This window comes from Coprococcus sp. AM97-35 (assembly GCF_027697525.1).
GTDB lineage: Bacteria > Bacillota > Clostridia > Lachnospirales > Lachnospiraceae > Allocoprococcus > Allocoprococcus comes.
This window is the reverse complement of sequence record NZ_JAQESL010000010.1, coordinates 1-55,692: the sequence shown is the minus strand read 5'-3', so window position 1 is coordinate 55,692 and position 55,692 is coordinate 1. Positions and strand designations below refer to the sequence as shown.

The window sequence follows — 55,692 nt, the reverse complement described above, 5'->3', positions numbered from 1 at the left end:
CGCAGACCGTCTCTCTCCACAATCGAGCAGGCTGACTCCTACTCGATTTGTATACTTTGTACACCATCTCGCTTAACAGCTCGATGATGTACATTCGCCAAATGCAGATCCTTGTGCAAGCACAAATCTGCACTTGGCTCATCGTATACACAAAAAAGCAGGAACCAAATCACTTTGATTCCTGCTTCTCACTATTCCTGGTATTTATATAAATTAGCCATTGATCATGAAGTTAACCAGTTTATCGATGTCTTCTTTTTCGTATGCAATGATTTCCAGTTCCGGAATCTCTCCGTTAGAGAAAATATTTGCCATAGAAACATACTGAGAAAGTTTAGATTTCAGATTCAGTCTGTCGCCTTCTCCTGTTACAAGTTCTACTTTTCCTTTGCAGCTGTCTACTACTTCAAAAAACTTATCAATGTTTGTAATATTCTGTACCTTCATGATGTACACTCCTTTTCTTTTATCTCTTCCTATCTTTTACACCCTCAATATATACAATTTTTTTTTGAAAATCAAGGGTTTTTTTTTAAATCAGCGTTTTGGGCATTGTGAACAATTTAACAGTCTGTTTTTTGTGCATAATCACAATGTCTATTTCAAAACAATACTGTCCTTACGGATCTCGATCTTACGCTCTTTATACAGATGTCCGACTGCACGCTTGAATGCATTCTTGCTCAGATCAAACTCCGCACGGATCACCTCCGCATCTGCTTTATCGTTAAACGGAAGGACTCCGCCCTTTTCTTCCAGACGCGCCAGTACCAGAAGCGCATCCTTATCCATCTGGATAAATGCTTTCTCACGGACACTTAAATTCAGCTTTCCATCCGGTTTTACTTCTGTCACTCTCGCATGGATCTTCATTCCCGGTCTTAGACTTTTCGGTGCTTCTCTCTTTGGCACAAGCGCAGAATATTTTCCGTCCACTGCAACGAAAGCCCCGAAATTATCACTCACTTCGTAAACGATTCCCTCTACCTGATCATCCTTCTGATAAGGAGAATCACTGGTCAGATACTCATATACCTTCATGGTCGCACAGAGTCTCTGGCTCTTATCAATATAAAGTCCTACCAGACATTCATCCCCCGGTTTCACCTTATAAGTCTGCTCCTTAAATGGCAGGAACAGATCCTTTTCCAGTCCCCAGTCCAGGAAGGCACCGAATTTGCCAACCTGCGCTACCTTCAGGATTGCACTTTCCCCCAGTGTAAGCTTCGGTTCATTTATCGTTGCGATCAGACGGTCAGAAGAATCCTTATACAAAAACACCTCAATCGGATCGCCCGGTTCGATTCCTGCCGGAACCTGCTTCTTCGGAAGAAGAACCTTTTCTCTGTCATCTCCCAGATATACTCCGAAATCAACTACCTTTACTACCGTAAGCATCTGTTTTTTTCCTAATTCCATCTCTTATTTCTCCTTGAATTCTACTACCGCATACGGATTTCCCTCCGCATCACAAAGTTCCACTATTTTTCTCTGTTCCTCTACCGCCATCTTTGGATAAATAATATCACCCATAACTGCGGATTTTTTATATTCTACCCGGATCTGTCCGGCACGCTCACATTCCGGCACCACATCAATTGCCATCTGGATATACTGGCAGTTATTGACATGCTCGTTTGTGTCGATCTGATGACGTCTTACCGGAAAACTTTCTCCATCTTCCAGTTCTTTTGGAAGCACGATCTTACGCGGCGCAAACTCTACATCCAGTGGTGCTTCCGGCCGATAAGCCTCGACCTCTTCTTTCGCCGGTCTGCATGGTCTTCCTTTTTTCATATCCATATATACCCAGACCGAATTGGCCCAGGCTGTCATCTCGCCTGCTTCATCCTCCATCTTAAAATTACGAAGTCCGAAAAGTCCGGTAAAATCCGTTGCCCAGGTGGACACCCGGATATGTTCCCCGAGTTTCGGATAACGGTTTACTACAATCTGCCATGCGGAAAGAATCCATGCCTGCCCGCTTTTTTTCAGTGATTCCACGCCATATCCGATATCCTCAGACTGAAAAGTACTACAGTCCTGAAAATAATTAACAAGCCCCGGTAATGTCAGAAGCTCCGTATGGTCTGCTTCACTGAATCGTACTCTGCTTTCAAATGTATACATCTCTTTTACCTCTGTTCTTCCACATAACTTCTGTCTAATGTGATAACACACTGATACTTTGGGTTATGATGCTGCAATCGGTCCATCAAAGTCAGTGTCAGTTCATTCCCTTTTTCCTCAGAATACTCTCTCGGAATGACAAAATCAAAAATGAGATTGATCTGTTTTTCTCCATTCACCATGCGGAAATCATGGATACTGCATCTCGGATCCAGTGCTTCCACAGCTTTTTCTGTCTCATGTTTTGCCTGAAGTACTTCTTCATTACGAGTCTCCACCGGATCCATATGAATTGTCAGCGAGATCCCCAGTTGTTCCATTGCCTCTCTCTCAATCCGGTCAATGATCTCATGGGATACATCAATCGGGACATCATTCGGAACCTCTGCATGAATGATCGCCATACTTCTTCCCGGTCCGTAATTATGGATCACCAGATCATGACTGCCCTCGATTCCAGCGTATTTTTCCACAAAATGCTTGATCTTCTCATAATCTTCCCATGTCGCCGGAATTCCGATCAGCGGCTCAAGCGTATCCTTCGCAATCCCAAATCCGGCCCACATAACGACCAGTGAAACACCAAGTCCGACAAAGCCATCGATATTGATCCCTGTGATCCGCCAGAATACAACCGACAGGATCGTCGCTGCTGTCGTGATCACATCTCCAAGTGCATCTGCTGCCGTCGCCATCATCACCTGGGAAGAAATCTTTTCACCAAGTTTCCGGTTAAACATCGCAAGCCACAGCTTCACACCTATGGACAACACCAGGATCAGGATCGACACCAGACTGAATTTTAACTCTTCCGGCTCCCGGATCTTCACGATCGCATTTTTGAAAAAGGTAAATCCAACTTCGATCACCAGAAAGGATACGATCAGTGCCGCTATGTATTCCAGCCTGCCATGCCCAAAAGGATGCTCCTTGTCTGCCGGTTTTTCTGCCATCTTCACTCCGATCATTCCAATGATCGAAGAACCTGCATCCGATAAGTTGTTAAATGCATCTGCAGTAACAGACACACTGTGAAGAAGGATTCCTATCACCATCTTCGCAATCGTCAGCAGAACATTACAAAAGATGCCTACTCCGCTTGCCAGCACTCCATATGCTGTACGGACAGACACCTTTTCTACATCTTTATAATCTTTTACAAATAATTTTACAAGTATATCCGTCATTAAACTTTCCTTTACCTTAGGCGAAACAAATTTTCCTGCCATCTTCGTTGAAGTATATTCTACACATTTACTCCGTCAATTGCAAGAAAAACCATTTGATTTTTACCGGTGTGCCTTTTACGATCATCGCATACTCTTCATCCGTCAGCACACTCCGCAGCTCTTCCTTCCCTTCTTTGGGAACAATTGCATGGACAGAATCCATAAAGCAGAGATTCGGATAAAGAACACACCACCAGTTGTGCCCCTGTGCCTTTCCGATCTTGATCCGGAGTGCATCGTACCAGCCTGCGGGGAAGGTGATGTCTCCGTAAGTTTTGTCCGGAAATTCACACCGCACGACCTCAGCTGTTATCTGATCGTTACATCCTTCTTCCTGCAAGACTTCCCTGGCCGTCCGGATCAGTTCTTCTTTGTGGCGGATCGCCCATGCTTTCGCCTCCGCTGCATTCCCTGCATCCGAAAGATTCTCACACATATAATCTACAACAGCCTCTTTCACCTTCATCTTAAGTTCCTGGTCTTCTTTGCTGTCACTGTTGGCAAGCACATGAAAGCGGAACACCTCACCGGATAACTTTTCCTGCACTGCATTCGCCTTCGCTTCCACCTGCATTCCCCTTGCAAATGCCGCACCACACAGAATCATGATCAGTATCAGCACCACTGCTTTTATTTTTTTCATTTTCGTATGTACCTCCTGTCTTTGATACCAGGAGTATTGACAACATATGGAAAACTATACATTTTTATCTGTGATATTCTACCTGATCTCTCCGGATAACATCCGATACTGTAGAGGCCTGATTGTCAATATGACATCCCATGAGCTCACATGCCTCTTCAACCTCTCCACCCGAAATCAGTGCGATCAGCTTATCATGTTCTTCCAGGAGCTGTGGATAACATTCCTTCTGCTTCAGGTATTCTACACGAAACCGGTACATCTGTTCCCGCAGGTTATTCAACAGCGTGATCAGTCTCTGGTTATTGGTTGCGGCAAAGATAATATCATGGAATTTTACATCTGCTTCAGCGATCTTCGTCACATCACCACTCTTTAAGACTTTACGGAAATCTTCAGCTGCCATCTTCATTTCTTCAACCTGCTCCGGCGTGATCCGTTCACACGCAAGCTGTACGGAAAGCTCTTCCAGTGCCTTTCTGACTTCCAGCACATCCTGCATATTCTTCTCTGTGATCTGTGCCACTTCTGCCCCTTTTCGTGGAATCATCAGAACCAGACCTTCCAGCTCCAGTTTACGGATTGCTTCACGGATCGGGGTGCGGCTTACTCCAAGCTTGTTGGCAAGCTGGATCTCCATCAGCCGTTCTCCCGGCTTCAGTTCTCCTCTTAAAATTGCCTTCCGAAGTGTATTGAACACAACATCTCTCAACGGCAGGTATTCATTCATATTTACTTCAAAATCCATATCCATTCTTATCTCCTCCTGACGTTATGCACATTTGCAAGATAAATCTGTTTTGCCAGATTCTGTGCTTTTACTTTTGTAAATGCTTCCTTCGCTGTCCTGCGATCCCTGAAAATCCCAAATACAGTCGGACCGCTTCCACTCATCATCGCCCCAAGAGCACCTGCTTCCATCATACATTCTTTGATCTGTGCAATGACCGGATATGCTTCAACCGTAACCTTTTCCAGCACGTTACCCAAGGATGCTGCCACTTGCTCAAGATCCTGGTTCTTCAATCCGTCCAGGATACCATCTATATCCGGATGCTCCTTGATTTCACAGGAATCCAGCTTTTCATAAACCATCTTTGTCGATACACTGATCGGCGGCTTGGCGATCAGAATCTGACATTTCGGCATCGGAGGAAGCGGCGTCAGTTTTTCCCCGATTCCTTCTGCGAGTACTGTTCCGCGCATAATGCAGTAAGGAACATCCGCCCCAAGCTTCACGCCTCTTTCCATCAACTCTTTTTGAGAAAGTCCCAACCGGAACATCTGGTTCATTCCGTAAAGCACTGCCGCAGCATTGGAACTTCCGCCTGCCATTCCCGCTGCAACCGGTATATGCTTGTCCAGATGGATTCTAATCCCATCTTTGATATCAAATTCATCGATCAGAAGCTTTGCCGCTTTCCATGCAATATTGTCCTCATCATTCGGCAGATAAAAAAGATTCGAATCGATCTCGATACCTGGGGCCGACTTCTTTTGCAGCGTCACATTATCGTACAGATACAGCGTCTGCATGACCATGCGCACATCGTGATAACCATTCTCCCGCCGCCCCAGCACATCAAGTCCAAGATTGATTTTCCCAAGTGCTTTTAACTCCAGTTTATCCATGCGTGTATCTCCTTATTGTATTTTTTCGACCTTTTTTTGTATCTTGTATACATCATTTCATTACTATAGTATACTCAAACTCTCCCGAAAAATCAATATTTTATCACCCGTTTTCAATTCTTTTGATAATAATTCATTATTAAGCAGAATGCTTTCTTCTGTGGTCGAATATTTCTTTGCCAGGCTCCACAGATCATCTCCGTCTTTTACGATATATCCCACAATTCCCGGCTGGTTCATCCGCTCTTCTTTTTCATAATCCACAAGTGCAGCCTCTGTCACCATCTGTATTTTTTCCGCTTTTCGCATGAAGCTCCTGAACGCCACGACCGCTTTGATCTCTACTTCATCATTTCCGGCAAGATCTACCGCAAGCTGCTCCACTGCATATGTGACGTCATATTTCATATCGCTGCTTCCTTCCCGGCATTCAAGCATTGCCGAGAACGGAACCATCCCCTTCCACACACCAAATGGTACTTCATCATTTGCCTTTACATACAGAAAGCTGACATTTAGAATCCCCTCTGCCAGAATTCCTCCATCCTGCACTTCCATTTTTTCTATCTGCAGGTCTGCGCTGCTGTGGCACACCTGAAGGATCTCATCTTTCAGCTCCGGCAGACTTAATCGTTCTGTGATCTTACTTTTTGAATGATTCTGCATCAGAAGCTCCTCAACAACAACTTCTTCTGTCTCCAAAACACATTTTTTATCAAGGGAATACGCATCCTCTAAAAGCTCCAGCTTTTCTTCCCCATAGACAAAAAGACGAACCTGAAGTGCCGCTTCAATGCCAAGCGCACGCATCTCACCGTCCTCATCCATCCGCACTTCCACACTGATATCATCCAGCCGGTCATAGACATGATGATACATACCTTCTTCTGCGCCGGCACACTCGATCCGCCCCTCATAAGGAACCGTCTGCTCCACCCAGTCTGTCTTGCCCTCCTGAGATTCATAGAGAACAAAGATCTGTAATTCTCCATTTATCAGCATAGCATCCTGCACAAGTCTGGTATCCATTTTCCGGGAGCTTACCTCTGTCCACAAGAGCGTTCCGATATTCTCTTTGGTCCCCGGTATCTTAATCTCCTCTTTGATCCTGTAAATGTCTCTCTTCGCGGTAAACAGCTGCAGCAGCTCCACCGGACATTTTTTCAGATAGATTCCCTCTTCCCCATCCACATCAAGTGTCACCTGTTTTTCTGTGATCTGCTCTGTATGTACCGTCATTTCCGCAAGTGCTTTTACCGCAAGCTTTCTCGAATGGATCAGTGATACCCCGCATTCCACCCGCTGAACTTGCACAATGTCTTCGCCTTCTCCGTTCTCTTCCTCCATGTAGACCATTTCCTCAAACGGAATCATTCCTTCCAAAGCTCCGGGACGCGGATCTCCCGAATCCGTCACATACAAAACTTTAAAATTCAGTTTTCCCGTCACACGGAGATAATTTTCCACTCTTCTTGTCTCTTCAATCCGCAGACTTCCCTCACCGGAAAGCACTCTTCCCACGTCACTTTTCACATCTGGTACATTATAATCCCCACCGATCATAAACTGATCCGTCACTGTTTTTCCCATCTGATTCATGCGTACCTGTTTTCTTATCAGTTCCATAGTCAGCCTCCTACTCAAATATCACCGGTTTTTCGCTTTTTGCCATTTCCAGGACAACATATGGGTATTGGGAAAATCCATCTTCCCGCATACAGATATTTTCCATCTCCTCCCCATCTTTTTCTGTCTCGTCACTTCCCGGTCCCAGAAGTGTTGTCTGTACACAGATCACATCTTTTTCTTCCGTACAGCCATCAACCCGGATCGCATATCCCTCCATTTCCTGTCTCCCATACCCCTGTCCGACATACAGCCGGTCTCCTTGCACATACATGATCTGAAATGGGGTTTCTTCCATCCCGGCAATGCGTTCGGTCATTTCCGCCGGAACTTTTTTCTCATCCACAATGGAATATTCCAGCATTTCTCCACCCGCTTCCTCTTTTTCCATGACCTGACAGCCGCCAAGGAAAATCAGCATCCAGATCACCCCTGTCACACGGCATTTTATTCTCATAATTATTCACAAACTTTTCCATTTTTTTGTCTCTTTATTATCATATTATCTTCCTTGTATTTTCATGCCTCGAATAGTATAATCGAAGAAAAGTATGTTACTTTATACAATGAAAGAGAGGATTTTTGGGTAATGATACGATTTATCTGTATCGCAGTCTTTTTAATTCTTTACCTGATCCTGTCCATTCCGGTTTTTCTGGTGGAATGGATCATTGGTAAATTCAATCGCAGAGCCAAAGATATCAGTTCTCTGCACATCGTTCAGTGGGGCTTTAAAGTGATTCTTAAGATGACCGGTGTCACGACAACCGTGATCGGTGAAGAAAATGTTCCGGATGAACCGGTACTCTTTATCGGCAACCACCGCAGTTATTTTGATATTCTCCTTACTTACAGCCGGTGCAGGCGTCTGACCGGTTATGTTGCCAAAAAAGAAATGGAAAAGATTCCGCTTCTTTCCACATGGATGAAGAATCTGTACTGTCTCTTCCTTGACAGAGACAATATGAGAGAAGGTCTGAAGACGATCCTTCAGGCAATTGATTATGTAAAAAATGGCATTTCCATCTGCATTTTCCCGGAAGGAACCCGCAACAATGGCGAAGAGCTTTCTATGCTTCCATTCCGTGACGGTGCACTTAAGATTGCCGAAAAGACCGGGTGTGCGATCATTCCGATTAGCATGAACAATACTGCTGACATTTTTGAAGCACATTTCCCACGTGTAAAAAAAGTACATGTCGTCATCGAATACGGCAAACCAATCTATCCAAAAGAACTGGATAAAGAGACAAGAAAACATCTTGGAATCTATTGTCATGATCTTATTCAGGACACAATTAAGAAAAACGCCAGTCTGATCTAAACCTATAACAGAAAAGAGGTACGATTATGCATTCTAAAAATTTAACATTACTTACAGACTTATACGAACTGACTATGATGCAGGGTTATTACGATAAGCAGGACAATCCTACCGTAATTTTTGATGTATTTTACCGTTCCAACCCATTTTCTTCCGGTTATGCAATCGCAGCCGGACTTGAACAGGTTATTGAGTACGTGAAAAATCTAAACTTCAGCTATGATGATGTGGATTACCTTCGCAGTCTCCACATTTTTTCTGAAGATTTTCTTCAGTATCTGAGCGGCTATCACTTTACCGGAAGCATTTACGCAATTCCGGAAGGAAGCCTGATCTTCCCAAAGGAGCCGATCCTCAAAGTCGTTGCCCCGATCATGGAAGCTCAGCTTGTGGAAACCGCAATCCTGAACATTCTGAACCACCAGTGTCTGATCGCGACCAAGTCTTCCCGTATCGTATACGCTGCCGGTGATACCGGTGTTATGGAATTCGGGCTTCGCCGTGCCCAGGGACCGGATGCCGGATTATACGGCGCACGTGCTGCCGTGATCGCCGGCTGCGTGGGAACCTCCTGCGTACTTACCGGCAAGCTTTTTGACGTTCCGGTTATGGGAACCCATGCACACAGCTGGATCATGAGTTTCCCGGATGAATATACCGCATTTAAAGCCTATGCAGATCTTTATCCTGAAGGATGTACCCTTCTTGTCGATACTTACGACACCTTAAAATCCGGTGTGCCGAATGCGATCCGTGTCTTCCAGGAGATGAAAGATGCCGGCATCAGTCCGAGAAAGCTTGGTATCCGTCTTGACAGCGGCGATCTTGCCTACCTGTCCAAAAAAGCACGTAAAATGCTGGATGCGGCCGGCTTTGAAGAAGCAACGATCTGCGCATCCAACGACCTTGATGAATATCTGATCCACGACCTCAAGATGCAGGGCGCAGCGATCGATTCATGGGGGGTCGGAACCAATCTGATCACCTCCAAAGACTGTCCTTCATTCGGTGGTGTATATAAGCTCGCTGCCATCCAGAATAAGAATGGCGAGTTCGAACCTAAAATCAAACTTTCTGAGAACACAGAAAAGATCACCAATCCGGGCAACAAGACGGTTTACCGTATTTACGAAAAAGAAACCGGCAAGATGAAAGCTGATTATATCTGCTTTGTAGACGAAGAAATCAATCCGGAGGAAGATCTTCTCCTCTTTGATCCAAGCGAGACATGGAAAAAGACAAAGATGAAAGCCGGAACCTATACCGTCCGCGAAATGATGCAGCCAATCTTCATCAACGGTGAATGTGTCTACACTTCCCCGTCTGTCAAAGAGATTGCCGCTTACTGCCGTCAGGAAAAAGATACCCTGTGGGATGAATCCAAACGACTCTTCAATCCTCACCAGATGTATATCGATCTGTCTCCAAGACTTTATGAAGTAAAGAAACAGCTTCTTGACCGCATGAGTGCTGATGACTAGGTTACAATTTGAAAAGAGGTATTACCGATGAAAAATATGACATTAAAAAATATAACCGCTGCCTGCCATGGAACCTTCCATGGCGACAGCAGTTTTCTTGAAAAAGAGATTACCGGCGTTGCAATCGACAGCCGGAAAGCAGCACCGGGATTTCTTTTTGTTCCACTCAAAGGAGCCCGTGTAGACGGCCACACCTTTATCCCACAGGTTATGGAACAGGGTGCACTTGCTACTCTTACAGAAGAAGATCCTTCTTCCCTTACCTGTCCCTGCATTCATGTAGAATCCTGCGAAAAAGCACTTCGTGATATCGCAGCGTTTTACCGCATGCAGCTTGACATCAAGGTTGTCGGCATCACCGGAAGTGTTGGCAAGACCAGCACCAAAGAGACGATTGCCTCTGTCCTTTCCCGGAAATACAATGTTCTTAAGACAGAGGGAAACTTTAACAACGGAATCGGACTTCCGCTTACCATCTTCAATCTTACCGAAGAACATGAAGTCGCTGTCCTGGAGATGGGAATTGACCATTTCGGAGAGATGCATGAACTTGCATCCATCAGCCAGCCGGATATCTGTGTAATCACCAACATCGGTCTTGCACACATGGAAAATCTCGGAAGCCGCGACGGAATCTTAAAAGCCAAAACCGAAGTTTTTGATCATCTGCGTCCAAATGCTTCTGTCATCTTAAACGGAGATGACGACAAACTTTCCACAGTCGCAGAGGTACAAGGAAAAAAGCCTGTTTTCTTCGGTCTTTCAGACCAGCTGGATGCCTATGCAGACGGAATCGTAAGTCAGGGACTTCGCGGAACTGACGCTGTACTCCACCTTCCACTTGGTGAAATCAACGTACATATCCCGGTACCTGGAAATCACATGGTTTATAATGCTCTCGCCGGAGCATGTGTCGGCATGAAGCTTGGACTTACTCTGAAGGAAATCCAGACCGGGATCTCTTCCCTGAAGACGATTGCCGGACGTACCAATCTGATCGACACAGGATCTCTTTTGATCATCGATGATTGCTACAACGCTAATCCGGTTTCCATGAAATCTTCTCTGGATGTACTTTCTACCGCAACAGGAAGAACCGTAGCTGTAATGGGCGATATGTATGAGCTTGGTGATAAGGAAAATGAACTTCACTACAATACCGGCGCACATGCTGCCGAGATCGGCATTGATGTGATCTGCTGTATCGGAGAACTTTCCCACCACGCATATGAAGGTGCAAAAGCCTGTGCAAAGAGCAGTGCCGTACTTTACTTTAAAACCAAACAGGACTTCCTGGGAAAAATCCGGAATGTTGTCAAAAAAGATGATACCATTCTGGTCAAAGCTTCCCACGGTATGGAATTTCCTGAGATCATTGATGTACTCAGACAGATGAAGTTTTAAGAGAGGTAAGACATGAAATATCAGATACTTGTTCTTGACCTGGACGGAACACTTACCAACTCCAGGAAAGAAATCACTCCACCAACGTTAAAGGCTCTGATCGAGATCCAGGAAGCCGGAAAAAAAGTTGTTCTTGCAAGCGGTCGCCCTACATACGGCGTGGTTCCCCTTGCCAGGCAGCTCCATCTGGAACGTTACGGAAGCTATATCCTATCCTTCAACGGAGCACGGATCACTGACTGCCGCACCGGCCAGGTCATTTACAACAAAACACTTCCGCAGGACGTGATCCCGGATATCTACCGGATCGCTTCCAACTACCCGGTTGATATTCTGGCTTATGAGGATGGACAGCTTCTGTCCGGATTTACCCCGACAAAATATTCCGAATTAGAATCTCGGATCAACCATTTACCAATTGTACAAATTGATAATTTCTGCGAGAAAGTATCCACATTTCCAAACAATAAATTTCTCCTGACCGGAGAACCGGACAGCATCGCTGCTGCTAAAGAGGAAATGTCCGCTCATTTCCATGGTTATATCGATGTTTACTGTTCGGATCCATTTTTCCTCGAAATTGTTCCAAAGAATGTAGACAAAGCCGCCTCTCTTCTGAAGCTTCTTACCAGCATCGGTCTGACTGCTGATGAAATGATCTGCTGCGGTGACGGATACAACGACCTGACTATGATCGAAACCGCAGGTCTTGGAGTGGCAATGGAAAATGCACAGCCACTGGTCCGTGAGAAAGCAGATTTTATCACAAAATCAAATGATGATGACGGAGTTCTCTATGTGATCGATCAGTTTATGCTCGATTGACCGTCGTAGAAATATCATTTCTCAAAATATAGAAATCCCGGAGAACTGGTTTTACTTCCAGTCTCCGGGATTTTTGTTTTCAGTATTTTTCTGTACTTAGATTTCTGCAGTTTCCGCGTCGTCAGTCTCTTCCAGTACTTCCGCATACTTGTCCAGAATGATCTTCTGGATTCTGTCTCTTGTACCGGAATTGATTGGATGCGCAATATCACGATATTCCCCATCCAGTGCTCTCTTACTCGGCATTGCAATGAAAAGTCCTTTTTCCCCTTCAATGACTTTAATATCGTGAACAACAAATTCTTCGTCCATTGTAATTGATACTACTGCCTTTAATTTTCCTTCTTTTGCTACTTTGCGCACGCGTACATCTGTAATCTGCATAACTTTCTAGCCCCTTTCTCCAGTAACGCACATACCGGTCCGCTCCTTTTCCTTTATTTGACCGGCATGCCTTCTGATCCGGACTCTTACAAGTCCCCCTCAGTTTTTATAATGCGTACCTTTCGTTCTTTTCTATTACTACTTTCACGCCATCTTCACCAACATGCCGTGTATTGGCACGGATCGTATCCCTGCTCTCTACAATACAGTTCTCAATGTAAGTATTGTCCCCAAGATACACATCATTTAAAATAATTGAGTTTTTGATCACACAATTATTTCCAACAAACACTTTTTTAAACAGAACCGAATTCTCAACGGTTCCGTTGATAATGCTTCCGCTTGCCACAAGGCTGTTCTTAACGACCGCACCCGGATTATATTTTGCCGGAGGCAGGTCTGTCACCTTGGAATAAATACTTGGAAGCTGCTTAAAGAAATAGTTCCGGACTTCCGGTTTGAGGAAATCCATGTTTGTCTTATAATAGGCATCGACCGTGGAAATATTGCTCCAGTAGTCTTTTATCTTATAACCGTATATCTTTTTCAGATTCTTGTATCTGATCAGGATATCCGTTACAAAATCATATCTGTCTTCCTCAGCTGAATGCTCGATCAGATCGATCAGCTGACGTCTGCGGATGATATAGATTCCTGTGGAAATCGTGTTGGAATTTGCCACCATCGGTTTTTCCTCAAAATCTTCGATCCGCATATTCTCATTCATCTTCAGGATGCCAAAACGGGTTGCATCCTCGCCCTGATCCAGATCCCGGCATACCACAGTGATATCTGCTTTCTTGGCAATGTGGTATTCCAGTACTTTGTTATAATCCATCTTGTAAACCGCATCACCGGATGTGATGATCACATAAGGTTCATGGCACCTCTTCAGGAACTCCAGGTTCTGATAGATCGCATCTGCCGTTCCACGATACCAGTAGCCATTGTCTGCGGTGATCGTCGGTGTAAATACATAAAGGCCACCCTGCTTACGTCCGAAATCCCACCACTTGGAAGAATTCAAATGTTCATTCAGTGAACGTGCATTATACTGAGTAAGTACTGCTACCTTCTGGATGTGCGAATTGGACATATTGCTGAGTGCAAAATCAATTGCCCGGTAGCTTCCTGCGATCGGCATCGCTGCCACTGCACGCCTCTGTGTAAGCTCCCGCATCTTGTTGTTGTTACCGCCTGCTAAAATGATTCCAACTGCTCTCATGATCTGTCACCCGCCTTTATCAATACTCCGCCGCTTTCAAGAGCACCCTGTACATAATCCTCCTTCACGGTAATACCGCTGATCGCAGTATTCTTTCCAATCTGTACTCCTGCCGGAATCACAGAATTCTCACCGATCGTAACCAGTCCGGAATTGTAGATATCAGACCTGAGCTTGTTCGGTGCTTCATTACCGATTCCAAGGGTTACATTATCTCCAACCTTAACATTCTCCGCAATGATCGCTTTGTCGATCACACAGTCATTTCCTATCGTAACATCCTGCATGATGATCGAATCCCGGATCACGCAGCCTTGTCCAACAACAACACCTGCGCCGATCACACAGTTATGTATCTCGCCGTATATCTCAGCTCCGTCGCCAATGATGCTTCTGTCGATCACAGCTTCTTTTGAGATATACTGTGGCGGTATAATTGAATTATTCGTATAAATTTTCCAGAATTCCTCATAAAGATTAAATTCAGGAATAATGTCGATCAGTTCCATATTAGCTTCCCAGTAAGAACTCAATGTACCGACATCCTTCCAGTAACCATTATATTCATATGCAAACAGTCTCTGCTTCTTTTCATGACAGTACGGAATGATATGCTTTCCGAAATCACATCCCGGCTGATCTTTCATCTTAATCAGTGCCTCTTTGAGCACCGGCCAGCTGAAAATATAAATTCCCATGGACGCAAGATTGCTCCGCGGATTCGCCGGCTTCTCCTCAAACTCGGTGATTCTCTTGTCTTCATCGGTAATTACGATTCCGAAACGACTTGCTTCTTCGATCGGAACCGGCATTGCCGCGATCGTCACATCTGCATGATTCTCCTTGTGAAAATCCAACATGACCTCGTAATCCATCTTGTAAATATGATCTCCTGATAAGATCAGTACATAATCCGGATTAAATGTCTCCATATACTCCAGATTCTGATAAATTGCATTCGCCGTTCCTGTATACCATTCGCTGCTTGTACTCTTCTCATACGGCGGAAGAATTGACACCCCTCCGATATTCCGGTCCAGATCCCACGGAATACCAATTCCAATATGTGTATTAAGCCTGAGTGGTTGATACTGGGTCAGGACACCGACTGTATCGATTCCTGAGTTGATACAGTTACTCAGCGGAAAATCAATGATCCTGTATTTGCCGCCAAATGCAACAGCCGGTTTAGCAACTTTTGCAGTCAGGACGCCAAGTCTGCTGCCCTGTCCTCCTGCCAATAGCATTGCTATCATTTCCTTTTTTATCATGTCTTCACCCCTTCTCAGTAATTCTGGTTTTTTCATTATAACATATTACATACATATAGTGAACATATTTTACAAAAATATTTCTGTTTACCTATCTTTTTTATAGAAATATCACAAAAAGAAAAGGTTTGGTTTTTGACCTATCTATGTTATAATTATGCACGTAAGTCAAATACTATGAAACAAATTCACAGAACAGGAAGTGTCATTATGTATAAAATTGATTTTAATCAGCCTTGCCATATCCACTTCATCGGAATTGGCGGCATCAGTATGAGTGGACTCGCTGAGATCCTTCTTGAAGAAGGCTTCACAGTATCCGGATCCGATAACAAAGAATCGGCACTTACGGATCATCTGTCTCAGAATGGTGCAACCGTATTTTACGGTCAGAAAGCTTCCAATATTATAGACGGTATCGACCTTGTAGTTTATACCGCAGCGATCCACGAAGACAACGAAGAATTTGCAGAAGCAAAGCGTCAGAATCTTCCGATGTTATCCAGAGCAGAATTACTCGGTCAGCTTATGACTAACTATAAGACACCGGTTGCTATATCCGGTACACACGGTAAGACAACCACAACCTCTATGCTTTCTCATATTGCTCTTGCAGCAGACCTGGATCCGACAATCTCTGTCGGCGGTATCCTGAAAGCGATCGAAGGCAATATCCGTGTCGGCGGACCTGACCTTTTTATTACGGAGGCATGCGAATATACCAACAGTTTCCTGCACTTTTTCCCGAAAATCGGTATTATTCTGAATGTGGATGCGGATCACCTGGACTTTTTTAAAGACCTGGACGATATCCGTAATTCTTTCCACCTTTTTGCTAAGCTTCTTCCGGAAAACGGAACTCTCGTCATCAACGGAGATATTGATAAAATTGAAGAGATCACCTCCGATCTTTCCTGTCGTGTTATCACTTTTGGCAAAGAAGCTTCCCTGGATTACAGTGCAGCCAATATTACTTATAACGAACAGGGCAATGCCTCTTTCGATGTCGTAAAAAACGGACAGAATGTTGCCCATCTCGCTCTTGCAGTTGGCGGTGAGCACAACGTATATAACGCACTTGCGGCAATCGCAGTTGCCGATATTCTTGGTGTTCCTGCGGAGACGATCCAGACAGGTCTTGCTTCCTTCCACGGAACAGACCGCCGTTTTGAATACAAAGGTGAAGTCGGCGGAGTGACCATCATTGATGATTACGCACACCATCCGACAGAGATTGCTGCAACGCTGAAAAGTGCTGCACATTATCCACATAAAAAGCTGTGGTGTATTTTCCAGCCACATACTTATACACGTACAAAAGCATTATTCTCAGAATTTGCTGAAGCACTCGCACATGCAGACCATGTAATCCTTGCTGACATCTATGCAGCGCGTGAGACAGATACTTTAGGCATCTCTTCCGCACAGCTTGCAGATGCAGTCAAAGAACATGGATGTGACGCAACTTATCTGCCAAGCTTTGCAGCCATCGAAGAATTCGTCACCACCCATTGCCAGCCTGGCGATCTTCTGATCACAATGGGTGCCGGAGATGTTGTAACCATTGGGGAAGACCTGTTAAAAGCCTGATTTTCTCCAATATTTGCGAAATTTTATCTGTAATAACAAAAATTTCCGTCAGAAAATTCTTTTTTACAATCTGGGATGATGTTATAATGAACAAAGTCAGAAAAGAAAGGAAGCGGAAATTATGAGTGCACTTATTTTGCGCAATCATTCCCACAATAACATAACGATCGTGGAGAATGACTTTATCGATCATTATATGGTATCTGCGAACGGAGAATATGTAAAAGTCTATCTTCTTCTTCTCCGTTATCAGAATATCCCGGAGCAGCTTCCGGATATCCCGCAGATGGCAGACCTTCTGGAGAATACCGAAGGCGATATCCTGCGCGCACTCAAATACTGGGAAAAAGAAGGAATTCTTTCTCTCGAATATGACGAAACAAATGAACTCGCCGGAATCTGTATCGGAAAAGCACCAACTCATCAGACACCTGTCAAAGCGGCTTTCCATACACCTTCCGCACAGTCTGCTTCCGTTCATGAAAAATCTCCGGTCGCGCAGTCTGATGGAAATACCACTGTTTCAGACAAAGCTGCCGGTCAGAATCTTCCTGCATCAAGACGTTCCCTTGCTGCAAGAAGAGAATTAAAGCAGATTCTTTTTATTGCTGAACAATATCTTGGCAAAACCTTATCCCGTACCGATGTTGATGCGATTACCTACTTTTATGATTCCCTTGGTTTTTCCGCAGACCTGATCGAGTATCTGATCGAATACTGTGTGGAGAACGGACATAAGAGCATGCATTACATTCAGAAAGTAGCACTTTCATGGGCAGATGAACATATTACAACCGTCGATCAGGCACGTAATTCCTCTGCATTTTACAACAAAACCTGCTATTCTATCCTGAATGCATTTGGCATCAAAGGGCGGGGACCTGCATCTGCCGAACTGGATTATATCCGCAAATGGCTGGAGGATGGGAATTTCGAACTGGATCTCATTCTGGAAGCATGCAACCGCACCATCAGTGCGATCCACCAGCCAAGTTTTGAATATACTGACAAGATTCTCGAAAACTGGAAGACGGGCAACGTTCGTACACTGACAGATGTTGAGCGTCTTGATTCTGCCTTTGAGCAGGAAAAAGACCGGAGGAAAACTCCTTCGGGGCAAAACCGTACACCTTCTGCCCAGCAGCCTTCCAAATTCCGTAATTTTGAAGAACGTTCTTACAATATGGACGAGCTTACCAAAGAATTATTACGCAGTAACTAAGAAAGGGGAACACTGTGCCGTTAACTAATTCACAATACAATGCGCTGATGCGCGTATATGAAGAAAAAAGAGCGAAGAGCCGCGACCTCGCGAATCTTCACTACGAACGTGCCTGCCAGAAGATTCCGGAGCTTGCATCGATTGATGCCTCTATTTCTTCTGCCAGTCTTGATCAGGCGAAAAAGCTGCTCGCAGGCGATGACACTGCCCTCGCTTCTTTGAAGGAAGATATCCGGTCTCTTTCTGACAGACGCCGCCGACTCCTTTCCGACGCCGGATTCCCGGAAGACTATCTGGAACAGCATTTTGAATGTCCAGACTGTCAGGATACCGGCTATGTCGGCACGAAAAAGTGCCATTGCTTTTTAAAAGCGATCATTGATCTGTTCTACACCCAGTCCAACTTAAAAGGGCTTCTCGAACAGGAAAATTTTGAACATTTTAATTTTGATTATTATTCATCCAATTATAGAGACCGGCTTTCCGGTCAGAATTCCCGCGAGCTTGCAACGCGGGCTTATCAGGAATGTATGAATTTCATCCACAATTTTGATACCGAACATGGTAATCTGCTCCTTTTTGGGAATACTGGTATTGGGAAGACATTTCTCAGTCACTGCATTGCAAAAGAAGTGATGGATTCTCTGCATTCCGTTCTTTACCTGACTGCCTCTGAATTTTTCGATGCGCTCCTTGAAAAAGCACTGACCCGGAATGATGAGAGCTGTCTTTTATATGAGCAGATCCACCAGTGTGATCTGCTGATCATTGATGACCTGGGAACCGAACGAAATACAGACTTTGTCGTTTCTCAGCTTTTTGTGTGTTTAAATGATCGGATCCTGAACAGGAAATCCACGATCATTTCTACTAATCTTACTCTGGAGGAAATCAAGACGAACTATACAGAACGTACATTTTCCCGGATAAGCAACCATTATAAGATACTTCGCCTTGCCGGTGATGATATCCGCATTCAAAAGAAACTTATGTACAGGGAGGAACACTGATGTTACATCGAAGTGAACGAATTCTGGATAATATTCCAGTTGGCTCTCTCGGCATTATTGCTGTAGACGGCTGTGAAGAGATGGGAAATAAAGTCAATGACTATCTCGTAAAATGGAGAAAGGAAGAGACTCGTTTCCAGAAAGACAATCTTGTTTTCAACGGCTACGAAAAGCCGAACTATCTGATCAACGCAAAGGTACCGCGTTTTGGATCTGGTGAAGCCAAAGGTATTATCAATGAGTCTGTACGAGGAAAAGACCTTTATCTGATGGTCGATGTCTGCAACTACAGCCTGACTTATTCGCTCAGCGGCAATACCAACCATATGTCACCGGACGACCATTTCCAGAACCTGAAGCGTGTCATCGCCGCTGTAGGAGGAAAAGCACGTCGTCTGAACGTCATCATGCCTTTCCTGTATGAAAGCCGCCAGCACAAGAGAAGCGGCCGTGAATCACTGGACTGTGCACTTGGTCTGCAGGAGCTTGTCCGCATGGGTGTTGACAATATCATCACTTTCGATGCACACGACCCACGTGTCCAGAATGCGATCCCGCTGAACGGATTTGAGACGATCCGTCCGACTTACCAGTTCGTAAAAGGACTTTTAAAGCATGTACCAGATCTTCAGATCGATGCTGACCATATGATGGCGATCAGCCCGGATGAAGGTGCAACCGGACGTGCAATCTACTTTGCCAACGTACTCGGACTCGACATGGGTATGTTCTACAAACGCCGTGACTACACAACCATCGTAGACGGACGTAACCCGATCGTAGCACACGAATTCCTTGGCTCTTCCGTAGAAGGAAAAGACGTAATCATCCTCGATGATATGATTTCGTCAGGTGACAGTATCCTCGATGTAGCACGCCAGCTCAAGATGCGTAAAGCAAAACGTATCTACGCTGCTGCAACCTTCGGACTTTTCACAAACGGTATGGAAAAATTCGACCAGGCTTACGAAGAAGGACTGATCAACGGAATCCTCACAACAAACCTGATCTATCAGACACCGGAACTGCTCAGCCGTCCTTACTACATCAACTGCGACATGAGCAAGTACATCGCACTGGTGATCGATACACTGAACCATGATGCTTCTATCAGCAGCATCCTTGATCCAAGCGAACGTATCCAGAATGTAGTTGAGAAATATAAAAAAGGGGAAGCGATCGATTAATTTATACGAGCGAAATTTTTCCGCTGTATGACAAAAAATACTGCTTGAATATCATTTTCTGATATCTAAGCAGTATTTTTTTACTCTTAAACGTTAATTTGTGAATACTCGGTAATTCTCTTTTTTATCGTAATCTTTGCGGATCCCATCATCCTCATACATGGTATAACTACTGTTTTCGTATCCGATAAGCTGCAGATGTTCGGTATCAATATTCTTCACACACTCTGCTGCTTCTACAACCGGGATACATTTACCATTTCGAATGAAGAGCGGTACTTCATTTGATGCCACATCTACATAATGGATACCTTTCGCGAGAATCTCTTCCGAAATGCTTCCATCCGGCAGGAACTTGACAAATTTCATTTCTTCCGGCAGATAAACATAACGGCCTCTTGCGTTCTGCTCATAAACCGGAGCAATCATAATCTCGTTTCCGAGCATCAGCTGATCCTCTACGCGGATTGCTCTCTTGTCATCCGGATAAACAAACCCTAAAGGCTTAAAATACATATCATCACTCAGCGCAGCTTTCATATACTCGCTGTACAGATACGGCACAAGACGATATCTGGTGTTAATGACAGCACGGAAATCCTCGATATTTTCGAATTGATAACACTCCTGCTCTCTTGTCCCCGTCGCCGAATGATTACGCATCAGTGGTGTAAATACACCAAGTGCGAGAAAACGTAGCAGCAATTCTCTTGTTGTATCAGCACCAAAACCTCCAAGGTCAGCACCTGTATACAGGAAACCACACATGTTCAGAGACGGCAGCATCTTCAGGTTAAGAAGGATATGTGACCACCAGGATTTATTATCTCCGGTCCAAATTCCGCCATAACGATGCATTCCGATGTAAGAAGATCTGGAAAACATCAGAAAACGTTTTTCCGGGTCAATGCGTTCAAACGCTTCTCCGGCCGCTCTTGTCATATTATAGCCAAAAAGATTATGTACTTTGTCATGGCGGATCTTTTTGCCATCCACATTGTGATAAAATCTTTTATAGTCTTCCGGATTATTTGCAATACTGAGCATCTTGTCCTGCATTTCCCAGGGATGGGTCTTGCCTTCGGTATCCTTTGCAAACTCTCCGGCAAGTTCTCTTGCCTCTGCAAGGCCTTCGGAAGAATAAAAGATCGCAGGCTCGTTCATATCATTCCAGAAACCTTCTATTCCCTGTTCGATCAGAAAACGATATTTGTCTCCGAACCATTTTCTGGCTTCCGGATTCAGCATATCCGGAAAATGGGTATCTCCCGGCCATACAGCTGCAACAAAATCACTTCCGTCTTCTCTCTTGCAGAAATAGTTGTTTTTGACACCTTCCTCGTAAATCTCATATCCCGGCTCAACCTTGACACCGGCATCAATGATCGGAATCAGACGAATACTCTGGTCGTTCATTTCCTTTACAAATTCCGGAAAATCCGGGAAATTTTCTTCACTCACTGTGAAATCTTTGAATGACTGCATATAGTCAATATCCATGTAAATCATATCGATCGGAATATGATTCTCCCGATATCCTTTTGCGACAGTACGGAAATCTTCTTTCGTCGTATAACCCCAGCGGCTCTGTCCGAAACCAAAAGCAAACTTCGGTGGGATATAGCTGCGTCCGATTACGTGGCGGAACTGTTTTACGATATCATAAGCATTCTTACCTTCAAGCACGTAGATATCCAAATCAGCATTTTCGCAAGATACCTTAAGGGTATCCTCTCTGTCATATCCAATATCAAAGGTCAGTTTTGAGGGATAGTCGAAAAATAATCCAAACGTCCTCTTTCCGCTCACAACAATGAAGTTGTGGGCTCCGTACAGAGAACGCTTGTCCTCTGTGTGTACCGGATCATCTGTACAATTACTGATATAACAGTACCCTCTCTTGTTGATTCCACGATTGGCTTCACCCAGACCATAGACAATGTCATCTTCATCCATGATATAAGTAAAAACAAATCCTTCCTCCTGACTGACCTCTCCATACGGGAAAACGCCCTCTGTTGTTTCAATCTTTTCAGTCAGTGCCTCCGTATCAAACGGAGTTCCATATCTATATTTTCTAATCATTTCTTTATCACCTAGTGTTTATAATATAGTACAAATGCTTCATATGGATTCAGAACAATTTTTCCTTCAAATTCTTTTCTTCCAAGGTTTGTGATCAGACACTCTGCGCCTTTAAATTCTTCCGGCACTTCTACTTCTGCATTCTTATCGCTGAAGTTGCAGACAGTCAGAAGCTTTTCCTGATCCTGTTTTCTTGTGTACGCAAAAATCTGTTCATCCGCACGGTAAAGAGGTTCAAATTCACCATAAACAATAATGTCTTTTTCTTTACGCAATCGGATCAGTTTCTGATAGTAGTGGAAAACAGAATCCGGATCTTCAAGCTGCTGTGCTGCATTGATCTTCTTGTAGTTCGGATTCACTTTGATCCACGGCTCGCCCTCTGTGAATCCAGCCTGTTTACTGTCGTCCCACTGCATCGGAGTTCTCGCATTGTCACGGCTTCTCAGCATCAGACATTTCATCATGTGTTCCGGAGTCATAAGACCTGATTCCGTAAACTCTTCAAAGTAATTAATACTTTCAATATCACGGTAATCTTCCAGTTTGTCAAAGTAAATGTTTGTCATACCAAGCTCTTCACCCTGATATACATATGGCGTTCCCTGCATCATATGAATACAGGTCGCCAGCATTTTTGCAGAAGTTTCTCTGTATACCGGATTGTCATTTCCAAAACGGCTGACACTTCTCGGTTGATCATGATTCCCTAAAAACAAACTGTTCCACGCCTTCCCCTGAAGTTCTTCCTGCCATTTGATCATAATATTTTTGAACTCTTTGAAGTCATATCTTGCAGTCGTCCACTTTCCATAATCTCCGCATCCACTCTCCACATGCTCGAATTGGAATACCATGTTCAATTCATTTCGGTCATCACCCGCATATTTCTGTGCTTCTTCTATTGTGACTCCTGCGGTCTCACCGACTGTCATGATATCATATTTTGAAAGAACTTTTTGATTCATTTCCTGAAGGAATTCGTGGATCCTTGGACCATGTACACAATATGGTCCAAAGTCCCCATAAAGACCGTTATTCATTTCTCCGTCCGGAAATCTCTGATCTTTGGAAATCATACTGATAACATCCATTCGGAAGCCATCGATTCCTTTTTCACACCAGAATTTCATCATGTCATAAACTTCCTGGCGTACTTTTTCATTTTCCCAATTGAGATCCGGCTGTTTTTTTGAAAACAGATGCAGATAATACATCTGAGTTTGCGGATCATATTCCCATGCAGAACCGCCAAATACTCCGCCCCAGTTATTAGGTTCTTTTCCGTTTACCGGATCTTTCCAGATATAATAATCACGATATGGATTATCTTTTGATTTTCTGCTTTCAATAAACCAGTTATGTTCATCTGAAGTATGGTTGACTACGAGATCCATCAGAATCCTGATGGATCTTTTGTGTGCTTCACACAACAATTCCTCGTAATCCTCCATCGTTCCATATTCTTCATAAATTCTGCGGTAATCAGAAATATCGTAACCATTATCGTCCTGAGGTGATTCCAGCATCGGAGAAATCCACAATACATTTACCCCAAGTTCTTTGAGGTAATCCAGTTTCTGTATGATTCCTCTGATATCTCCCACACCATCACCGTTACTGTCTTTAAAACTCTTTGGATATATCTGATATACTACACTTTCTTTCCACCATTTTTTCTCCATGCCAAATCTCCTCGTTTATAATTGTTTAGTATTATTTAACCGCTCCTGTAATAACACTATTCATGATACCCCATACATCTTAGCAAAATCAAGAGGTTTCTCGCGAAACTATAAAAGACAACAAAGTTTATTTCCTGTTTTTATACAGTCTGCACAAAAACAACCAGACCATTCCACCGGCTTACCTGTATACATGCAAAGTTGAAAAAAGGATCCTGTCATTCCCTGACAGAATCCCTCTTTACCAGATAGACTGGATTTTTTATATTTAATTCGTCCAGTGTCTCTCCCTGAATTAATTTCAGCAGACGTTTCAGCGCCACATGCGCCTTTTGCGGAACATCCTGATGAACCGTTGTCAGTTTCGGTCGAACCATACTTGCGTAGACACTGTCATCATATCCTGTAACAGAAATCTGATCTGGAACCATGATGCCTTCATCAAAAAAGAAATTTATCGCTTCCATCGCATTATAATCTGAGGAAAACGCAAGTGCTTTTGCTTCTAAAAAACGTGGGAGAAGCTCTCTGTATTTTCTGAGACGCAATCTTTTTTCACTCGGAATAATTATATATCGGGAGCGACTGCAGAATCCCCCCGATTTTTCCATCGCCTGTTTGAATCCCATCCACCGATAGTAATCACTGTCTCTCTCCGTTTCCGCAACAAACAATGCTTTCTTATATCCACAGGAATACAGGTATTCTCCAATCTGATACCCTCCCGAATAATCATCTATACCGACATTCTGGAAGGTATAAGCACCTTCCGGATAAGCATCGATCAGAATCATTTTCTTGTTTAATCTGCGCGAAAGCCTGCGATACTGTTCTTCATTGTAGCCAAGGATAAGCAATCCCTCTACATTCCATTTTGAGGCAATATCCACTACATTCTGAATACTTTCACCGCCAATAAGCATAACATAATATCCATTTTCTTCCGTTTCCATCTGAATCGTTCCGATCAGTTCTCCCACAAATGGATCCTGAAGTGACTGCATACCATGGGCATAAGAAAATCCGAGTACTACACCTATAATTCTGGAACCATGGCCGGAAAGCATCACGGAACCCATATGCGGAACATAGTTCTGTTCTTTAAGAATAGTCGTGATTTTATCAATCGTTTTCTGGGAAACTCTTTTGGTATTGCCATTTATAACATTAGATACCGTAGTACGGCTGACACCTGCCATTTCTGCAATATCCTGAAGCCGAATCATAAAATCTTCCTCCTCTTTCTTTACAACATTATCTTATGATATCCACACCCCATCTTTTCCAGCATTTCCATCTCTCTCTTCTGGCAGCTGAATATGATCACCTGCCGCTTACTGTCTTTCAGCCAGCGAAGTGTCTGGATAAGTCTCCTGTCATCATAATAGCCAAATGCATCATCCAGGATTATCGGACATTCTTCCTCGTGGAGAATTTTTGTAGCCGCCATCCGGATTGCAAAATAGATCTGCTCCAGGGTTCCCCGGCTCACCTGATCCATGGATATCTTTTTCCCATTACTCATAAGCTGCACATGCAGATTTTCGTCTACCCAGAGTCTGTTATATTTTCCATCTGTGATGGCATCCATGACTGCAGATACTTCTGTATTCATAAGATCGCTTGTCCGGCTCTGCATCTGTGCGGCAAGTCTGGTCAACTGTTCCATAGCAAGTTCAACACCCTGCTTGTTTTTTAATCGCTCTATCTCTTCACTGTTCATCTCATCGAACTCGCCGACTCGTTCCTGCAGATTTTCATACAACACTTCTTTTTCATGATAGGTTTCCTGTACTTTTGCAAGCTTTCCTTTCTGCCTCTCATAATCTGCCTTGAGAGAAATGCCCTGTTCTTTTATCTCCTGTAATCTGGCTTTCTTTTTCTTCTTTCCATCTTTCAGACAATTCCAGACATACAGCCCTTCAGCCAGTGCCACCACGATTGCCACAAGAAAATTCCACGGCTTATGAAAAAGCAGAAAAGTCACAAAAAATGCCCCCAGCATACTCACTGCCTCCAGTGGATGAATCCTCCACCCGGCAAAATATCCTGCTGCCTCTTCCCGTTTCTTCCGCTTTTTATCTTCATTTACCCAGCTTTCCCATTCTCTGCGTTTCTCTTCACAGCTTCTTTTCAGCTGTTCCGCTTCATTTTCTAACTGATGCAGATCCCGCCAGACATAGGATGCCTCCATCTCTGCCCGCTCTTTCTTTTCGCTGATCAGCTGCCTCTTTTCACGTTCTTCTTTTTCCAGCTCTTTCTTCCGCTCTTTTAAAAGGGCAAGCGCCCCTTCGAGGTCAATCTCGCTGTTCCCGGTTGCATAATAATTTGCCGCATAATTCTTCAGCTCCGCCGCCAGTATTTCTCCGGTCTGTACCCGGAGCTGTCCTATCGAAACTGTATTTTCATAATCACTTTCTGTCATACCACCTAACAGAACTTCCAGATCCCCATGCTCAAGTGACAATTCTTCTCCATCATCTTCACAGATCAGAGAGCCGCCTTTCGCATACCGATCGAAATTTCGTTCCAGCAGGAATTTTCGACCGCCACAGGTAAACCGCAGGATTCCCGCATAAAAGTTTGGATTCTCCCAAGGCTCATAGGTACGGAATGTATCTGTTGCGGCGGCACGCCCGCGCTTTCTTTCCATTCCAAAAAGCATTCCCTTCAGAAAGATATGCAGCGTTGTTTTTCCCGATTCGTTTTCTCCGTAAATAATATTGATCCCATCCGTAAGCAGGATCTGCTTATTCGTGAACTTACCGAAATTCTTCAGGATCAGTTCTGTTATCTTCATAATTTGCTCCCCTTTGCCTCCAGCATGGCCTGTACTCCCTCAGCCAATGCGATTGACTCCACACTGTCATCCTTTGCTTCTGCAAAACTTTCTATGTACCAGCCCAGAAGATTTCCTGCATTTTGTTTTTTCAACTTTTCATAATCATATGCCGGCTTTGTTTCATCCAGGATTTCGACAATATTTCCATAGGAATCCATCCGGTCGGTATCATAGATCATATCCGGATCCCGAAATCCCCGCAGAATGATTTTATAAATGTTCTGTATACCTCTTTCCCGTATGGAAAGGGAAATTTTTTCTTTCATTTCCCGTCCGGTCATCTCTCTTCCTGCTTCTACTTCCATATGCACATATTCTCTGGATGCAAAAGGAATAAATTCCGTCCGGGTTCTTCCATTTTTAATCTCCCCTTTGATATAACCATGCTTCCCGGTGTCATTTTTATCTGTAGGCTCCAGGGATCCTGCGTAATACATCCGGTCCTTTGCAAGCTCTGCCGGAAGATGAATGTGCCCAAGAGCAATATAATCATATCCCAGCTTCAGTAATTCGTTCTTTCGGAACGGGATATGCTTTTCATCGCCGCCATGGGCCAGAAGGATGGAGGCTATTCCTCTTTTTTCCGGAAGGATTTTCTCATAAAGCGGTTCTGTGATCTCCCGTTCCTCATAGCTGAGTCCGTATATGCGGACTCCAAGCTCTTTAAATTCCATACAGGCAGGTTTCTGAGACAAAAACATGTGCACCGGTCCCTGCCATTTATAATTCCGGTAATAGGACGTACTTTTCAGGTAATCATGGTTGCCCGCCATCAGCACGACCTGTGTATGTGTCAGTCTGGAAAATAAATAATCCAGTTCCTTCAGCTCTCTTAAAAGCGGCTGTCTGTGAAACAGATCCCCTGCGATCAGAAGAAGATCTGTCTGTTCTTCTTCACAGATATTTAAAAGACGCTCAAAGCTATTCCACAGTTCTTCCGGCCGCTTTGCGGTGTAAGAACTTCCTGCGTCCGGCTCTGCCCCCAGATGAATGTCCGCTGTGTGTATGAATTTCATTACTTTCTACTCCTCCTTTAAGGGGAAGTGTCACGATAAAACGTGTCTTTCCCTCACTGCTCTCGGCAATGATCTGTCCCTTGTGCAGCTCTACAATCTCTTTTGCAATGGCAAGCCCCAGCCCTGCTCCTCCGGTACTGCTGGATCTCGACGCATCCGCGCGATAAAATTTATCAAAGATCCTCTTCAGGCTCTCTTCCGGTATCGTATCTCCTTCATTTTCAAAACAGATTCTTACCTGGTTCTCCTCCTTGGCAGCCTGGATCAGAAGCACACTTTTCTCCCGGCAGTATGCTATGGCATTTCGCAGAATATTATCAAAAACCCTGGCAAGCTTATCCGGATCTCCCTCGATCAGGATTTCTTCCTCTGCTTCCACCTTGCAGGTAAGCATCTTCTCCTGAAGTACCCCATAGAGTTCGTCTGCAATCTGTTCCAGCATCATGGTCAGATCAATATCTACCTTATCCAGTTCAATATCCTGCAGATTCAACTTTATACTTTCAAAAAACTCTTTCAAAAGATCCCCCAGTCGATTCGCCTTCTCCAGAGATATCTGCGTATATTTGGCGCGCTCCTCTGCCGGCATCTCCGGATGAGAATCCAGCATACTCAGATACGCCACCACAGAAGTAAGCGGTGTTTTTAAATCATGTGCCAGAAAAAGCAGGACATCATTTTTCCTCTGCTCAAGCTTTTCTGCCTCTTCCTCCTGGCTCCTTAATGTCTCTTTAATCTCATTGAGACGATCCTCGATTGGTTTTAACTCCGTAATCAACCGGATTGGCTGGTCAGACGCTGAAATAATATTTTCAATCCCATCTTCTACCTGTTCCAGATAACGCGTCATTTTTGAAAGTGCCACATAAAAAAACAACGAAAATAAAAGTAAAAAACCGAGGATCATAAAGAACACTTTATTATTGCCGATCCACTGCCAATACAAAGATGTTGCGGTCTCTTCACTCACATGAAAAGCTTCCAATATTCGCAAAAAGCCATTGGCAAAGCTGTCATTATAAATACCATCGATAAAATACTCCAGAATAAATCTGCCAACCAGCACCGTCAGGGCCGTAATAAAAACCGTCTGAAGCAATATGCTCAGTTTTAATTTTCTGTAATTATTCTTCAATTTTGTATCCCACTCCCCAGACAGTCTTGATAAGATCTGATTTTCCAGTCGGTTTACTCAATTTCTCACGCAGATGCCGGATATGTACCATCACCGTATTGTTGCTGTTCTTCAGATACTCTTCATGCCAGACCTCTTCAAATAATCTTTGTGAGCTGATCACCTTTCCGCGATTCTCACAAAGAATCCACAGAATCTCAAATTCCGTTGGTGTCAGCGGAAGAGACTGCTCATTATAGATGCATTCGTGGGATTCTTTATTTAACAAGAGTCCTGCAAAATCAATGATATTCTCAGAATCACTTTTCTTACCATCGTTGTACTGCGTGTATCTGCGCATCTGTGCTTTCACTCTCGCTACCAGCTCCAGCGGGTTGAATGGTTTCGGAATATAGTCGTCAGCCCCCATCGTAAGCCCGGTGATCTTGTCCCGGTACTCCGTCTTCGCGGTCAACATAATCACCGGAAATGTGTATTTCTCACGGATCTTTCTCAGAATCGTGAAACCGTCAATATCCGGCAGCATCACATCCAGGATCGCCAGATCCACATTTGTCTTCTCAATACATTCCAATGCTTCCTGCCCTGTGTAAAATTTCAAAACATGGTATTCATTTTGCAGATATAATTCTACGACATCCGCAATTTCTTTTTCATCATCTACAACTAAAATATTCATATTTCACTTTTCCTTTCCGTATATAGAAAGATTTGCGTATAAAACAGCAGACCGGAAAACACACCCTTTTGATGCAGTTCCCGGTCCCCTTTTTCTTCATTCTTCTTTTTTACAGTTCGCAGTTATTCACAGTTCTTGGGAACGGAATTACGTCACGAATGTTGGACATTCCTGTAAGATACATGATGCATCTCTCAAATCCAAGTCCGAATCCTGCATGTCTTGTAGATCCGTACTTTCTCAGATCCAGATAGAATCCGTAATCTTCTTCCTTAAGTCCAAGCTCTTTCATTCTTGCAACAAGCTTATCGTAGTCGTCCTCTCTCTGGCTTCCTCCAATGATCTCACCGATTCCAGGAACCAGACAGTCAACTGCTGCTACGGTCTTGTTATCATCATTCATCTTCATGTAAAAAGCTTTGATCTCCTTCGGATAATCGGTAACGAATACCGGACGTTTGTAGATCTCTTCTGTCAGATAACGTTCATGCTCTGTCTGCAGATCTGCTCCCCATGATACTTTGTATTCAAATTTGTCATTGTGCTTTTCAAGGATTTCGATTGCTTCTGTGTAAGTAACTCTTGCGAAATCAGAATTTACAACGTTGTTCAGACGGTCAATCAGTCCTTTGTCTACGAAAGAATTGAAGAAATTCATCTCTTCCGGAGCGTTTTCCATCACGTAGCGGATAACATATTTCAGCATGTTTTCTGCAAGGATCATGTCATCTTCCAGATCTGCAAATGCGATCTCAGGCTCGATCATCCAGAACTCTGCTGCATGACGTGTGGTGTTCGAGTTTTCTGCACGGAATGTCGGTCCGAATGTGTAAATGTTGCGGAATGCCTGCGCGTAAGTCTCACCGTTCAGCTGTCCACTTACCGTAAGGTTTGTCTCTTTTCCGAAGAAATCCTTGGAATAATCCACGCTTCCGTCTGCGTTCTTCGGTACGTTGTTCAGATCCATGGTTGTCACCTGGAACATCTCTCCTGCACCCTCACAGTCACTTCCTGTGATCAGCGGTGTGTGTACATATACAAATCCTCTCTCCTGAAAAAATTTGTGGATCGCATATGCGGTCAGGGAACGAACTCTGAATACTGCCTGGAAAGTATTAGTTCTCGGGCGGAGATGTGCAATACTTCTTAAATATTCAAAGCTGTGACGTTTTTTCTGAAGCGGATAATCCGGTGCAGAGGTACCTTCTACAACAACTTCTGTTGCCTGGATCTCAAATGGCTGCTTTGCCTGTGGTGTTGCGACAAGTGTTCCTTTTACAATGATTGCCGCACCAACATTCAGCTTGGAAATTTCGCCAAAGTTCTCCATATTATCATGATATACTACCTGAAGGTTTTCAAAGAAAGATCCATCATTTACAACGATAAATCCAAATGTCTTAGAATCACGGATACTGCGCACCCATCCCCCGATGGTCACTTCTTTATCCAGATATTCCTCTCTGTTTCTGTATAATTCTCTTACTGTTACCAAATCCATCTGTTCTGTTCCTCCGTATTACTCTCTTATATATTTCACATAACCCCAATGAGCCTTGTAAACATTGCCGACAGCTTCTGCTGCCATTTTCTACTTTTGCAATATGTCCAGTATACCATTAAACTACCGCAGTTGCAACGATGTAAAAAGAATCTGATTACATTTGAAAGTACTTTCGCAATGATTTTTTTATTGTACTCTAATCAATATTCCTTAATCGATAGTTCATTTTTCCTTAAGAAATTTTCTTTTTCTTTTATGATATAGACATATTTTGAACACAATTTATCTGTATACTAAGAGTCAGATAGTTGATAAACAACTATCTCCCCCCTCATAAAGTAAGCGCAATCGGGTTACCCCGATTGCCGCACTTTACTCTCATTCCTTTAGAAATTAAATAAAAAGCACAAGAAAACCCGCTGGTCGAAAGATCAGCGGGTTTTCTCGTTATATCCTATTCTTCTACATCCTGCACGTCATAATACTTGATCAGCGCCTGTGTCCCAAGATCTCCAAGCCCTTCCTGTGCCAACTCTTCATAATTTGACAGTACCAGACTCAGCACCTCAAGACTCAGTCCGCTCATATTCGCCTCAGTCAGCGCAAGCTTCATATCCTTGATGAAATGCTTCATAAAGAATCCAGGTGCATAATCTCCGGCAATGATCTTTGGTCCGAAAGCATCCAACTGTTTGCTTCCTGCTGCCCCGGTAGAGACCGAATCAAAAAGGACATTCAGATCCAGTCCTTTGGCCTGCGCATAGGAAAAGGCCTCACATACACCACTTAAGGCACCGGCGATCATAATCTGATTAGCAAGCTTTGCATGCTGTCCACATCCGGCTTTTCCCTGATAATTGATGTTTGTTCCCATTGCTTTGAAAAGCTCCATACAAGCTTCATAATCTTCTTTCTCGCCGCCGACAAGGATGGATAATGTAGCGTTTTTTGCTCCGGTATCCCCACCTGTTACAGGCGCATCCAGCACATGGAATCCTTTTTCTGTGCCCTCTTTTGAAATCTTTTCTGCAAGCATCGGGCTTGTAGTTGTCATATCGATCAGATAGGTTCCCGGATCTGCATTTTCCAGAATACCGCCTTCATCGAAGTAAACCTCTTCCACATCTCTCGGAAAACCAACGATGGTGATCACTGCATCACATCCAGGTACACATTCTTTGATAGATTCATGGAAAATTGCACCCTCGCTGATCACATCATCGACTTTCGCTTTTGTTCTTGCGTAAATATGCAGTTCATATCCTGTTTTCATAAGGTTGCGCACCATGGATTTTCCCATGATGCCAACACCGATAAATCCAATTTTTTTCATAGTGAACTCCTCTACTTTGGACTTACAATCTTTCCTGCCACCGCGCAGCTTGCCGCTGTTTTCGGAGATGCCAGATAAATCTCGACCTTAGAAGTTCCCATACGTCCAAGGAAGTTACGGTTGTTGGTTGCAACCACACGTTCTCCGTCTGACAGAATTCCTCCGGTACGTCCACAGCAAAGTCCGCAACCCGGATGGGTAATGATCGCACCTGCCTCAGATAAAGTCGTAAGGATTCCCATATCTGCTGCCTGTTTGTAGATCTTACGGCTCGCCGGAGTCACGATCAGTTTTACAAAATCCGCAACTTTTTTGCCCTTTAACACTTCTGCTGCTGCCTGAAGATCCTCCAGACGTCCGTTTGTGCAAGAGCCGATAAATACCTGATCGATCTCGGTTCCTTCTACCTCGGATACATTTCTGATTTTGTCAACCTGTGACGGAAGGGCCATAACCGGTACAAAGTCCTCTGCTTTATAAGTGATCGTTCTCATATAAGTTGCATCCGGATCACCAACCAGACTCTTCTGATAATCATTTAATTCAATATTGCAATACTCGGCAGTTTTCTCATCCGGTGTGAAAAGTGCGCATTTTGCTCCTGCTTCGATTGCCATGTTTGCCATTGTCATACGGCTTGCAACTGTCATATTTTCAATGGTGCTTCCGGCAAATTCAAGTGCTCTGTAAGTAGCACCGTCTGCTCTTAAATCACCGATCAGTCGTAAGATGATATCCTTTGACATAACATTTTCCGGAAGTTCACCATCGATCACAACTTTGATCGTCTCCGGTACCTTGATCCACATCGTTCCGGTTCCAAGGATACTTGCCATCTCGGTATAACCGATACCAGATGAAAATGCTCCAACACAACCATAAGTTGTGGTATGGCTGTCGGTTCCGAATGCGATATCACCCGGTTTAACATAGCCAGCCTCTGTCATCAGCTGATGGCAGATTCCGTCACTTCTGTGTACATGTGTAAGTCCGTATTTATCTGCAAATGCATCTCCGGTACGAAAATGTCTGGTATCATCCTGCTGACTTGCCGGAACCAGATGATCATAGATCAGAACAACCTTGTCCGGATCATGCAGTTTCATAAATCCCATTTCTTCAAATTTTTCAGCCACAAAGGGGATGAAAATATCATGGATCATCACGCGGTCAACGTTAACCGTCACAATGTCTCCCGGCTTTACGGCTTTTCCTGTATTGTGTCTGATAATTTTTTCAATAATCGTCTCGCCCATTTTCTTCTCCTTTCCGGTTAATCCAGTCCATTCAGCTTGCGCATGGCTTTTACCAGACCGCCAGCCTGAATAATGCTCATCAGATTCTCCGGCAGAGAAGCAATCGGATATTCCTTGCCATTATAATCCACATGCTCATTCATCACTACCGTGATCTCGTCGCCCTCTTTCATATCATCATAAAGATCCGGCTGTTCAATCAGAAGAAGTCCGTTGTTGATCGAATTACGGAAAAAGATCCTTGCAAATGATTTGGCGATCACACACTGCACACCCATTGCCTTGATGATCTCCGGTGCCTGTTCTCTTGACGAACCGCAACCAAAGTTCTTTCCTGCTACAATGATATCCCCCTTCTGGATCTGTCCGGCAAGTTCCGGACGAAGAGGAGAAAAGCCATACTGCTTCATATCATCGATTGTCTTGAGTGCAAGGTATTCAGTTGGAATGATGATATCGGTATCAATGTCATCTCCAAGAACCCATACACGTCCTGTAAATTTATCCATCTTATGTCACCTCGTCAAACGTAATTTCGTCTCTTACACATCACTTGCCAGTGCAATTTCTCCGGCAATGGCAGATGCTGTAACGGTTGCAGCCGATCCAAGATATACCTTGGAACTCGGATGTCCTGCACGTCCCTTAAAGTTGCGGGTTCCTGTACTGATCAGGACTTCATTTTCACCGATTACGCCCTGGCAGCTTCCCCAGCATACACTACAGTTCGGGTTCATCACGATCGCACCTGCATCCATGAAGATGTCGATCAGTCCTTCTTCCAGAGCCTGTCTGTAAATAGTCTGACTTGCCGGAACAACAAGGAATCTTACTTTTTCAGATACTTTCTTTCCTTTGATAACCTGTGCGCCTACACGGAGATCTTCGATACGTCCGTTGTTGCAGGATCCAAGGAATGCCTCATCAATCTTGATACCGCGCACGTCTTTTGCCGGCGCAAGATTGTCTACAAAATCCGGTTTTGCAACAACCGGCTCTACCTTGGATAAGTCAAATGTATATTCTCTTACATAATGCGCATCCGGATCGCTGTGATATACAGCCTTTGGCTCGCGTCCATGCTCTTTTAAATATTCCATTGCCACATCATCAACTTCAAAAATACCGGTCTTAGCTCCGGCTTCTACTGCCATATTGCAAAGTGCGATACGGTCACTGATTGTCAGAGTCTTCGCGCCCTCTCCGGTAAATTCCATCACCTGATAGTTACATCCGTTGGCTCCGACTTCACCGATGATGGTGAGGATCAGATCTCTCGCATATACACCTTCCGGCAGCTTTCCAACCAGGTTGAATTTCACAGTCTCCGGTACCATTACCCAAGAAGTTCCTGTTACCATACCGTAAAGGAAGTCTGTACATCCAACACCGGTTCCGAATGCACCAAGTGCACCGTAAGAACAGGTATGGCTGTCTGCACCAAAGATCAGTTCTCCCGGACGAACATAATTTTCCATCATAATCTGGTGGCATACACCTTTTCCTTCCCAGAAATCAATGTGGTTTGCCTTTGCAAAATCACGCATCTTCTTCTGGGATGCGGCTGTCTTTGGACAGTCAGACGGTACGTTATGATCTACGATAAATACCAGCTTTCCTGTATCTGCAATATGTGGATTTTTTAATTTATTATTATACATATCAACGGTAAGATGTGTAGTTCCGTCATTACTCATCAGACGATCCAGTTCTACTGTATGGATGTCACCCGGCTTTACGCTTTCCACACCGGCTGCCGCTGCAATGATCTTTTCAGCAATTGTCATTCCCATCGTCTATTCCTCCTCACGGTTCAGAGACGCAATAAGTCCGCCCTGATTCAAAATATTCTGCATATATTCCGGCAGTTTTGTGCAGGAATAAACCTTTCCATTTGCCTCAGCGGTTCCTTCCAGCATATGAAGCTCCATCTGATCTCCGGTCTTTACTTCATCCGGAAGGTCTTTACAGACAATAGCAGGAAGTCCGATATTGATAGCATTTCTATAAAAAATTCTTGCAAATGATTTTGCGATAACAGCTTTTACACCTAACGCTTTTAACACACCCGGAGCCTGCTCTCTGGAAGATCCACATCCAAAGTTCTCTCCTCCGACCACGAAATCTCCCGGTTTTACCTTCTGTGCAAAATCCGGATCCAGAGATTCAAATGCGTGGCTCTTCATCTCCTCAAGATTCGGCAGCAACAGATACTGGGATGCGATGATCTGGTCTGTATCCAGATCGTTATGAAATTTAAAAATAGTCCCTTTTTCCATAAAGCATATTCCTTTCTGTATACACATGATTCCTTTATTTTAAGGCTTTTCCGGCATTTCCGCAAGGGAATATTTTAACAGGCTAACGTTGTACTTTATTCAATTCCTATTTTTCATAGGTTCCCTTGCAAATGATTTTTTCTTTTTGCATAAAGATTTTTCCACCTGCAATATAACTGTCAAGCTTCAGGTCATTGTCCCACAAAAGCAGATCTGCATCGGCTCCTTTTTGTATTGTCCCTTTCTTCCCCTGCAATCCCAGTGCCTCCGCTACATGTGATGTCATATATGGAAGTGCATCTTCCAGCTTCATATCAAGCTCATGTACCATATACAGAAGTTCTTCCCGCAGCGCATCTACTGAGGAAACACCGATTTCCAACAGGCTTCCGTCTTCTCTGTATTTTGACCAGCTTCCGTGTCCGTCGGAGCTGATGGTAATATGCTCTGTCGGGATTCCCTTTTCTTTTGCTTCTAAAATACATCCGCCCGGACAAAAGTCCTCACTGATGCCACAGGTGAGATCGATGTATCCACCCTTTTCAAGCAACTGATAGCCCTCTTCCAGAAGACCTTTTCTGCGGTTCACATGCGTCGGACGGAAAATCTTGATCGGAATCATACTCTTTTCCAAAGCTTCAAACACCGGCGACAATCCAGCATCTGCATCTCCCATATGCAGCACCACGATTCCAGGTTTTCCACTTAACATACCTGCCGTTCTGGTCTTGCTCGCAAGTTGGATCAGTTCACTTTCCGTCACATTCGGTGCCCGATGATCTGAAATGGCAAGTTTCACGCCAAGTACTTTTTCAACAAACATAATATCCCGATCTACCTCTCCGGTAATAGTCGGACTTGGATATCCATATGCACCGGTAAGCATATACGCACTTACCCCTTCTTCGCATAAAGCCTGTACTTTTGCGTAAAGATTTTCAACACTCCTTGTAAGTCCATCCGTTCCAAGAAGTCCTACAACCGTTGTAATTCCGCCTTTTACCAGTTCTGACAGCTGAAGTTCCGGTGTACGGGTATGAAAGCTTCCTTCCCCACCGCCTCCGGTAACATGAACATGCTGATCAATAAACCCCGGTGTAAGAATTCTTTCCTCTGCATCAATAACTTCACATGCGATTGGAAAATCCTCGATCTTATCTTCCATGCATTCAATTTTTCCCCCACATACTAAAAGATCCTTTTTTCCAACATACTCCGGTGCATAAACTTTTGCATTTTTAATAAGTAACATTTCTTTCCTCCTCTTTATGACATTCTTTTATTTTCATACATTAATTTGTCTGCCTGATGAATTGCCTCCGCAATCGGATGTCCCCATGTGTATCTACTATCTCCCTTCCCTCTTAATTTTATCTTTCTATATTATCCTGCTTCTTCAGCAATTCCAAAAGCTCTTTTTCAGGAAGCGGCTTGGAAAAATAATAGCCCTGAATCATCTCGACTCCCCAGCTGCTGATCTGTTCCATTTCTTCCTGTGTTTCCACCCCTTCGGAAACAATATGATAATTCATTTTATGAAATGTTTCTACAACACTTTCATAGAAAATTGCCCGTTTCTCATCCCTGCAGATATCAAAAAGCAGAGATCTGTCAACCTTGATCACAGAAAACGGAAGCCTCATTACCGTATTCAGATTCGCATATCCGGAACCAAAATCATCCAGACACAAACCAATGCCAGCGGCCGTAAATTCCTCCGCAACTCTTCTTAGACCCGCATTGCATTCAGTCGCAACCGTTTCCGTGATTTCAAACTGTATCCAGTTATGTGGAATCTTATAAGCATCCATAATCCGGATAAAATGTCTGCTACAGTCATTTCTCATCAGATCCAGAGAAGACAGGTTCACTTTTACATTCAGAAGATGCCTCATCAGGTATCGGTTTTCTCCTAAAAATCTGCAGACACGACTAAACTGTAGATCTGTGATCTGTTCGATCATATGATTTTTTTCTGCAATCTGAATAAATACATCTGGTGCGATCCAGCCAAGCTCCGGATGTTGAAGGCGACTTAGCGCTTCCAGTGTGATAAAGCATTTTTTCTGTGTAGAGTAAACCGGCTGATAGTATATCTCGAACAGATCCTCTGTAATCGCCTTATGCAAATACTGTTCTACCCGTTTATTATAAAGGAAACCATTCATCGTCTGATAATCATCCTGTATCACCTCTGTCAGACCATTTTTCGCAGATAAGGCTTCCAGATATTCAGCATATTCTAGAATAAGCCCACTGTCTCCGAGTTTCTGCGCATTCATGATCCCGCTTATGATCACAGGCATCGTAATAATTTTATTGTTGACATTCAGCTTACTGTTTCCATCAAACATTCTCTTCAGCTGCGTAAGATAATATTCATATTCTTCAAGTGAACCGGTGAGTATCATAAAACTCTTTCCCGTTGTACGAAATGCTTTTTTCCCGCACATCTCACCAAGTTTTCTTGCTGTCAGCTTTAAGATTGAATTACCGCCCTGTACCCCTGCGATTTTATTAATGTGCTTCAATTGATAAAGATACACCGTAATAATGTGAAATGATTTTCCCGCACTGATCAGCTCATTGCTTTTTCTGACCAGATACAGATGATTATATAATCCGGTAAGTGTATCGATATTTGCATGAGGATTGTTGATCGTAATAAATAGTACCAGAATTCCCAGACTCATACCAAACCCTGTTGTAAGAAGCGGATGATATAAAAGCTGGATCACCACTCCCGCACCGGATATCAACAGGATTTCCAGCAGGCTCTTCACTTTTTGATAGCCCAGTTTTTTCCGCCATATGACAATAAGGATCAAGGCTGCTGCCATATGACAAAGTGCACTGTAATACATCAGCATATACCATGGACCTTTCATATAGCCTGCCGGTATATCAAAATAAAACAGCTTTTCTGTGAACGGGTTTGTCAGAATCATCCCCATCAGAATGAATGTCGGCACACCTGATAAAAACATCTTTTTTGCCGAAATGATCTTATTATCATGTAATGTCTGAATATAACAGATCACCGTAAACGGCAGCAATGCCTGAAGCAGATAAAAGATCGTTGTTGCAAGCATTGCAGCAATTTCACAATTACTATTTGGAAAAGAAATATAATAATTACTGGCAAGTTCCGCAACCACATCTAAAATACCGATGATGGCAAAGAAAAGGAATACCTGATTATTCAGATCCTCTGCTCTTTTCTGTCCCAGAAAATACCATAAAACCAGCAACAATATAACCATTGCCGCAATAAGAAAATCTATATTATAAGTCATATTTATCCTCCGCCGGTTTTTATTTATTTGAACAAAGCATATCGTCTGCCTGCTGTTTCCAGTCACTGAATGAAAGAAGACTACCATTCTTTTCTCTCAGATAACTATACCCGAACTTCAGCCGCACAGGCTGTCTGTTTCCACATTCTTCTTCCATCTCTTCTTTTATAAAATGCTCCCATTCTTCCGGTGTCTTTTGCGGATTTTTTACGATAATCGCAAACTCATCACCTTCAACACGAAAACTTACCGCCTGCTGTTCCAGAACACTCCTTTCTGCACTCTGGATGCTTCTTGCCGTTCGGATAACCGTTTCATCACCCATCTGTCTTCCAGACATATCATTAATCTTCTTCAGTTCTGCAATTTTAACAAACAACAATAATACATTTTCAAGTAAAATCGCACCCTCCTGGATCTCTTCAAGATACATCTCAAATGATTTCCGGTTTTTCATATCTGTCATCCGGTCTTCCAAGGACATTCTCCTATAAACCTCCTGTTCCAGGCAAAACTGAATGTTGTTGGATACTTTACAAAGCAATCCCCAAAACAAAACAGCAATATAAAGAAGAATGCCAAACTGGAAAATAGATTCATACCAGTAAATGGATAATACCCAGTACAGTACCAGTGCGATTACACCGCTTATCCCTAATACACCAAATGCCTTTAGACAGAGATTTACTTCCTTCTCCTGCGTTTTCCGATACTCTTTCCACAAAAGAAGGATCATAGACACAACCCCCGTAAACAATAAGAGATGTGTGATATATAACATATGTATAAAAGGAATCTTAAACAGAAGATGCAGAATCCCCTGTAAAACAGCATTTGCATAAAGAAGAAAAATCCAGACCTGCGGTATCCCTCTTACACTTTCACTCACTGTATTTTGTACAAATAACAGCATGGGAACAGGCATCGTCATAAACGCATAAAAGGATATCAGTGTTCCTGCTGCGTTCTGACTTCCATACATCTGATAAATTCCTGAATCAAAAATGCACCACAAACTGCATAGAATCAAAAACAGTGCTACATTTAAAAATCTCTTTTCTACAATTTGTCTGTGTCTGGTATATAAAAAGACAATTACCGAGACGATACCGAGACCAGTCATTCCCAAAATCATCAGTATCGAAAAAATTGATTCTAGCAGATGCTGTCTGAAAACAGAACAAAACTCTCCGATCATCGGGGCATACACATATAGTCTGGCATTCTTTTTAGTTTCATAGCTGATTGATAACACTTCCTGCCCGATTTTCTCCGGCAAAGAAATATCTGCCCATATTTTCCCTTTCATCTGCCTGTTTTTTTCAAATCTGTTATCCTTATATTGGTAGAGAAGCCGGTCTCCTATGCAGACTTCCAGCTGATCCTGTATTCCTCGGATCGACAAGATTTTTCCCTTATCAGCCTCTGATAACATATCATTGTAAAGAATGATCTGCCCATCTTTATCCGCTGTAACAAAACATGGCAATTTGAGCTCCGTCTTTTTCCCATCCTTCAGCTGATACCATCCATTGCTGAAGGTGTACAACTCGCCCCTTTCCGACTCCGTACCCGGCTGATACAGTATTCTGACAAAAATAAGCAACAATGTCACAATGAGCAAAATGCAGAATGCTTCAATTTTTTTCCATTTCTTTCCTTTTTTCATTTCCCTCATCTCCTATGCATTCTTCCGGAAGCTTTTCTACATAGAAAATGTAATTTCCTATGAAACAAAAAAGTCACCTGCGTTATACAGGTGACTAAAATTTAAGCCGAATAACTTTTTTCACTTACTCTATTAACCTATCCGCATCTTCTTATTGCAACCGGCTGACATAGCGTACTGCCTTAGTCCCTTTGGCTTTGCGTCACAGTTTTTCAACAGCTTTGCCCCTATAAACATAATTCAAGTATAGCATATTCAAGATGACGAAACAATATTTTAATTATTATAATAATCTATAGTTTTACACATAATCCATAACAAGAAACATCGGATACTTTCTGATATATTCTTCCATCTGCTCAATGGCTCCCGAAAGCTGATTTTCAATATATTTTCTGTTATTTTTTGATGTAGGAAGCACATTCTTCACATACCGCATTTTTATATATGGTATATTATATTTGTATACCAAAAAATCTGGAAACAATTGTTTCCAGATTTCTCCTAGAGGCGCCAACCAGATTTGAACTGGTGATAGAGGTGTTGCAGACCCCGGAAAAAAACCTCGGAACCCTCTAAAACTCTAAGGTTTTCCAAACTGTCCACCTTATATCCACCCTAATTTTCATGTTGCTTTCATGCCATATCAGGTATTTTACTGTGCCAAATCTATGCCACTTAGCACCCCTATGGGCATATTATATACATTTTAGTATCTTTCGTCTACAATTATTTTACTACAACTACAATATTATATGGAGGTTTATCGTGAATTATCAATTAGAATTAAAACAAATTGTGGATTTTCCACGCTGCCGGATTTACCGGGAATTTATACAAACCCTTATGAAAGACAGAAGCATCCGTACCAACGGAGGTTCCTGTCTTTTTTATTTTCTCATTTTATGTTCTTATGCAAATTACAGCTCCTCTTATCGGAACATCGAACACCTTACTTACAAAGTTGTTCCTGGCGAATGGATCTGTTCTCTTAAAGAACTCCAGATTCACTTCCGCCAAAAATTCCAGCACCAGGTCATATCCATATTGGATACCCTGGTTGAGCAAAACCTTTTAACCTACTCACTGCACGAAAAAAATAAGATTATCCAATACAAGATCAAAGACTGGCCAAAAGATAATACTGCCCTTTCCTATAATTACCCATGCAAAAAAGACATCGGGTTTTTCTTTTTTCCAATCGCAGATGTTCATAAACTAATCGGACTGGGAAAATGTTCAGAAATGGATGCTCTTTTGGATCTTTGGATTCATGCAGTCTATAATGATCCATCTGTGCAAGGCTCTGATGCCGGTCCAGTAGTATATTTTCGCAATCAGACTGGAAATCCCTTGTTCAGTTATCAGGAACTTGCCAGACGTTGGAAACAGTCGAAATCTTCTGTATCCCGTCTGCTTAAAAAACTTGAAGATACCGACATGATCACACTGATTTCCTATTCCGGGAAACATGGTAGCATGGTATATCTGCGTAATTATCTGTCCGTTATGTTTAATATCAGTGATGTCATGATTGATAAGGAGGAAATTGCCATGAAAATGCAACTGCCAATACATATAACCGAAGATACCTTGCCTGACAAAAACAATTCTGAATGCGTTTCAGAATCTATTACTGACGAACAAATCATCGTTTCACAGGAAGGCTCCTGCGTTCCAGAATCACACATCAAAGTCATTGTTCGCAAAGTCGCTGAAATACTGGAAATACAAGGCATTTCTTGTTGTAGATGCCCCAAAACAAAGTATATATTATCTCCTTTATCAGCCTGCAAGGATAGTATATATCTATATTCACTACGTATTATCTGCCCCTGGGGGAAAGCAGCCTATCAGTTTGAATTAAAACTAAAACCGGAAAATCACGCCGTCACCAACGTCCCAGGGCATACTCCGCCTCTGCAGCATACCTTACCTGCCTTCGCTGAAATCCCAGAAGTTCTGTTGAAAGGAGGGGTTGTATAATGGCAAAGAAAAATCACCACCCTGTTTCTGCTGAAGTAGAAAATAATCCGTTGTACCATGATACCTATAAGCTGCTCCGTTGTTACCGGGATTCTACTTATAGCCTGATGGTTGCTGTCCGGCAGGTGGAAATTCAATTCCAACTGGAATACAACACCAGTGTAGACGAATTTCTAGATTCCATCTATGCTGCAGGAGCAGATCTGGGAGACAGCCAGATTGAAGAATGGGCAAAAAGCATTGCCCGCAGTAACAAAATGATAAAGCTGCTTCTCTCTTCTGTGGATCTGCTCCGGAAAAATCATAAGCATGGGGAAGAATATTACTGGATATTATATTACGCCTTTCTGTCTCCCCATGAACTGAAAAATACAGAGGAAATCCTGGAAGAGTTGGAAAAGCACGTTCCCAGTATCTCCTACCGGACGTACTACCGAAGGAGGCAGGCTGCTATTAACGCTCTTAGCAGCATACTATGGGGATTTTCTGCAAAGGGGACACTGGAAACTTTAAATAAGTTTTTCCCAAAATAAAATCGACATTTTCCATATAGGCACTCATAATTGAAAAAAACAAAGGAGGGTGCCTATTATGGATCAATTATCAAATTTTATATCCGAATATCTCAAAACATGTGAAACCATAAAAAAGTTAAATTCCAAAACCATTAAAGCATACCGTATAGATTTATCACAATTTCTTACCCTTTGAATCTGAATAATGTTTGTCTCTTTTATTTTATTAAAAAAGTGCATATCCTGAAACTGAATATGCACTCCAAATAGCATTATATATTTATTTTCTTTTGCACAAAAAAGCACGATATTTTCTAAAACTCTATCTGTGTGTCAAAGTAAAAGCTTCTTCCACTTCCTAATCTTTGTCCGAAATGTTCCAAAAGGGGCTACTGTATTTACATGAATAAACTTATAAACTTCCCATACTGCTGTTTTGGTAGCTTCATCTGCCCACTTTCTTTTATGTGGTAAAAATAGCTCCTCTTCCGTCATAGAATCAATCATTGTAAAAATTTTCTGTATATTATCATCCAGCATGCCCATTAGTTCTTTTAGAGATAAATGGGCATAGGTATCGGTAAACCACTGATACAATTCCCCCAATTGATTCCACTTAAAACCATCCGATGGTGTTTTCACTGGAAGTCCAGCCTGTTCATCATTTTCCCATTTCAATACTAATGCGGTCCACCCAACCTGATATGCAAGATTTTCTGCAGGTGTTCGATCTACCTCCATACATTGTTTGTCCTTCAAGGATTCCGGGATATCCTTAAACTCTGCAATATATTTGTCGTAAGCCCTCTTGATTTCTGCCTTTAGTTCCTCTTTATTTTCATACGTCTTCATCGTTTACCTCGCAGTCTTCCGTCTTTACTCCTTGTTCCACACTCCAAAATTGATTATCCCCTGCGAATTTCAATAAGCTGAAGTACATCCGCAAACATTTCTCCTTGATCTTCTAAATCAATCATAAGCCATTTTTGTCCATTTCCCCATCTTGTTTTTTCATAAAGTTCTCTTAATTCTGGGGCACAGTCGCATAAAATATTCTCAACTGCTTCTTTTACTTTTGAACCAATCACAACCAGCACTGTGAAATACCCTTCTCTTGGATATATCGTACACAGGCTTTTCCCAGACTTTTTAAATTTTACATTCCAACCACGTTCTAAACTACAACGGCTAAATTCTATTTTTTCATGGCACCTGTACTTCTTTTTAATCTCGGAACAAAATTTCATAAATACTGGATTTCTAATATATGCCGCAAAATCCTCTAAGATCGGAATTTCCTCTTGATTCTGCATATCAATCATGACCATTCTCCTTTGCTCTTTATAGAAACTGGAATTTTTTGTTGAAACACTTAAACAAATGAAGCATAAATAACATAAATTTCTGCAATCAAAACAATTCCGAGAACGCCATCTATCATCAAATTATACTGTATATCTGTCAAAAATGTTTTTGAATGTGTCAGGAAATATTTAATGTTTTCTTTTCCAGTCAAAAGTGTAATTATGATTAACAAAATAGGAAATAAAAAAATCTCTACCTTATTTCCAAAATCATCTGCTATCCCATTTGCAAAATGAACAGGAATAATCTGAGGTAAGAAAAACACGCTTACTATTGCTAATAAAACACCAATACTGCAAATTCCCCATGTTAATTTTCTGCTTCCTACAAGTTTCATAAAAATGCCTTCTTTCTGCAAAATTTAATTTTATATTTTTTCTCTTGGCTATCCCTATTTCTCCACAAATCTAATAATATGGACTTCAGTATATCATATCATTTATATCGCATCAACATCCAATCTTGTGAGGTACATTTGAAATAATTCCGGCTAAATACTCCTTGCTGTCTTGCCCCTTCTACTCTGTATCGGATTTCTCTTGATCTGCGTCTTCTCTTTTATTCCTCCTTTTCGTTAACCTGTTTTTCACTTCAACCAACCCTACAAAGGCAACAACCACTGTAGCCATCCCCATTCCTATCCCTGAAGCAATATCATTGATGATATTTTGAGCAGGAGATAACGCCCCTACCAGTAAAACGCCATATACCATCGCAAATAGTAGAGCAGAAAGAATGTCTTTGACCTTACGTTCACGAAATGTCTTCTTATACTTTTCCTCCCATTCTTCTTTCATACTTTGCAATTCTACTTTCCCTTTTTTCCCATCCTCTAATAATAATGTAAAAGGTACATAAGCTCCGATCAAAACGCTAATTGTTATATTTGGAATTTCTAAAGCCATTTTCGAAGCATCACGACTTGCAATAATAAATCCCGATATGCAGGCTCCCACATACGCCATAAAAATATAGCGTTTTTTTTCACTTATCCCCAAATCATTTTTTTTAAAACATAAAGAAAACAGATAGTCCATAGCCCAAATCAAAAGAAGTAATAGCACCGCACATATCACAGCATTAAAATCAGCCTTTATGAGTAACGAAAAGCATATATAGGCATACGATGATAGGAGCATAAGAAAAACATAAACAAGTTGCTGTATCGGCTTCTTTATTCTGTTTACAAATTCAAAAACCCAATATTTCTCTCTATAAATACAATAAATAAAGCCTGCCGTAAGTATCATACTGATAATATAAGATATTATTAAAACTCTCTCCATGTATTTCTCCTTTGTAAAATCTGTTTGATATAACCTATTTCTTATTTAGATAGATTCGTTAACTATGGAGGGACAAAACATTGCAGCTAAATATATTTTCTACCCTATATATCTCAAGGAATATGAAAAATCATATTCCCCAATTATTCTACCATCCAACACACCTACCACTTAGGTCGTAACTGTGCATTGGTAATTTCATCAATGATTCTTCACCATGTTCTGAGAACACAACCACTGCTCCTCTTAGTGAAAATTCAACTAAAATTTCCTCTATAGTATGATTCCAAACATTTTCAAACATTTCATGCAAAATAATAATGTCTGCTTCTTGAAGAAATGCCACTAATATTTCTAAGCAGTATCTCTTAGATATATCCAATCTGCTAACCATTTCGTCTTTACAATCGGACAACTTCCCCATTCCCAGAAAGCCTTCAATCACATAATCTTTGTTTATAATTGAACCTACATTTCTCTCTATATACCGAGATACTGTAACATTATCCTCTGGCTTCATGTTTTTCAGTTCAACTTCTTTTATGCTTTTTGTTGTTCCATAGCATTTTATAATGTCTGTTATCTTACGCTCTTGTTTACTACTACAATTATAAAATCCAACTATGTCTCTCGAACTTATGCGGAACAACCCATCTTCTTCATCATTTTTACTAAACTTCATTTCTATCATATATTCCCTCAACTCCTATAAGCAATGGTAATTTGGGCATCTTATATTTTAACAAAGCATAAGCGATTCCTGATAAACCAGTCATAAAACCTGGATTGTATAATTCTGTTGGTAATATATTTTCCTCATTAAGGAATTCCAAAATCTGTTCAAATCGAGAATCACAAATGCTTCTTACCTGCTTATCATCAAAAATTTCTGCATATCTTTTTAAAATCAATAAATTTCCCATGTTTCCATGGCATAGGCAGAAACCTGCATGTAACCCGTCTTCAATTAATTTATTTTTAGCAAGGCTTATATCTTTAATAGCTTGCTGAAGCAATGCAGTTTCTCCTAAATTCTTGATGGCATTATATAAGGTTAATCTGGATAACAGAATACCCGCAGCTCCATGGCACCACGCTATTGGTTGACTCTTATGCTGATCAACCTCTGAAAACTTTCTTAAATCAATCCAATTATTATCCTTTTCTGAGTATAAAGAATTTTCATATTCTACTAAACTTGAAAGGATATCTAAATATTTTGTTTGTGGATATACCTCATATAATCTTGAAAATAGTTCTATAAAACCACTGTTTCCATGTGCAAATCCCGCCAATACTTCAGGAACCACCTCTGATTTCCAACCAACTTTTCCATTTTCAGTAATCATATTCTCTATCAATTGTTCTGCTATTTGTATAGCTTTTTGTAGATAAATAGGCTTTTTTGTTTTTCTATACATATTAATCAGAACCAAAACTATTCCCGAATTTCCCGAAATCATATCGAACAAACGATCTTCTAAGATAAGTGTTTCCATACAATTTAGCCACTTATCGAAATATTCCTTATACTTGATATCATCATATATTTCATATAAAATACCCAACGTATATAAAATCGAACCTTCGCCGCTAAAGATTCCTGTATTAAAGTCTTCGATATTCTGTTCCCCTTCACTTATAGTATCAATATACCTCAACAAACGATTATCTAAAACCTCACAAATCTTATGATATTTTCTGTCATGGTATATCCATTCATATAAATGGAATACCAAATTAATCCCAACCGTACCATCATATAATGTATTCGGTAATGCCTGGATCATCCACTGATTTTCTTTTATACCAAATAATTTTACGCCAATCCAATTAACGTCTGCTCCATCTTCGCTATAAATCGCATTTGTTCCTATTTTATCTAGCAGCTCTTTTGCCAATTCTTCTGCCGTTTTGGCCATATTACTATAAAGATCTAGTTTTAACCTTTTATTCTTTATTTTCCTTGTTCCTGCATTCTCCATATTAAAAGTAATTTTAATATATTGCGTCTGTTGTTCTAAATTCTTATAGGACAAATTCTGTATATTTTCCTCAATTTGCTGCAAAGCTGGCTTACTAAAGAAATCCTTTACTTCTCTGCCATCCCAAGTATAAATGTTTTTTTTACTTCCACGAAAATAAAAATACGGTATATCACCACTTAATAAATCTTCAATTTCATACTCAATAAGAGATCTACTCCTTTGATTTTGAAGATTTCCATTTGCCAATGAATAAAAAAATAAATTTCGTGCTCCTCCATCCACTAATAATTCAGGATGATATGAACTACTCAACACAATTGCATACTGTTGTGTATTTCTAATCAGATATCTCACCTCTAATTCACCATATTGTTGTATGATTCTTAATAGTGTTTCTGTATTTTCCATTGCACCTAAGTATGCACTTTCAAATCCCTGGATAATTTTATCTGCAAATTCGGAGGGTTGAATAAACCTTCCTTTTAGCATTGCCAAATTGTGATTTCCTTTCGATACTGGATAATCATAGACAACCCTCATGTTAACCGACTTCGGATTGATAATAAAGGGGATTTTTATCGGGAATTTTTGTCCTTCTTCTCCACTAATGGCACTCATATTGATTCCTGTATCTCCTGCGTTATTCCATGAATAAAAGGGGAGTATTCCTGAATACAACACCGATTTTCTCAAAAGACTAGCCACTTTTTCTGCTGCACTTTTCCCATTATTCTCTTCTATATTTCCTATAAATGTTTCCGCATCAATAATAACTGGATATTCATTGCATGCAATGAGATTTTCAAAATGAATATCTCCTCCTTCCAAAAGATAATTTATAAACAAAATAATCCCTATTCTTTGATAATATCTTGAAAGTTCTTCTATAGACTTACAATCTCTTTGTATTACAATTTCGCACCAACCATACATTTCTTTATCAAGTATAGAATACTCATAACTTCCCAAATTACATATTCTATAGAAATAATTTGTAATCTCTTGTAGCTTAATCTCATTTTGCAAACTTCGTGGTTTATATAAAATTTTATCTCCCGATACAAATTCCACACAAAATACTCTTCTCCCTTTTTTATGCGAATCAGAAAAATCTGTCGAAAGATGGTTTACGACAAATCCTTTTTCAGTGATATTAAATTTTTTCATTAAAACATCTGCATCTTTCTCAATGCGCTCTATCACTTCTTTGTAAATATCTATCGCATTTTGTATAATTTCATTTATCCTTCTTTCTAACACTGGATAAAGCGAAAATAAATCATTCAAATATTGTTTATCCTTTAAAAAATGGTCGATATAATATTGATACTGTTCAGATTCATTTCCCCTTAACACGCCTTCTTGTCCACATATATGCATTTCATAAATTAAAGTTCGGATACAAAGATTATTAAGCGAATTAAACAAAAATTGCTGAAAATCAAATAGAATCGATTCATTGATATATCGTCTTTGTATAACTATTTCTCTAAGCTGTCTATTTGCCTCTTGCACAAAAGGATCATAAAATGCTCCGAAAACCATTTTCTCACCCTCATGCCTAAACGCCTTTTTGTTCAAAGACAATTTCACAAAATTTCGTGGTTGACTCTTCTCGTGGCTACTAAAAGCACAATTATTTATAAAACCAAAAAAATACTCAAGGTGGTTTTTCTTTACATATTGTAATCCTTCCTCCTTCAGTATTTTCTTCCAATACTCTAAAGACTCCATATTTATTTCAGACGGAATAGCATCATACACTCTTTCAGATAAATAACTAGATTTTTTCATGTTATCTCCCTTTCTCTTAATCCAGGCCCTAGTTCTAAAATCATCTTTGGTTAATTAGCAACAAGCAAGTGTAAAAATACTTCCGCATTCAACAGAAATTGTGCAAACCACACCTGATGAAGCTAAACTATCAACTTTGTTACTTGTCAAATCTGCTGCTTCTAATTCTGTCAAAAGATCTCCAGCCGGGTTGTTATATTTCATATTTGTTCTGTCAAATTTTCTCATAATATCCACCATTCCTTTCTTCAGAACTAGGGCCTTTTGATACCTAAGTATCTTGATTTTTATTATATCCTATCTCCGAATTTCGTCTTTATTTTTGGTATAGATTGACATTTTTTCTTCCTAATTGGTTTTCAACTGTCTTTATCATTTCCTAAATATGCCACAACTTGGCACACTTCTGCGATTGAAGGGTAATTTTACCCATGTTACAATAGGTATTGCTTATAGTATTCCTATTTTCCCCAGCACCTTAATCGGTGCTTTTTTTGTACCCGTAAACCTTTCGCTGACAGTAGCCAATACTTACACAGTACGTACAGCGTACTTCCCCTAAAATAAAACGTATTCTGTGCGTACAGTGTAAGTAAAACTTCCTATTATATAATGAAGGGAGATTACCATGAAAACAAGAAATGAAATCTATCAAGGGGAAGGTGCCCAACTGCTCCGGTTCATTACAACTTACCATTCGTTGCAATATGAACAGGTCTTACGGCTCTTTTCCAAAAACAGAGAGTCTATCAAATCTCTGATCACAAGTCTGGTAAAACAAAAACGCATTATCTATGATAAGGAGAACGGGCTTCTCTTCGACAGCCAGGAATCTGCAAACAATCCTGATTATGGCATGATTGCATCCTTTTGGGTGCTTTTGGACTTCAAAACAGCCATTGTGTACCATACTGACGGTGAATTTCCTGTGAAACTGAACTTTTTCTCTAAAGATGAGTGGTATGAAGTCCTCTATGTCCCCCAGGAACAAGAATATCTTATCAATCATGTCATGGAAAGCCAGACAAAAAGCGATGCGAAACGGCTGGTTGTATTAGAAACAGAAGAACAGGCTGCAAAAATTCATATCACAGGCGTGATTGCCTTTTGCCTTGTAGACTCCTCTACCGGATCTGTCAGCTATTATGCAAAGAAATGAGGTATGTATGAACACCAAAACTGTTTTTGACCGTTTACAGAGCATTGATGATGAAGTCCAAAAACTTCACAACACTATTTTTGCATTGAAAACAACAGATATTCAAGCGTATGCCGACAAATACGAAGAGCTGAGTATCAGTGCTGCCCTACGTTCTGAAAGGATTGCCTGCCAGCTCAGAAATCTGGTATATACCACAACTGACACTGGAAAGAAAGACTATCTGAAACAGGCTGCGGCTGTGCAGGGAATCAAAATCTCTTTTTCAAATAGTGTTCTTTCCATTACCATGCCAGGACTACTGCCCAAACGTAAATTGCGAACCAACACCGCTTTTCTACATGAGCCATTAAACCTTGCCTTGCAGACTTATGTGACAGAACATTCTATTCCGTTATATAAAAGATGTGTGGTCTGTTTTAGTCAAATTTATGACCAGAGCCTTTCTTTACAACGGATACGTGATTACGATAATTTGGAGTTCAAACAGATTTTAGATACTATCGCTTCCTATGTTCTGGTTGATGATACGGGACTCTTTTGCGACTCCTATCACACTACGGAACTGGGGAATTACGATCACACCGTTATCTTTGTAATGGAACCGGAAATCTTTCCTGGCTGGCTGAAAGATAGAAAAGAGTCTATCAAAACCATATCGGAAATTTCCTGATATTTTTCTTTCTTTTTCCGATATGGGTAATTTTTCTGCAAAGAAGCCATATTCTTTGCATTTTTTATGCTTAATACCGCCCTTACTTTACCCAAGTATAGGCTGTCATAGGTAAAAATCGAACTGAGGTGATGCTTATTTGATAAAAACCGATTCTATAAAATATCAGCTTTTGGAAATGGTTGGGCTATGTGGGGAATTCCCTTCCGGACAGCTTAACAGATTGATTGAGAGTGATTCCTATGCAGAGAAGGTGGTTACAGATTTAAAGCAGAGTAAGCTTATAAGAACACACTATAAAGATGGCCTACGAGGTTATCGCCTTACCAAACGGGCAAAAGAACTGCTGCTTTCGCAAAATCCCTGTCGTTTTCAAAACTATTTAACCGGAAATGCAGAAACCAACCTCATACGTAGTGAATTACCAAGACGGCTGCGACTTCATCAAAAAGCAGAAACCTATTTAACGCTTTCACATGCCGGAATCCCATTCTTTCCAGATGAAAAGCCGCTGCTTTTTTCTGAATCCAGCGAAGCGGCTACGTTTCCTGTGCGAAGCCTTCCTCTGTTTTACTCTTCCAGAGAAATAAAAAATCTTGGAGCATCCACTACCAAAATTAAAAATTCCCGTTGTATAGGAATCCTGATGGCTCCTCACTGTGTCTATGCTGTTTATAATACCGGAAATACACTTCTAAAATGGGAATACAAAACGGAAGTCCGACTCAATGCTTTTTTGCAGCACTATCTTCAGGGACTTCCTTACCATGGGCCACCTACCGTTTATGCCATCATGACTGGCAGTGATATGGATATGGCTTTCCGGCTCCTTACCAGTACCGGTGGATACAAAAAAACACTGTTCATGCTGGATACTTCGTATGAACACTTCTATTTCCTGCCCAATAACAGCTACGGAGAATACCTGCTCCGTTTATTGGTACAACCCCAGCGTATGATGCAGCTCAATCAGCTACTACTGTCCGACTGTTTTCCCCAGCGTGAGGATCTGCCAATTGAACATGATGGAATAGACAGCCAGGAAAATCCTATTTTGCTTGCGTATGATTTTGACATGCAGCGTATCAACCGCTTCAATACTGGATTAAATGTATATGGGCTATCCGGGAACCTGATTTGCTTTGACTTTCAGCTTCCCTGCCTGAAAAAATACCTAACTGCAGATATACACTTCTCCAGCATTGATTTTCAAAAGTTTAAAAGGAGGTTTTTCAATGAACCGTAAATGGTGGAAGTTCCTGTTTTTGCTTCCCATAAGCGTCTGCACTCTGTATGCCGGAGGATACGCAGCACAATTTATTAAAAACTATCAGGAATGGACTTCTGCCGGAAACTTTGCCGGCAACGGAACCTATCCGCAAGCAGCTTCTTTACACCCATTGGTCTGCTTTCATACCGCCCTTACCGATTTCCCATACAATTTGTATGGGATTTTTCTTTGCCTGGTTCTCTTTGGGCTTCTTACTTTTTTACTTATGCGTATGGGATATGACAGAAACGGGGAAATTAGTGACCATGACCGGAACTTAAATTACTCTACAAAAGGAACCTACGGTACATCCGGATTCATGACTCCAGATGAAATGATGAAAGTTTTGGAACTGACCGGAGATGTCAAGAAAAATAAAGGAACCATTTTAGGAAAATTAAATGGCAAAGCCGTATGTCTTCCATATCAAACACGAATGAATAAAAATATCGCCGTGTATGGTGCCAGCGGTTCCATGAAATCCAGGGCATTTGCCAGGAATATGATTTTCCAGTGTGTCGCCAGAGGGCAGGAAGGCAACAACGCTTCCGGGGAAAGTTTAATCATTACCGATCCCAAAAGCGAACTCTATGAAAGCATGTCTGCTTATCTGGAAAATGAGGGCTATGTAGTAAAAGCATTTAATCTGGTCAATCCGGAAAACTCGGATAGTTGGAATTGTCTGGGTGAAATCAATGGACAAGAAACGATGGCTCAGGTATTTGCAGATGTCATTATCCAGAATACAGGTTCCGGAAAAGGAGATCATTTCTGGGATAATGCGGAGATGAACCTGCTAAAAGCCCTGGTTCTCTATGTAGATCAGGGCTTTCCGCCGGAAGCCAGAAATATTGGACAGGTTTATAAGCTGCTGACCATGAGTTCCGAAAAGGAGCTGAACAGTCTTTTTGATCTGCTCCCAGTGTCCCATCCAGCAAAAGTTCCTTACTGCATCTACAAACAAGCCAGTGATACCGTGCGAAGCGGAGTTATTATCGGATTGGGTGCCAGACTTCAGGTATTTCAGAATAAACTCATTCGGCAGATTACCTCTTATGATGAGATTGATCTGACACTTCCAGGGAAACAGAAATGTGCTTACTTTTGCATTACCTCAGACCAGGACAGCACCTTCGATTTTTTATCTTCCCTGTTTATGACCTTCATCTTCATCAAACTGGTCCGTTATGCAGATAAGTATGGAGAAGAAGGAAAACTTCCTGTTGCTGTACATATACTGGCTGATGAGCTTGCCAACACCGGAGCTATCCTGGAACTGAATAAGAAAATCAGTGTAATCCGAAGCCGGAATCTCAGCATTTCCTGCATCTTTCAGAATTTGCCCCAGATGCAGAACCGCTATCCTTATAACCAATGGCAGGAAATCATTGGCAACTGTGATACCCAGCTCTTTTTGGGCTGCACAGATGAAGTTACTGCTACCTTTATCAGCAACCGCAGCGGCGATGTGACCGTAGGGGTAAGCAGCGAAGCCAAGCAGCTCAATAGCTGGCGGGTATCCGACTATACACCGGAATACCGGCAGACAAAATCTATCGGCAAACGAAAACTCTTAACACCAGATGAAATCTTGCGGCTCCCGCTTGATACTGCTTTGGTTATCCTACGTGGGCAAAAAGTCCTAAAAGTAGAAAAGTACGATTATACCCTGCATCCAGATGCCAAAAAGCTGACACCAAGAAAAGCATCGGAACACATACCTGAATGGCGCAAAAATGGGTCTTCGGAAGAAACAGAGTATCGACCACAGCCCTCACCCGGATCAGCCAAAAGGAAACGCCGTTCATCTTCTGCGTCAATAGCAAAACAGAAACCACATTTTACATCCGAACCCGTTTATCAGGAACCTACTCCCGATGATTTTATGGAGGATTTCTTTCAGGAAAATTTTATAGAAGATTCCCCCGACTCTGGCATGGTTCCTTTAGATAAAGATTCCATCATGTCATAACACATTTTGAAAGGAGATAACATTTATGGCAAACGAAACAATGAACCTGAACACCCCTATTTTAACCCTTGACTCCGATACTGTATTAGAAACTGCTCAATCAAAAGCGGATTTAATCTGGCATGACATCCAAAATGCCTATCGTACCCGGAAAATTCTCACCGGCATTCTGGGAGGTATTGAAAAGACCGAAGCCGGCAGCTTAATAGCAATTATTTACTATAAAGATTATCGGGCAGTCATCCCTATCTCGGAAATGATGATCAATCTGATCCAAGATGAAACTCATGATTACGGAGATTTCTCTCTTAGACAGAACAAAGTCCTTAATAACATGCTTGGTAGTGAAATCGACTTTGTAATCAAAGGACTGGATACCAAATCCAGAAGCATCGTTGCCAGCCGGAAAGATGCTATGCTGAAGAAACGTCAGATTTTCTATTTTGATCAGGACTCTTCCGGACAGAATAAAATCCACGAAGACCGTATTGTGCAGGCCAGAGTCATTGCCGTTGCTGAAAAAGTAGTCCGGGCAGAAATCTTTGGTGTAGAAACTTCCATCCTTGCAAGAGATCTGTCTTTTGACTGGCTGGGTGATGCCAGGGAACGATTCCAGGTAGGGGAACATATTCTGGTCCGGATCTTAGCTATCCAGGGAGATTCCCCGGAAACGCTCTCTATCCATGCAGATGTAAAAAGCGTGGAAGGCAACACCAGCAAAG

General features: G+C 41.9%; 50 protein-coding genes and 1 riboswitch. Of the genes, 15 read left to right on the top strand and 35 right to left on the bottom strand.

Annotated elements, in window-relative coordinates; translation table 11 throughout:
- Nucleotides 1–213: 213 nt before the first annotated feature.
- From PG840_RS09365 to PG840_RS09325, 9 genes are all read right to left on the bottom strand, one after another.
- The gene (locus tag PG840_RS09365; protein WP_008368971.1) at nucleotides 214–447 is read right to left on the bottom strand and encodes a hypothetical protein; all 234 of its coding nucleotides are present in this window, start codon (nucleotides 445–447) and stop codon (nucleotides 214–216) included.
- A gap of 150 nt (nucleotides 448–597) precedes the next feature.
- Nucleotides 598–1,419 carry a CvfB family protein gene (locus tag PG840_RS09360; protein WP_195250206.1) on the bottom strand — a complete coding sequence of 274 codons (822 nt, stop codon included), beginning with the start codon at nucleotides 1,417–1,419 and terminating at the stop codon, nucleotides 598–600.
- Nucleotides 1,420–1,422: 3 nt separating this feature from the next.
- On the bottom strand, nucleotides 1,423–2,130 hold the full coding sequence (locus PG840_RS09355) for an acyl-[acyl-carrier-protein] thioesterase (protein ID WP_055157924.1): 708 nt from the start codon (nucleotides 2,128–2,130) through the stop codon (nucleotides 1,423–1,425).
- A 5-nt stretch (nucleotides 2,131–2,135) separates the two neighbouring features.
- Nucleotides 2,136–3,317 carry a cation diffusion facilitator family transporter gene (locus PG840_RS09350; RefSeq protein ID WP_022221113.1) on the bottom strand — a complete coding sequence of 394 codons (1,182 nt, stop codon included), beginning with the start codon at nucleotides 3,315–3,317 and terminating at the stop codon, nucleotides 2,136–2,138.
- A 67-nt stretch (nucleotides 3,318–3,384) separates the two neighbouring features.
- Nucleotides 3,385–4,002, bottom strand: coding sequence for a stage II sporulation protein R (spoIIR, locus tag PG840_RS09345; RefSeq protein ID WP_117824491.1), 618 nt, complete (start codon nucleotides 4,000–4,002; stop codon nucleotides 3,385–3,387).
- Nucleotides 4,003–4,066: 64 nt separating this feature from the next.
- Nucleotides 4,067–4,756, bottom strand: a complete 690-nt coding sequence (locus PG840_RS09340) for a GntR family transcriptional regulator (RefSeq protein ID WP_008368980.1) — start codon at nucleotides 4,754–4,756, stop codon at nucleotides 4,067–4,069.
- Nucleotides 4,757–4,758: 2 nt separating this feature from the next.
- Nucleotides 4,759–5,634, bottom strand: coding sequence for a 4-(cytidine 5'-diphospho)-2-C-methyl-D-erythritol kinase (gene ispE / locus PG840_RS09335; RefSeq protein ID WP_055297431.1), 876 nt, complete (start codon nucleotides 5,632–5,634; stop codon nucleotides 4,759–4,761).
- 63 nt (nucleotides 5,635–5,697) lie between these two features.
- On the bottom strand, nucleotides 5,698–7,260 hold the full coding sequence (locus PG840_RS09330) for a DUF3794 and LysM peptidoglycan-binding domain-containing protein (protein WP_270205671.1): 1,563 nt from the start codon (nucleotides 7,258–7,260) through the stop codon (nucleotides 5,698–5,700).
- Nucleotides 7,261–7,270: 10 nt separating this feature from the next.
- On the bottom strand, nucleotides 7,271–7,717 hold the full coding sequence (locus tag PG840_RS09325; RefSeq protein ID WP_118199738.1) for a protease complex subunit PrcB family protein: 447 nt from the start codon (nucleotides 7,715–7,717) through the stop codon (nucleotides 7,271–7,273).
- A 132-nt stretch (nucleotides 7,718–7,849) separates the two neighbouring features.
- Between PG840_RS09325 and PG840_RS09320 the strand changes: the two genes are divergently transcribed.
- The 4 genes from PG840_RS09320 to PG840_RS09305 are packed head-to-tail and all read left to right on the top strand — an operon-like array spanning nucleotide 7,850 to nucleotide 12,294.
- Nucleotides 7,850–8,584 (top strand): lysophospholipid acyltransferase family protein, encoded by a 735-nt coding sequence (locus PG840_RS09320; protein WP_270205672.1) that lies wholly within the window; start codon nucleotides 7,850–7,852, stop codon nucleotides 8,582–8,584.
- Between the two features lie 26 nt (nucleotides 8,585–8,610).
- Nucleotides 8,611–10,065: a nicotinate phosphoribosyltransferase gene (locus PG840_RS09315; RefSeq protein ID WP_008368990.1), complete on the top strand. Its 1,455-nt coding sequence runs from the start codon at nucleotides 8,611–8,613 to the stop codon at nucleotides 10,063–10,065.
- 27 nt (nucleotides 10,066–10,092) lie between these two features.
- Nucleotides 10,093–11,469 (top strand): UDP-N-acetylmuramoyl-tripeptide--D-alanyl-D-alanine ligase, encoded by a 1,377-nt coding sequence (locus PG840_RS09310; RefSeq protein WP_270205673.1) that lies wholly within the window; start codon nucleotides 10,093–10,095, stop codon nucleotides 11,467–11,469.
- A 12-nt stretch (nucleotides 11,470–11,481) separates the two neighbouring features.
- The gene (locus PG840_RS09305) at nucleotides 11,482–12,294 is read left to right on the top strand and encodes a Cof-type HAD-IIB family hydrolase (protein ID WP_270205674.1); all 813 of its coding nucleotides are present in this window, start codon (nucleotides 11,482–11,484) and stop codon (nucleotides 12,292–12,294) included.
- A gap of 96 nt (nucleotides 12,295–12,390) precedes the next feature.
- On the opposite strand, the gene spoVG is transcribed toward PG840_RS09305, so the two are convergent.
- From spoVG to PG840_RS09290, 3 genes are all read right to left on the bottom strand, one after another.
- A complete protein-coding gene (spoVG, locus tag PG840_RS09300) occupies nucleotides 12,391–12,678 on the bottom strand; it encodes a septation regulator SpoVG (protein ID WP_008368997.1) in 288 nt (95 codons plus the stop codon).
- A 106-nt stretch (nucleotides 12,679–12,784) separates the two neighbouring features.
- Entirely contained in the window at nucleotides 12,785–13,903 is a 1,119-nt protein-coding gene (gene glgD / locus PG840_RS09295) for a glucose-1-phosphate adenylyltransferase subunit GlgD (RefSeq protein WP_055249425.1), read from the bottom strand.
- Nucleotides 13,900–15,174 (bottom strand): glucose-1-phosphate adenylyltransferase, encoded by a 1,275-nt coding sequence (locus PG840_RS09290; protein WP_195479744.1) that lies wholly within the window; start codon nucleotides 15,172–15,174, stop codon nucleotides 13,900–13,902. Before PG840_RS09290 ends, glgD begins: the two co-directional genes overlap by 4 nt.
- Before the next feature lie 210 nt (nucleotides 15,175–15,384).
- Here PG840_RS09290 and murC point away from each other — a divergent pair, with 210 nt between their 5' ends.
- The 4 genes from murC to PG840_RS09270 all read left to right on the top strand — a co-directional run bounded on the left by murC (nucleotide 15,385) and on the right by PG840_RS09270 (nucleotide 20,183).
- Nucleotides 15,385–16,764, top strand: coding sequence for a UDP-N-acetylmuramate--L-alanine ligase (murC, locus tag PG840_RS09285; RefSeq protein ID WP_117559023.1), 1,380 nt, complete (start codon nucleotides 15,385–15,387; stop codon nucleotides 16,762–16,764).
- Nucleotides 16,765–16,885: 121 nt separating this feature from the next.
- Nucleotides 16,886–17,986, top strand: coding sequence for a DnaD domain protein (locus PG840_RS09280; protein WP_270205675.1), 1,101 nt, complete (start codon nucleotides 16,886–16,888; stop codon nucleotides 17,984–17,986).
- Between the two features lie 14 nt (nucleotides 17,987–18,000).
- Entirely contained in the window at nucleotides 18,001–18,996 is a 996-nt protein-coding gene (locus PG840_RS09275; protein WP_117824499.1) for an ATP-binding protein, read from the top strand.
- On the top strand, nucleotides 18,996–20,183 hold the full coding sequence (locus tag PG840_RS09270) for a ribose-phosphate pyrophosphokinase (protein ID WP_055261717.1): 1,188 nt from the start codon (nucleotides 18,996–18,998) through the stop codon (nucleotides 20,181–20,183). The genes PG840_RS09275 and PG840_RS09270 overlap by 1 nt, the downstream gene beginning before the upstream one ends.
- A gap of 93 nt (nucleotides 20,184–20,276) precedes the next feature.
- Here the strand turns inward: PG840_RS09270 and PG840_RS09265 are convergent, their stop codons facing one another.
- The 16 genes from PG840_RS09265 to PG840_RS09190 form a co-directional block, all read right to left on the bottom strand.
- Nucleotides 20,277–22,268 carry a glycoside hydrolase family 31 protein gene (locus tag PG840_RS09265; RefSeq protein ID WP_270205676.1) on the bottom strand — a complete coding sequence of 664 codons (1,992 nt, stop codon included), beginning with the start codon at nucleotides 22,266–22,268 and terminating at the stop codon, nucleotides 20,277–20,279.
- A gap of 11 nt (nucleotides 22,269–22,279) precedes the next feature.
- On the bottom strand, nucleotides 22,280–23,953 hold the full coding sequence (locus PG840_RS09260) for a glycoside hydrolase family 13 protein (protein WP_270205677.1): 1,674 nt from the start codon (nucleotides 23,951–23,953) through the stop codon (nucleotides 22,280–22,282).
- 218 nt (nucleotides 23,954–24,171) lie between these two features.
- Nucleotides 24,172–25,179, bottom strand: coding sequence for a LacI family DNA-binding transcriptional regulator (locus tag PG840_RS09255; protein ID WP_117559018.1), 1,008 nt, complete (start codon nucleotides 25,177–25,179; stop codon nucleotides 24,172–24,174).
- 20 nt (nucleotides 25,180–25,199) lie between these two features.
- Complete coding sequence (locus PG840_RS09250) at nucleotides 25,200–26,753, bottom strand: ATP-binding protein (RefSeq protein ID WP_270613546.1); 1,554 nt, start codon at nucleotides 26,751–26,753, stop codon at nucleotides 25,200–25,202.
- Nucleotides 26,750–27,811, bottom strand: coding sequence for a metallophosphoesterase family protein (locus PG840_RS09245; RefSeq protein ID WP_270205679.1), 1,062 nt, complete (start codon nucleotides 27,809–27,811; stop codon nucleotides 26,750–26,752). The genes PG840_RS09250 and PG840_RS09245 overlap by 4 nt, the downstream gene beginning before the upstream one ends.
- The gene (locus PG840_RS09240; RefSeq protein WP_270205680.1) at nucleotides 27,717–28,946 is read right to left on the bottom strand and encodes a sensor histidine kinase; all 1,230 of its coding nucleotides are present in this window, start codon (nucleotides 28,944–28,946) and stop codon (nucleotides 27,717–27,719) included. Before PG840_RS09240 ends, PG840_RS09245 begins: the two co-directional genes overlap by 95 nt.
- Nucleotides 28,936–29,625 carry a VanR-ABDEGLN family response regulator transcription factor gene (gene vanR, locus PG840_RS09235; RefSeq protein ID WP_008371692.1) on the bottom strand — a complete coding sequence of 230 codons (690 nt, stop codon included), beginning with the start codon at nucleotides 29,623–29,625 and terminating at the stop codon, nucleotides 28,936–28,938. Before vanR ends, PG840_RS09240 begins: the two co-directional genes overlap by 11 nt.
- Before the next feature lie 109 nt (nucleotides 29,626–29,734).
- Complete coding sequence (gene asnS, locus PG840_RS09230) at nucleotides 29,735–31,126, bottom strand: asparagine--tRNA ligase (RefSeq protein ID WP_173685934.1); 1,392 nt, start codon at nucleotides 31,124–31,126, stop codon at nucleotides 29,735–29,737.
- 457 nt (nucleotides 31,127–31,583) lie between these two features.
- Complete coding sequence (locus PG840_RS09225; protein WP_022220458.1) at nucleotides 31,584–32,462, bottom strand: NAD(P)-dependent oxidoreductase; 879 nt, start codon at nucleotides 32,460–32,462, stop codon at nucleotides 31,584–31,586.
- A gap of 11 nt (nucleotides 32,463–32,473) precedes the next feature.
- The gene (locus tag PG840_RS09220; protein WP_195413280.1) at nucleotides 32,474–33,718 is read right to left on the bottom strand and encodes a 3-isopropylmalate dehydratase large subunit; all 1,245 of its coding nucleotides are present in this window, start codon (nucleotides 33,716–33,718) and stop codon (nucleotides 32,474–32,476) included.
- Between the two features lie 17 nt (nucleotides 33,719–33,735).
- Nucleotides 33,736–34,227, bottom strand: coding sequence for a LeuD/DmdB family oxidoreductase small subunit (locus PG840_RS09215; RefSeq protein WP_008371705.1), 492 nt, complete (start codon nucleotides 34,225–34,227; stop codon nucleotides 33,736–33,738).
- A gap of 33 nt (nucleotides 34,228–34,260) precedes the next feature.
- Complete coding sequence (locus tag PG840_RS09210) at nucleotides 34,261–35,511, bottom strand: 3-isopropylmalate dehydratase large subunit (RefSeq protein WP_055157885.1); 1,251 nt, start codon at nucleotides 35,509–35,511, stop codon at nucleotides 34,261–34,263.
- A 3-nt stretch (nucleotides 35,512–35,514) separates the two neighbouring features.
- Nucleotides 35,515–35,997, bottom strand: coding sequence for a LeuD/DmdB family oxidoreductase small subunit (locus PG840_RS09205; RefSeq protein WP_044998914.1), 483 nt, complete (start codon nucleotides 35,995–35,997; stop codon nucleotides 35,515–35,517).
- A gap of 106 nt (nucleotides 35,998–36,103) precedes the next feature.
- A complete protein-coding gene (gene iadA, locus PG840_RS09200) occupies nucleotides 36,104–37,249 on the bottom strand; it encodes a beta-aspartyl-peptidase (protein ID WP_055157883.1) in 1,146 nt (381 codons plus the stop codon).
- A 118-nt stretch (nucleotides 37,250–37,367) separates the two neighbouring features.
- Complete coding sequence (locus PG840_RS09195) at nucleotides 37,368–39,293, bottom strand: GGDEF domain-containing protein (protein ID WP_270613545.1); 1,926 nt, start codon at nucleotides 39,291–39,293, stop codon at nucleotides 37,368–37,370.
- 19 nt (nucleotides 39,294–39,312) lie between these two features.
- Nucleotides 39,313–40,962, bottom strand: a complete 1,650-nt coding sequence (locus tag PG840_RS09190; protein ID WP_270613544.1) for a sensor domain-containing diguanylate cyclase — start codon at nucleotides 40,960–40,962, stop codon at nucleotides 39,313–39,315.
- 152 nt (nucleotides 40,963–41,114) lie between these two features.
- Nucleotides 41,115–41,198: riboswitch (cyclic di-GMP riboswitch) on the bottom strand.
- Between the two features lie 532 nt (nucleotides 41,199–41,730).
- On the opposite strand from PG840_RS09190, the gene PG840_RS09185 reads away from it, so the two are divergent.
- Both PG840_RS09185 and PG840_RS09180 read left to right on the top strand, forming a co-directional pair.
- The gene (locus PG840_RS09185) at nucleotides 41,731–42,948 is read left to right on the top strand and encodes a MarR family transcriptional regulator (RefSeq protein ID WP_055154206.1); all 1,218 of its coding nucleotides are present in this window, start codon (nucleotides 41,731–41,733) and stop codon (nucleotides 42,946–42,948) included.
- Nucleotides 42,948–43,481, top strand: coding sequence for a hypothetical protein (locus tag PG840_RS09180; protein ID WP_015526878.1), 534 nt, complete (start codon nucleotides 42,948–42,950; stop codon nucleotides 43,479–43,481). Before PG840_RS09185 ends, PG840_RS09180 begins: the two co-directional genes overlap by 1 nt.
- A gap of 315 nt (nucleotides 43,482–43,796) precedes the next feature.
- On the opposite strand, the gene PG840_RS09175 is transcribed toward PG840_RS09180, so the two are convergent.
- The 7 genes from PG840_RS09175 to PG840_RS09145 form a co-directional block, all read right to left on the bottom strand.
- Complete coding sequence (locus PG840_RS09175) at nucleotides 43,797–44,315, bottom strand: ClbS/DfsB family four-helix bundle protein (RefSeq protein ID WP_054338129.1); 519 nt, start codon at nucleotides 44,313–44,315, stop codon at nucleotides 43,797–43,799.
- A 53-nt stretch (nucleotides 44,316–44,368) separates the two neighbouring features.
- Entirely contained in the window at nucleotides 44,369–44,785 is a 417-nt protein-coding gene (locus tag PG840_RS09170; protein WP_054338130.1) for a DUF3788 domain-containing protein, read from the bottom strand.
- 50 nt (nucleotides 44,786–44,835) lie between these two features.
- A complete protein-coding gene (locus PG840_RS09165; protein ID WP_054338147.1) occupies nucleotides 44,836–45,165 on the bottom strand; it encodes a DUF1648 domain-containing protein in 330 nt (109 codons plus the stop codon).
- A gap of 181 nt (nucleotides 45,166–45,346) precedes the next feature.
- A complete protein-coding gene (locus PG840_RS09160) occupies nucleotides 45,347–46,114 on the bottom strand; it encodes a hypothetical protein (protein ID WP_114002467.1) in 768 nt (255 codons plus the stop codon).
- A 148-nt stretch (nucleotides 46,115–46,262) separates the two neighbouring features.
- The gene (locus PG840_RS09155) at nucleotides 46,263–46,805 is read right to left on the bottom strand and encodes a hypothetical protein (RefSeq protein ID WP_054338131.1); all 543 of its coding nucleotides are present in this window, start codon (nucleotides 46,803–46,805) and stop codon (nucleotides 46,263–46,265) included.
- A complete protein-coding gene (locus PG840_RS09150) occupies nucleotides 46,786–49,896 on the bottom strand; it encodes a type 2 lanthipeptide synthetase LanM family protein (protein WP_117843977.1) in 3,111 nt (1,036 codons plus the stop codon). The genes PG840_RS09155 and PG840_RS09150 overlap by 20 nt, the downstream gene beginning before the upstream one ends.
- A 54-nt stretch (nucleotides 49,897–49,950) precedes the next feature.
- A complete protein-coding gene (locus PG840_RS09145) occupies nucleotides 49,951–50,124 on the bottom strand; it encodes a plantaricin C family lantibiotic (protein WP_114002469.1) in 174 nt (57 codons plus the stop codon).
- A 400-nt stretch (nucleotides 50,125–50,524) separates the two neighbouring features.
- Between PG840_RS09145 and PG840_RS09140 the strand changes: the two genes are divergently transcribed.
- The 5 genes from PG840_RS09140 to PG840_RS09120 form a co-directional block, all read left to right on the top strand.
- Complete coding sequence (locus tag PG840_RS09140; protein ID WP_054338136.1) at nucleotides 50,525–51,055, top strand: DUF5697 family protein; 531 nt, start codon at nucleotides 50,525–50,527, stop codon at nucleotides 51,053–51,055.
- A 7-nt stretch (nucleotides 51,056–51,062) separates the two neighbouring features.
- Nucleotides 51,063–51,728, top strand: coding sequence for a DUF6100 family protein (locus PG840_RS09135; protein WP_025579351.1), 666 nt, complete (start codon nucleotides 51,063–51,065; stop codon nucleotides 51,726–51,728).
- A 139-nt stretch (nucleotides 51,729–51,867) separates the two neighbouring features.
- On the top strand, nucleotides 51,868–52,974 hold the full coding sequence (locus PG840_RS09130) for a hypothetical protein (RefSeq protein ID WP_226854332.1): 1,107 nt from the start codon (nucleotides 51,868–51,870) through the stop codon (nucleotides 52,972–52,974).
- Complete coding sequence (locus tag PG840_RS09125) at nucleotides 52,964–54,970, top strand: VirD4-like conjugal transfer protein, CD1115 family (protein ID WP_025579348.1); 2,007 nt, start codon at nucleotides 52,964–52,966, stop codon at nucleotides 54,968–54,970. Before PG840_RS09130 ends, PG840_RS09125 begins: the two co-directional genes overlap by 11 nt.
- Nucleotides 54,971–54,995: 25 nt before the next feature.
- Nucleotides 54,996–55,692, top strand: a 697-nt coding sequence (locus PG840_RS09120; protein ID WP_270613543.1) for an RNA-binding protein, incomplete at its 3' end; no start/stop codon positions are given.

Bases quoted from the DNA above. Each gene is read 5' to 3' on its own strand.
- spoVG (WP_008368997.1), bottom strand. From the start codon at position 12,678: ATGCAGATTACAGATGTACGCGTGCGCAAAGTAGCAAAAGAAGGAAAA.
- PG840_RS09330 (WP_270205671.1), bottom strand. From the start codon at position 7,260: ATGGAACTGATAAGAAAACAGGTACGCATGAATCAGATGGGAAAAACA.
- PG840_RS09140 (WP_054338136.1), top strand. From the start codon at position 50,525: ATGAAAACAAGAAATGAAATCTATCAAGGGGAAGGTGCCCAACTGCTC.
- PG840_RS09250 (WP_270613546.1), bottom strand. From the start codon at position 26,753: ATGAAGATAACAGAACTGATCCTGAAGAATTTCGGTAAGTTCACGAAT.
- iadA (WP_055157883.1), bottom strand. From the start codon at position 37,249: ATGTTACTTATTAAAAATGCAAAAGTTTATGCACCGGAGTATGTTGGA.
- murC (WP_117559023.1), top strand. From the start codon at position 15,385: ATGTATAAAATTGATTTTAATCAGCCTTGCCATATCCACTTCATCGGA.
- PG840_RS09160 (WP_114002467.1), bottom strand. From the start codon at position 46,114: ATGGAGAGAGTTTTAATAATATCTTATATTATCAGTATGATACTTACG.
- PG840_RS09150 (WP_117843977.1), bottom strand. From the start codon at position 49,896: ATGAAAAAATCTAGTTATTTATCTGAAAGAGTGTATGATGCTATTCCG.
- PG840_RS09320 (WP_270205672.1), top strand. From the start codon at position 7,850: ATGATACGATTTATCTGTATCGCAGTCTTTTTAATTCTTTACCTGATC.
- PG840_RS09125 (WP_025579348.1), top strand. From the start codon at position 52,964: ATGAACCGTAAATGGTGGAAGTTCCTGTTTTTGCTTCCCATAAGCGTC.
- PG840_RS09290 (WP_195479744.1), bottom strand. From the start codon at position 15,174: ATGATAAAAAAGGAAATGATAGCAATGCTATTGGCAGGAGGACAGGGC.
- PG840_RS09245 (WP_270205679.1), bottom strand. From the start codon at position 27,811: ATGAAATTCATACACACAGCGGACATTCATCTGGGGGCAGAGCCGGAC.
- PG840_RS09215 (WP_008371705.1), bottom strand. From the start codon at position 34,227: ATGGATAAATTTACAGGACGTGTATGGGTTCTTGGAGATGACATTGAT.
- PG840_RS09225 (WP_022220458.1), bottom strand. From the start codon at position 32,462: ATGAAAAAAATTGGATTTATCGGTGTTGGCATCATGGGAAAATCCATG.
- PG840_RS09175 (WP_054338129.1), bottom strand. From the start codon at position 44,315: ATGAAGACGTATGAAAATAAAGAGGAACTAAAGGCAGAAATCAAGAGG.
- PG840_RS09365 (WP_008368971.1), bottom strand. From the start codon at position 447: ATGAAGGTACAGAATATTACAAACATTGATAAGTTTTTTGAAGTAGTA.
- PG840_RS09360 (WP_195250206.1), bottom strand. From the start codon at position 1,419: ATGGAATTAGGAAAAAAACAGATGCTTACGGTAGTAAAGGTAGTTGAT.
- spoIIR (WP_117824491.1), bottom strand. From the start codon at position 4,002: ATGAAAAAAATAAAAGCAGTGGTGCTGATACTGATCATGATTCTGTGT.
- PG840_RS09170 (WP_054338130.1), bottom strand. From the start codon at position 44,785: ATGATTGATATGCAGAATCAAGAGGAAATTCCGATCTTAGAGGATTTT.
- PG840_RS09350 (WP_022221113.1), bottom strand. From the start codon at position 3,317: ATGACGGATATACTTGTAAAATTATTTGTAAAAGATTATAAAGATGTA.
- asnS (WP_173685934.1), bottom strand. From the start codon at position 31,126: ATGGATTTGGTAACAGTAAGAGAATTATACAGAAACAGAGAGGAATAT.
- PG840_RS09280 (WP_270205675.1), top strand. From the start codon at position 16,886: ATGAGTGCACTTATTTTGCGCAATCATTCCCACAATAACATAACGATC.
- PG840_RS09220 (WP_195413280.1), bottom strand. From the start codon at position 33,718: ATGGGCGAGACGATTATTGAAAAAATTATCAGACACAATACAGGAAAA.
- PG840_RS09255 (WP_117559018.1), bottom strand. From the start codon at position 25,179: ATGATTCGGCTTCAGGATATTGCAGAAATGGCAGGTGTCAGCCGTACT.
- PG840_RS09305 (WP_270205674.1), top strand. From the start codon at position 11,482: ATGAAATATCAGATACTTGTTCTTGACCTGGACGGAACACTTACCAAC.
- PG840_RS09325 (WP_118199738.1), bottom strand. From the start codon at position 7,717: ATGAGAATAAAATGCCGTGTGACAGGGGTGATCTGGATGCTGATTTTC.
- PG840_RS09310 (WP_270205673.1), top strand. From the start codon at position 10,093: ATGAAAAATATGACATTAAAAAATATAACCGCTGCCTGCCATGGAACC.
- PG840_RS09205 (WP_044998914.1), bottom strand. From the start codon at position 35,997: ATGGAAAAAGGGACTATTTTTAAATTTCATAACGATCTGGATACAGAC.
- PG840_RS09340 (WP_008368980.1), bottom strand. From the start codon at position 4,756: ATGGATATGGATTTTGAAGTAAATATGAATGAATACCTGCCGTTGAGA.
- PG840_RS09165 (WP_054338147.1), bottom strand. From the start codon at position 45,165: ATGAAACTTGTAGGAAGCAGAAAATTAACATGGGGAATTTGCAGTATT.
- PG840_RS09180 (WP_015526878.1), top strand. From the start codon at position 42,948: ATGGCAAAGAAAAATCACCACCCTGTTTCTGCTGAAGTAGAAAATAAT.
- PG840_RS09270 (WP_055261717.1), top strand. From the start codon at position 18,996: ATGTTACATCGAAGTGAACGAATTCTGGATAATATTCCAGTTGGCTCT.
- PG840_RS09265 (WP_270205676.1), bottom strand. From the start codon at position 22,268: ATGATTAGAAAATATAGATATGGAACTCCGTTTGATACGGAGGCACTG.
- PG840_RS09155 (WP_054338131.1), bottom strand. From the start codon at position 46,805: ATGATAGAAATGAAGTTTAGTAAAAATGATGAAGAAGATGGGTTGTTC.
- PG840_RS09260 (WP_270205677.1), bottom strand. From the start codon at position 23,953: ATGGAGAAAAAATGGTGGAAAGAAAGTGTAGTATATCAGATATATCCA.
- PG840_RS09315 (WP_008368990.1), top strand. From the start codon at position 8,611: ATGCATTCTAAAAATTTAACATTACTTACAGACTTATACGAACTGACT.
- PG840_RS09135 (WP_025579351.1), top strand. From the start codon at position 51,063: ATGAACACCAAAACTGTTTTTGACCGTTTACAGAGCATTGATGATGAA.
- PG840_RS09355 (WP_055157924.1), bottom strand. From the start codon at position 2,130: ATGTATACATTTGAAAGCAGAGTACGATTCAGTGAAGCAGACCATACG.
- PG840_RS09190 (WP_270613544.1), bottom strand. From the start codon at position 40,962: ATGAAAAAAGGAAAGAAATGGAAAAAAATTGAAGCATTCTGCATTTTG.
- ispE (WP_055297431.1), bottom strand. From the start codon at position 5,634: ATGGATAAACTGGAGTTAAAAGCACTTGGGAAAATCAATCTTGGACTT.
- vanR (WP_008371692.1), bottom strand. From the start codon at position 29,625: ATGAATATTTTAGTTGTAGATGATGAAAAAGAAATTGCGGATGTCGTA.
- PG840_RS09210 (WP_055157885.1), bottom strand. From the start codon at position 35,511: ATGGGAATGACAATTGCTGAAAAGATCATTGCAGCGGCAGCCGGTGTG.
- PG840_RS09145 (WP_114002469.1), bottom strand. From the start codon at position 50,124: ATGAGAAAATTTGACAGAACAAATATGAAATATAACAACCCGGCTGGA.
- PG840_RS09195 (WP_270613545.1), bottom strand. From the start codon at position 39,293: ATGACTTATAATATAGATTTTCTTATTGCGGCAATGGTTATATTGTTG.
- glgD (WP_055249425.1), bottom strand. From the start codon at position 13,903: ATGAGAGCAGTTGGAATCATTTTAGCAGGCGGTAACAACAACAAGATG.